Genomic DNA, 57,671 nt, shown 5'->3' on the forward strand with positions numbered 1-57,671 from the left:
CACGTGCGTGCCTAGCAGGGTCCGCCGCCCCGCGGGCCCCACCCCCGGCGTTTGGCAGTCCACCGCCTGGTGCTCACCTCACACCCCGTCCCATCCGGGGGCTCCCGGGCAGCACTCGCCCGGTAGCCGCCTTCTCGCCGAACGCAATCGTCCATCGCCTTGAGTACGACCTGTCCCGGGACCTCCAACAGAGGGGCTGAGACCTCGTCCCCGACCGAAGGCGCGGCCGGACCTGGTGGCAGGGCCGACCGCGCGCCGCGGCTCAGCTCTTGTACTCCGAGTACAGGCAGTACAGGTCGAACCCGCCGGGCTGGGCGTCGAGCTGCTTGACCAGTTCTCCGCTCTTCTCGAAGTCGGCGAGCACGTGGTGGTTGCCCGCGCCCAGGCCGACCGCGAACAACGGCTTCCCGATGGGCGAGTCGCAGGCGGCCTCGCCGGTGCCGGGCGGGTGGAACTCCGGGCACGTCGTGCACGCCGGCAACGTGAACTCGTGCGCGGTGGAGCCCGCCAGCTTGATGTTGATCGGGCTGTTGACGGTGTTGTAGAAGGTGATCGTGATCGGGCCGCCCGCGCCGAGGGGCGCGGGGACGGGCACCCGCGCGCCGGTGCCGATGGCCACCTTGGCGGCGATGCGCGCCGACTGGGCCTGCGGCACGTCGCCGTGGTCGGCGAACGTGCTGATGAACCGGTCCAGCGTGCCGACCGCCTGCTCCGCCTGGCCGTCGCGCAGCTCGCTCAGCCCGCAGTCGAGCATGGTGCGCGGGTACTGGTTCTTCGCCTCGCCGGCCACCTTCGCGGCGACCTTGTTGGTCAGGCCGGAGAAGAAGGCGAGGACGTCCACCACCTTGCACGGCTGACCGGCGGCGAGCGGCGCGGTGGCCGCCGCGTAGAGCGCGTCGAACGCCGCGGGCACCTCCTTGGCGGCCGGCGTGTCGCCGAACTCGTCGGCGATCGCCTCGAGGGCGTTGGCCGCCGCGCTGGAGCCGACGGGCTGCTCGGAGGTGAGCTGCTTCGCCAGCCGCAGGTAGACGTCGGCGACCTCCGCGGCGAACGACTCGTCCTCGGAGAGCAGGTCGCGGTAGACCTTGATCGCGTCGACCAGCTTGCCCTCGTCGCGCAGGCCGCGAGCCCAGGTCGTGTAGGTCTCGACGAGCTCGTCGTGGACGAACGGGCTCAGCGGGCTGTCCGGGTGGTCGCGGCGGAACTGGCCGTAGCGCTGCACGGCGGTGGCCTCGTCCTCGGCGTCGGCCGCACGGGTGAAGTCGGCGCACTCGTCCAGGCCTCGGATCGCCGCGGCGACGTCCGAGCTGAGCGTCAGCTCGTAGGGCCCGGTCACGGCCTCGAACTGGCCGGTCGCCGCCGCGCAGTCACCGCGCCCCTGAGCCGCGAGCCCGTCGTCGTAGGCGCCGCGGCCCAGCACGCCGTACCCGATGTACGCGCCGACCACGGCGAGCACCGCGATCGCCCCGATCACCACCGGACGGCGGTTCGCGACCGGCGGGTGCTTCACCGCGATCCGCCACGCGTCGAGCACGAGGATCACGAGCCAGGCCGCCGCCAGGCCCCGCCACAACCACGGGTTGGCCGCCGCGTTGGTGGCGAACGCGACGACGACGAGCGCAACCACGAGCACGACCGCCGTCCACGCCTGCCAACGTCGGCGCAGGTAGAAGTACCCGGCCCCGAGCCCGGTCAGGTTCAACAGCACCGCCGCCGCGGTGGACCTCGGCTCCGGCGGCGTCAGCGGGATCCGCAGGATCGGGTCGGTCGGCGTCGGGTCGACCCACGTGACGTGCTCGTCCGGCCCGCTCGGCCGCGCCCACGGATTCGCCGCCACGGTGGCCTGAGCCGCCGAGGGTTCGGCGGAGTGAACCGCCGCCGTTTCAACGGCCGGCGACTCAACGGCCGGCGACTCAACCGCCGGCGGTTCACCGGCCACTGTTCCAACGGCCGGTGCTCCAGCGGGATCCGGCACGACGGCGGCCGGGCCTGCCGCTGCCGGCTCAGTGGCCTGGGGTGCTTCCTGCTCCGCCCGCACGGGTTCCGCCGGAGCGGGTTCCACCGGCAGCTCGGCAGTTGCCGTCCCGGCCGTCGATGCCGCCTGCTCACCCGGCGCCGACTCCGCCGGCAGTTCCGCGACCGTGGTGTCACCCTGTGCCGGTTCGGCAACAGGCACCGACTCCGGCTCCGGCACCGACTCCGGCACCGACTCTCGCACCGGCTCCGACACCGGTACTGCAACTGGCGCTTCGTCCGGCGGTCCGGCCGCCGGCGTCTGCGCCTTCGATCTGTCTTCGCTCATCCCAAACCCCCCACAACGGTGTCCCCGACCCCACCCATAGGGGACCACACCACGGTCATCGGGTGCAGGGATTTGTCGGCGACAAGTAGTTGGGCCGAACCGGTCATCTTCGCAGCGAATCGGCCCGCGGCATCCTCTCACGCGCAGCAGCTCGCACGAACCGGTGCCGGAGGCGGTCGAGCGGCTCCATCACCCCGCCGCTCGCCCCCGAACGGACGTGAGCAGACCGAGTGCCGTGGTGATCAGGGGCGAGTGCTGGGCGCCCTCGGGCACCGCGGCGAAGATCCACCGCTGTGGGCGGGACGCGGTGATCCGGCGGATCGTGACCGCGGCGGGCAGGTCACGTTGGGCAAGTCGTGGGATCAGCGCGACGCCGTGGCCGTGCGCGACCAGTTGGGCGAGCGCTTGCCAGTCGTTGGTCCGGTGCGCGACGTCCGGGGTGAAGCCGGCCGCCGCGCAAGCCGTGGCGGTGATGGCGCCGCAGCAGCCCCGGCCGTCGCCGACGATCCACGGGTCGTTCCGGAAGTCCTTGAGCCCCAGCACCTTCCGCTCCAGCAAGGGGTGCCCGGGCGGCAGTGCGACGTCGAGCTCGTCGGGACCCAGGTCGACGCGGTGGTAGCGCGGGTCGCCCGCGGCGGGCGAGCCGGTGAAGTCGACCGCGAGCGCGATGTCGTGACGTCCCGCGTCGAGTTCGTCGAAGAGGGCGGGCGGCTCGGCCTCCGTCACCGTGATCTTGACGTTCGGGAGCTCGTCGCGGGCCCGGTCGAGCACTTGCGGGAGCAGGCCCGCGATCGCGGTGGGGAACGCGCCGACCCTGATCGTCCCGCGAACGCTGTCATCCCACGATTCGAGTTCGTGGCGAGCGCGTTCGATCTCGGCGAAGATCGCGTCGGCGTGGGAGAGCAGCGCGTGCCCCCGCGGCGTGAGCACCACCCGCCGCCCGACCTGCTGGAGCACTTCGAAGCCGACGTCGCGGGCGATCCTGGCGATCTGCTGCGACACCGCCGACGGGGTCAGGTGCAGGGCCGCGGCGGTGGCCGTGATGCTCCCGCGTTCGCGGAACTCCCGGAGCACCCGCAACCGACGCAGGTCATCCATGAAGTCAACGCTTAACGGTTGCATTCACACATTGTAGATTGACGTTAGCGATCACCTCGCCGAGGCTTGCGGCATGCGATCTCGGACAGACCGGCCCGATCCCCTCCGCCTCGGCATCGTCGCGCTCGGCGCGATGGGCGTCGAGATGCTCGCCGCGGCCGTCGCCCACCCCGGGTTCACCGTCGTCCGCGCGTCCGACATCGACCCCGCCGCCATCGACCGCGTGCGGGCCGCCTACCCGACCGTCACGTTCACGACCGACGCGCGGGAGATCATCCGATCCCCGGACGTCGACGCCGTGTACATCGCCACCCCGCCGATGTTCCACGCGGACCTGGCGATCGCCGCGATGCGCGCCGGTAAAGCCGTCTTCTGCGAGAAGCCGCTGGCGATCGACCTGGCGGACGGGCGCCGGATGGTGCGCACGGCCGCCGAGCGCGGTGCCGTCGGCGCGGTGAACTTCGCCCTGTCCGACCGCCACGCCGTGCTCGAAGTCGAGCGAAGCCTGGCCGCCGGCGAGATCGGCGAGGTCACCGGGATCGACATCCGCCTGTCGTTCCCCGAGTGGCCACGACCGTTCCAGGCGGACGCCGCCTGGTTGGCGGCCCGTGACCAAGGCGGGTTCGTTCGCGAAGTCCTGTCCCACTTCGTCTACCTGACCGACCGCCTGCTGGGCCCACTGGACCTCGTCGACGTCGGAATCGACCTGCCCACCGATCCGCGCGCGAGCGAGACCGCCGCACGCGCCCACCTCCGCGCCGGCCGAACCCCCGTCCACGTCTCCGCCTTCTCCGGCGCCGCCGGACCCGAGACCTACGAGTGGACCCTCTGGGGAACCGACCGCTCGTACCTGCTGCGCAACTGGGGCGACCTGCTCACCTCGGACGGCGGCGACTGGCAACCGACCACCCCACCAGGCCCACGAGGCTCCGAGACCACCCGACTGTCCCTGTTCGCCGCCGCCGTCCGCGGCAACCACTCGCCCCACCTGGCCGACTTCGCCACGGCCCTGCGGGTGCAATCCGTCATCGAAGCCTTCCACCACCCCAAGCCCAGCCGGTCCTAGCCGAGAACGGCCATCTGCTCCACCGTGCCGTGGATTGCCGGCCACACGCTCCTTCGGCACGGCGACACGTTGAAGCACCACCTCACCGAACCCGGGTCAGCTCCGCTGCGCGGTCATCAGCATGTAGGGGGGTTCGCCGGTGCGGGCGCAGTTGGTGAACACCGAGTCCAGGGCGGCGACCGTGTCGGCCCCGTACTCGGCGGTCAGGTCGTCGCGGTGGGCGCGCAGGCGTTCCAGCAGCATCGGGTAGTGCCGGTCGGTCCGCTCGCTGATGTCCAGGTACTCGATCAGGTGCAGGCCGGCGTCCCGCAGCATCGGCGGGTACTCCTCCAGCCGGTGGAACGGCGTGTTCAGCGCGGCCCGGCGGTACTCCTCGATCATCCGCAACCGCTCGCCGGTGAACGGGATCCGCTCGTAGAAGTCCGTCAACGCCAACCGACCCCCCGGCCGCAGCACCCGGCCGACCTCGCGGAACACCCGCGGCCGGTCGGCCATGTGCACCAAGGACTCGATGGCCCACGCCGCGTCGAACGAGCCGTCCGGGAACGGCAGGTCCTCCGCGTCGGCGACCTCGAAGCGCACCTGCCCGTCGAGGCCGGCCGCACGCGCCCGCGAGGTGGCCTCCCGGACCATCTCCCCGCTCGTCGAGATCCCCACCACCTCCACCCCGGTCGCACGGGCCAGTCGCAGGGCGGGCGCACCGAGCCCGCACCCCACGTCGAGCACCCGCTGACCGGAGGTCACAGCCAGGCGCTCGATCATCACGTCGGTCAGGTTGTCCATCGCCTCGTGCAACGTGCTGGTGTCCTCACGGGAGTGCCAGTACCCGTAGTGGACGTTGTCGCCGGCCAGGCGGGCGATCAGCGGCAGGGCGTTGTCGTAGAACGCGACGACCTCGGCGCTGCTGGGAACGTAGTCGGTAGTCATCGGGTGCCTTTCAGCCAAGCGCGTCAACGAACGACCTGATCGGCGCAAGAGGTCATCCGGGCTTGTGCCCGGCCACCAGCAGGTAGCCGAGGCTGGTGCGCCCGACCTCGAACACCGGGGCCAAGCCCTGTTCGAACACCCGGATCCGCTCCGCCCCATAGGAGTCGGCCAGGTCCTCACCGCGGTCGCGGAACACCGCCGCCACCTCGTCGTAGGTGCGCCGGACCCGCGTGCCCCAGTCCTGCCGCTCGTCGACCACGAGCCCGGCGTCGGCCACGAGGGCGCACAGCGCCGAGGCGGTGGGCGGGTCGAAGATCGCGTGCGTGGCGAGCACCTCGCGGTCCGCCGGCGTCAGCGCCGCCTCGGCGGTGTACTCGGTGACGGCGAACCGGCCGCCGGGCCGCAGCACCCGGCTCATCTCCCGCAGCCACCGTCCTTTGTCGACCGCGTTGGGCAACGAGTCGAAGGCGAGCACGGCGTCGAAGGCGGCGTCCGGGAACGGCAGCGCCTCGGCGTCGCCCTGCCGCGCGGTCACGAGGTCGGCCACGCCGGCGGCAGCCGCGCGACGGGCGGTTTCCCCGGCGTGCCAAGCGCTGTTGGTGATCCCGGTGACCCGGGCGCCGAACCGGGTCGCGATGCGGATCGCGGGCATGCCCACGCCGCAGCCCACGTCGACGAGGTGCTGACCGGGCGCCAGCGCCAGGGTGCCGGCCACCAGGTCGGTCATCCGGTCCAACGCGTCGGCCAGGGTGGCCGGGTCGTCGTCACCGGTCCAGTAGCCGAGGTGGATGTTGCCGTGGTAGATCTCGACGAGGTCGCTCATCCCGTCGTAGATCCCGCCGACCTCGTCGGCCTCCTGACTGGCTGGGCTGGACACGACCCGAACCCCTTCCGGTGCGAGGACGTCCTCGCACCGGATCTAACTACAACGTCATCCACCTTCCGCGCTCCGACCGTCCCTTGTAGCCGGACGGGTGAACCACGAACACTTGTCCCCTTAGCGGGTGAAATGCCTCCATCACCCCTCCGGGCAGGTCGCACACCAGGCCCGATCAGTTGAGAAACTGATAGCTTGTGGACGTCCGTGTGACCACCGCCACCGGGAGCCCGGGATGACCGACACCAGCGCACTGGACGCCGAGGTCGCGCAGATGTACGAGCGGACCACCGCGCTCGTCGAGCTGATCTGGGGCTCCAACCTGCACTTCGGCTACTGGACCGGTCCGCAGGACACCAGCGGCAAGCACCTGGCGCAGGAACGGCTGACCGACCTGATGATCGAACGCGTCCCGCTCACCGCGGGGCAGCGCCTGCTGGACGTGGGGTGCGGCGTGGGCCACCCGGCCCTCCGCTTCGCGCGCACGACCGGCGCCGACGTCGCCGGGGTGACGATCGCACCGGGCCAGGTGAGCGCGGCCACCGCCGCCGCGCACGAGGAGGGCCTGCAGCACCGGGTCACCTTCGAACTCGCCGACGCCGCCGCGCTGCCGTTCCCGGACGACAGCTTCGACGGCGCGTGGGCGCTGGAGAGCATGCCGCACATGCCGGACCGGGCCGCGGTGCTGCGCGAGGCGGCCCGGGTGCTGCGGCCGGGATCGCGCATCGCCCTCACCGACGTGGCCCAGTGCGGGCCGCTCAGCGCGCGGCAGCGGCGGGACCTCCAGGAGCGGATGCTGATCACGGCACCGCCCCGGGCGGAGCTGCCGGCGCTGCTCGACGCGGCCGGGTTCGACCTCCTGGAGGTCCTCGACATCACCGCGAGCACCTCGCGCACCACGGAGTTGACCAGGCAGGCCCTGGAGGAGGACGCCGCCGGGCTGTCCCGGGAGTACGGCGCCGACACGGTCGAGCACATGGCGCGCGTGCTGGACGTCTACGACGACGCCGTGCGGACGGGGATGGAGTACCTCCTGATCACCGCTCGCCTCCGGTCCACGACCCGTCCCGATGAACCGGTGGGTACGACGTGAGCGGCGGCATGCGCGAGATGTCCGACCCGGAGTGGCGGGCGTTCATCGGCCACGGGACGCGCACCGGCAAGCTGGCCACCGTCCGCGCCGACGGCCGGCCCCACGTCGCGCCGATCTCCTTCCTGGTGCACGGCCCGGAGGTGCTGTTCTTCACGGGTCCGGAGACGGTCAAGGGCAGGGCGCTGCGCCACCGGCCGAGCTTCGCCCTCTGCGTGGACGACGAACGGCCGCCGTTCGCGTTCGTCCTCCTCGAAGGCGAAGCGCGGGTCGAGGACGAGCGCGAGGAGGTGCGGACCTGGGCCCGGCGCATCGCGACGCGGTACGTGGGCGAGGCGCACGCCGACGCGATCGCCAGGCACAGCGAGGAATCCGGCGAGGTGCTGGTGCGCGGGCACATCACCAAGGTGGTCGCCCGCACCGGGCTGGCCACCTCCGAAGCCGCGGCACAGCCGGTGGGCACACCGTGACGAGGGCCGGACACGCCGATCCGCCATCACCACACGACCAGCAGCACCAGGGAAGGACGAGGTCATGAGTTCGGACCGCATCGAGCGCGAGGTCTTCATCTCCGCACCGGTGGAGCGCGTGTGGGCGGCCCTCACCGAACCGGAGCACGTCGGTCGGTGGTTCGGCTCGGGCGCGCCGGCGCGGATCGAGCTGCGCCCCGGCGGGACCATGCACCTCGACCACGGGGAGAACGGGCAGTTCCCCACGACGGTCAAGACGGTCGACCCGCCGCGTCGCTTCGCCTACCTCTGGGCCAGCGCGCACCCCGGCGAGGTGGCCACCGAGGACAACGCCACGCTCGTCGAGTTCGACCTGGCGCCGCAGGGCGACGGGAGCCTGGTCCGGCTCGTGGAGAGCGGCTTCGACACCCTCGACATCCCGGAGGACAAGCGGGCCGGGGCCTCCCGCGAGAGCCACGCGGCCGGCTGGGGCGAGGCGCTGGAGGGACTGCGGCAGCACGTGGAGCGGCTCGGCCCGTCGTCACGCGGGCCACGGCCGGCCGGTGATCACGTCGATCACCTGGCTTGACCCGACTGTGCCGAGCACCCGCCCAGGCGCCGAACGCCGCGGGCGGTGCGTCGAGTGGAGGAGACAACAGATGACCAGTGACCTCATGCAGCGCAAGCACGACAAGGCGTTCGAGCGGCTCGACGCCGACCAGGACGGCCGGATCGACCAGAGCGACATCACCGCGCTGGCCGACAAGTGGCGCAAGGCGCTCGGCGCGACGCCGGGCTCGCCGGAAGCGGCCAGGCTCACCAAGCTGGCCAACGACATGTGGACGGGGATCCAGCAGCACACCGACAAGGACTTCGACTCGGCGATCAGCAAGGACGAGTGGAACGCCGCGTCCGAGGACCCGGGTTTCGTCGACAACGTCGCCGTGCCCTTCGCCCTGGCCGCCTTCGACGCCGCGGACGCCGACAACGACGGCCAGATCAGCAAGGAGGAGATGGCCAAGGCGCAGAAGCAGGCCGGCATGTCCGAGAGCGAGTCCCGGGCCGCGTTCGACAAGCTGGACACCGACCACGACGGCTACGTGAGCCGGAAGGAATTCGCCGCCGCGGTCAAGGAGTTCTACCTCAGTGACGACCCGAGCGCGTCCGGCACGGAACTGGCAGGCAGCCTGTAGCCCGTCGAGGACGATGAGCAGGTGCACGACGCGGCCGCCGGGACTCCTCGGCGGCCGCCACCATGCGGCGCGCCAGGTGCGCAGGCCCCGCACTTCATCCTTTCGTGTCAACGAGTTCGCCTCCGCCCGGTCTTGCCCTAGCTTCGGCGACATGGTCGGACCATTCTGCGCGGACGCCGCCCGCCTGCTCGCCGAGGTCGCGCTGGACGGCGCCCGCCGGCTCGGCGCCCGGCACGCGTCGTTCCGGCTCGCCCGCGTGCGGACCGGGCAGCTGGTCCTGTTCGACGGCTCCGTCCGGTCCGCGCACGACGCCGCGGTCACCGGCCTGTCGGTGCAGGTGTGGCGCGACGGCGCCTGGGGGTTCGCCGCTTCGGGTGACGTGACGACGCGGTCGGCGCGTGAGACCGCCCGTCAGGCGGTCGACACGGCGAAGTCCTGCGCGGCCCTCGGCCGGGAGGACGAACCCGTGCCCGAGCCCGTCCACGACGGCGCCTGGTCGTCGGGGTTCCGCGTCAACCCGTTCTCCGTCCCCGAGGCCGAGCGCGCCGACCTGCTGGCGGACTGGAGCGCGAGGCTGCTCGCGGCCCCCGGTGTCGCGCACGTGCGCGCCAAGGTCGTCGCCGTGCAGGAGGACAAGTTCTACGCCGACCTCGCGGGCACGTCGACCGCGCAGCGGCGCGTGCGCGTGCACCCGCAGGTGGTGGTGGCCGGCGGGTCGACGGCGTTGCGCACGGTCGGGCCGCCCACCGGGCGCGGGTGGGAGTACCTGCTCGGCGAGGGGTGGGACTGGGACGCCGAGCTGGCCGCCCTGCCGGGTCTGCTGCGCGGGAAGCAGGACGCGCGACCGGTGCGGCCCGGCGCGTACGACCTGGTCGTCGACCCGTCGCAGCTGTGGCTGACGATCCACGAGTCGGTCGGGCACGCCACGGAGCTGGACCGCGTGCTCGGGCACGAGGCCTCGTACGCGGGCACCAGCTTCGTGCGCCCGCGCGACGTGGGCGAGCTGCGCTACGGGACGTCGCTGATGACGGTGACCGCCGACCGGACCACGCCGCACGGGCTCGCCACCGTCGGCTACGACGACCAGGGCGTGGCCGCGCAGTCCTGGGACCTCGTGCGCGAGGGCGTGCTGGTCGGCTCGCAGTACGACCGCCGCACGGCCCGCGCCGCCGGTGCGACGCGCTCGGTGGGCTGCGCGTTCGCCGAGTCGGCGTTGCGGCCCGCGATCACGCGGATGCCCAACGTCTCGCTCGCGCCCGTTCCCGGCGGTCCCACCACCGAGGAGCTGATCTCGGCCGTCGACGAGGGCATCTACCTCGTCGGGTCCGACAGCTGGTCGATCGACGCGCGGCGGGACAACTTCCAGTTCACCGCCCAGCGGGCGCACCGCGTGCACCGCGGCGAGCTGGCCGGCCAGCTCGGCGGCGTCGCCTACCAGTCGGACACCAGGGCGTTCTGGGGCGCGTTGTCGGCGGTCGGCGGCGAGGGGACCTACCAGCTGTTCGGCGCCGACCTCTGCGGGAAGGGCCAGCCGGTGCAGGCGGCCGCGGTGAGCCACGGCTGCCCGACCGCGGTGTTCCAGGGCGTGCGCGTGCGGAACACGGCGGACTCGTGCTGACGCCCCAGGACCTCGCCGAGTCGGCGCTGGCCGCACCCGGTGACCGGATCGCGATCGTCGACGAGACCTCGACCGCGCACCTGCGGTGGGCGGACAACGCGGTGACCGGCAACGGCGTCGTGCACAGCCGGGCCCTCACGGTGATCGAGTCGGCGCCCGGGGCGGGGATCGGCGTCGTCTCCCGCGAAGGCGCGTTGGACGAGGACGCGGTGCGCGCGGCGGTGGAGGAGGCCGGGGCCATCGCACGCCGGGCCGCGCCCGCACCCGACGCGCACCCCCTGCCGCCCGCCGCCGAACGGCAGTGGTCGCAGCCCCCGACCGGGACGTCCGTCGCGGCCTTGGCCGGGGTCGTGGCGCAGTTGGCGGAGGTCTTCGAGCAAGCACGGTCCCGAGGGGAGTCCTCGTCCGGCTACGCCGAGCACGAGGTGCGCTCGACCTACCTCGCGTCGTCCTCGGGGCTGCGCCTGCACCACGCCCAACCGGGCGGCGTGCTCGACCTGACCGCGCACAGCGCCGACCGCACCGCCTCGGCGTGGACGGGTGCGGACCTGGCCGACCCGTCGCAGGCGGACCTGCTCGCTCGCTACGCCGGCCTGGCCGCCCGGCTCGACCCCTCGCGCCACCGCGTCGACCTGTCCCCCGGTCGCTACGACGTCATCCTGGCGCCGTCCTGCGTCGCCGACCTCATGATCCACCTCCACCGCGCCGCCGACCTCCAGGACGCGCTGGACGGCGGCACGGTCTTCAGCGGACCCGACGGCGGCACCCGCCTCGGCGAGCGGCTCACCGAGGCGCACCTGACCCTGGCGAGCGATCCCGCCGCGCCCGGTCTCGGCTGCCTGCCCTTCACCGTCGTGCGCGCACCGGGTCCGGGGTCGTCCTGCTTCGACAACGGCACGCCGCTGCGGCGCACCGAGTGGATCAGCGGCGGCTCGCTGGCCAACCTGGTCGCCACCCGGCACTCGGCGCGGACGGCCGGCCTGCCGTTCACCCCGCGGATCGGGAACCTGGTGCTGTCGGGCCGCCCCACCGACCGCACGCTCGACGACCTGGTGGCGAGCACCGACCACGGGCTGCTGGTGACCTCGCTGTGGTACCTGCGGGAGGTGGACCCGTCCCGGCTGCTGCTGACCGGCGTGACGCGGGACGGCGTCCACGTGGTGAAGGGCGGCGAGGTGGTGGGCACGGCGCCCGACTTCCGGTTCGACGAGAGCCCGGTCGACCTGCTGGCCCGCGTCGCCGAGATCGGCCGCACGGAGCCCGCGCTACCCAGGGAGTGGGGCGACCGGGAGTTCCGGACCGCCATGCCCGCCGTGCGGGTCGAGGACTTCGCGCTGTCGTCCGCCGGCCATGCGCGGTGACCGCTCCCCGATCGCCTTGCGCAGTTCCTCGATGTGGGCCGGGGTGCTGCCGCAGCACCCACCCAGCACGTCCACGCCGTAGTCGGTCCGCCACCGGCTCATCGCGTCCGCGAACCCCGCTGGGTCCACGGCCGTGGGCAACGGGCCGTCGGCGTGCGCGCCGGTGCGCTGTTCCAGGTTCGGGTACGCGCCGATCGCGCCGGCGCAGTTGGCCCGCAGCGCTTCCAGGCAGCGCTCGGTCTCGGCGAACGGCGTGCAGTTGACCAGCACGGCGTCCGCGCCTTCCTCCTCGACCGCGCGCGCCGCCCTCCCCAGGTCCTCTCCCGAGAGCAGCGTGGCGCCGTCCGCGCACACGAAGCTCACCCACGCGCGGATCCCCACCGACCGCACCGCTTCCAGTGCGATCCGCGCCTCGCGCAGGGTGTTCATGGTTTCCACGAGCACCAGGTCCACCCGGGCCCGCGCCAACTCCGTGGCCAACCAGAGGTGTTCGCGGCGCAGCTCGTCGTCCGTTGGCACCAGGTCGGGGCGGTAGCAGTCCTCGACCGGCGCCATCGACGCCCCGATCAGCGCGTCCGGCGCCTCCGCCGAGCGGCGTGCGGCCTGCGCCACCCCGATCGCGGCGTGCACCATCCAGCCCAGGCCCGCCGCGTCCAACCCGTTGGCGCGCAACGCCCGCTCGTTGCAGCGCATCGTCGCGGCGGTGATCACGTGAGCGCCGGCCCGCAGGTACTGCTCGTGCACCCCGCGCAGCACCGTCCGGTTGGCGTCGGTCAGCAACGCCTTGGTCGTCCACCACGGGTGGCGCACCGGCAACCCGGCGCGCTCCAGCTCCGTCGCCAGCCCGCCGTCCAGCAGCACCGTCGCGGTCATCGCGTCGCACTCCTCTCCGCGTACGAGGCCGCCGCCATCGCGGCGCACAGGTCCTCCACCAGGTCGGCCGGGTCCTCGATGCCGAACGACAGCCGCACCAGGTTGTCCGCGATCCCCGCCCGCGCCCGGACCTCGCGCGGCACCGGCCGGTGGCTCATCGAGGCGGGGCACTCGATCAGCGACCGCACCCCGCCCAGGCTCACCGCCGCCGCGAACAGCTCCGTGCGGCGCAGCAGCTCGCCCACGTCGCCGAGGTACTCGAAGCTGACCATCGAGCCGGGCGCCGACATCTGCCGCGCGGCCAGCTCGAACTGCGGGTGGTCGGGCAGCCCCGGGTAGTGCACGGCGGCGACCAGCGGCGACGCGGTCAGCACCTCGACCGCCGCCCGCGCGTTGGCCACCTGCCGCGCGACGCGCAGCGACAGCGTCTTCAGGCCCCGGTGCACCAGGTAGCAGTCGAACGCCCCCGGCACGCCGCCGACGACGGTGCGGTGTTCGAGCAGCCGTCCGTGCAGCGTCGGGTCGTCGAGCACCAGCGCGCCGCCGAGCACGTCGGAGTGGCCGGCGATGAACTTGGTGGTGCTGTGCAGGCTCAGGTCCGCACCCGCGGCGAGCGGCTGCTGGAGGGCCGGGCTGGCGAAGGTGTTGTCCACCACGACGATCGCGCCGGCGCGGTGGGCCGCCGCGCTGATCGCGCCGATGTCGGCGACCTTCATCACGGGGTTGGTCGGCGTCTCGACCCAGACCAGGTCGACACCACCGGACAGCGCCGCGGCCGCGTCGTCCGCGTCGGACAGGTCGACCTGCCGGACGTCCACCCCGCGACGGCGGCACAGCTCGAACAACCCGTAGGTGCCCCCGTAGACGTCGTCCGACGCGACCACCCGGTCGCCCGGCTCCAGCAGGGACAGCACGGCCTCCCCGGCCGCCTGGCCGGAGGAGAAGGCCAGCGCGAACCGCACGTCCTCCAACGCCGCCAGGCACGTCTCCAGGTCTTCCCGGGTCGGGCTCTCCCCCCGCGCGTAGTAGTACCGCGCCGGGTCCTGGGCGGACGCGTCGAAGGTCACCGCGACGTGGATGGGCGGGATCACGTCGCCGTGGCCGAACCGCGTCCGCTGGCCCTCGTGCACCAGCTTCGTGTCGAATCGCATCGGGCCGCTCATCCGCGCGCAGCCGTCGCGCGCAGGCACAACGCGGTGCTGGGCAAGGAGATCGAGCCGTCCGCCCGGCGGTGCTCGGCGACCGAGGCGGCGACGTCGGCCCACAGCGCGGACGTGTCGGGGCCCAGCAGGACGCGAGCCGTCTCGCGGATCTCCAGGGGCGTGACGGCCTCGGTGAACCGGGCGTAGGACTCCGCCGAGTCCAGCTCGAACGGCACCCGCACCTCGGTGACCGACACGTCGGTGAAACCCGCCGCGGTCAGCTGCCGAGACACCACCTCGGGGTCCGCCATGCTGAACGGACCGGGCCCGGGCCGTGGCGCGGGCAGGTCCAGCCACCTCACGAGCACGCCGAAGCCCAGGGAGAGCATGGGCGCGGTCTCGGGTGGGCCCCAGGTCGACGCGGCGAGCACCCCGCCGGGCCTGAGCACCTCGGCCACCGAGCGGAACGCCCGCACCGGGTCGGGCGGGAACATCAGGCTCCACCGGCCGAGCACGACGTCGAAACCGCCGCGGGGCAGGTCGAGCGACTCGACGTCCCCGACCAGGAACTCCACGTTGTCCAGCCCGTCGGCCCGGCGGCGGGCCAGGTCGATCATGGCGGGTGAGAGGTCGACGCCGACCACCCGGCCGGTCGGGCCGACGGCGGCGGCCGCGGTGAGCGCGGGCTCACCCACCCCGGTGCCGACGTCCAGGACGGAGCTGCCCGGCCCCACCCCGCCCAGCTCCAGCAGGCGTGAGGTCACCACCCGGGCGCCGCTCTCGAACGTGTCGGCGACGGACAGCCACCCGGCGCTGATGGCATCCCAGTGGAGGCGCTGGCCCTCCTTGAAACGGACGTGGTCGAGCTCGGTGGCGCTCATGGAACCCCTCGGGGTCGGTGCGGTCAGAGGAAGCGCTCGGTGGGGTGGTCGGCGGTCCACGGGCCGGGCCGTGCGGTCTTCAGCACCGACCGCAGGTACTCGATCTCCGCGAGCGTGTTGTAGACGGCGAAGGACAGCCTCACGGTCCCCACCAGGCCGAGGCTGTCGAGGAACGTGCTGGCGCAGTGCACCCCGCAGCGCACGGCGATGCCGTGGGCGTCCAGGTGGCTGCCGACGTCGTAGGGGTGGATCCCGCGCACGGACAGCGACACGATGCCGCACGGCATGGCGCCCGGGTCGCCCACGACCACGACGTCGTCGAGGTCCGCGACGGCGCCCAGCACGGCCTCGACCAGGCTCTCGTCGTGCTCGCGGACCGCGGGCACGCCGAGGCCGAGCAGGTAGTCCAGCCCGGCCGCCAGGCCGACCGCGCCCGCCACGTTCGGCGTGCCCGCCTCGAACCGGGCCGGAGTCGGGACGTAGCGCACCGGCTCGACGTGGCTGACGCCCTTGACCGTGCCGCCGCCGACCCGGTACGGCGGCAGGTCCGCGAGCAGGTCCCGCTTGCCGTACAGGACGCCGACGCCCATCGGCCCGTACACCTTGTGCGCGGAGAAGCAGTAGAAGTCCGCGTCCAGCTCCCGCACGTCCACCGGCAGGTGCGCCACCGCCTGCGCGCCGTCGACGAGCACGAGGGCGCCGCGGTCGTGCGCCGCCGCGGCCATCTCCCGCACCGGGTTGACGGTGCCCAGCACGTTGGACACGTGCGCCACGGCGACGATGCGCACCCTCGGCCCCAACAACGCGGTGAAGGCCGACAGGTCGACCCGCCCGTCCGCGCCGGTGGGCGCGACCACCAGCTCCGCGCCGACCTGCTCGCACAACCGCCGCCACGGCAGCAGGTTGCTGTTGTGCTCCATCCCGCTGACCACAACCTGGTCGCCGCGGCCGACGACGCGCCTGCCGACGACGTCCGCGACGAGGTTGGTGGAGTCGGTGGTGTTGGCCGTGAAGACCACCTCGTCCGCGTGCCGCGCGCCGAGGAAGCGGGCGACCAACGCCCGCGCGCCCTCGTAGCGGTCGGTCGCCGTCATCGCGAGCCGGTGGTAGCCGCGGCCGACGTTGCTGTTCGCGGTGCGGTAGTAGTCCACGACGGCGTCGAGCACCGCCTGGGGTTTCTGGGTGGTGGCGGCGTTGTCGAGGTAGACCGGCGCGTCCACGTCGCACAGCAACGGGAAGTCGTCGCGCACGGTCGTGGGCAGCGCTCCCGGGCGGACCTGGCTCATCGCGACTCCTCGGTGGCGAACAGCGCGTCGAACCGGTCCAGGTAGCGCCGGTCGAACGTGAACACCTTCTGCTGGGGGTACGGCCGGTCCCGGGCGGGCACGTAGCCCGGGGCGCCGGGCGAGCGGAGCGCACCGGCGGCGTCCCGGAGGTGCGGGCCGTAGAAGAACCAGCAGACCTGGCCGATCTGCTCGGTGAACAGCGCCGCCCGCGCGGACACCGGGTACATCCGCGAGTGCAGGTAGGTCGCGGTGAACTCGCCGCGCGGGCCGAAGCCCTGGTCGAACGCCACGTGCCCGAAGACGTCGTGCACGACCCGGAACACGTCGTTGTGGCACAACGGCACGCCGTCGACCTCGACCCCGGCGGGTTCGCGCATCGGGTGGTCCGCCGGGCAGGGGAAGGAGCCGTGCCCGTCCTCGGTGAGGTGCAGCTTGAGCACCCGGGTCTCGCGCACCGACCGGCGCAGTTCGGCGGACTCGCGGTACGGGAGCCCGGCGCCGCGCCACGGCTCGACGCGGATGCCGTGCTCCAGGACTAAGGCGAACTGCCAGGCGCTCACCCGCTGGAGCACGCGGTAGCCGTGGGCGAGGTCCGAGTCGAGCGCCCACGTCGGCGCGCGGTCGTAGACGTCGGCCACCTCGCGGCAGAAACCCTCGTCCAGTCGGACGTCCAGCACCTCGGGGCGTATCCGGTCCACTAGCGACTCGAACAACAGGCCAACCTCCCGACGGTCTGGTCGCCGATCCGCTTCGACTGTAACAGCGGCTATATGTTCCTAAAGCCACCTGATCGAGTGGACGACGCGGCGGTGGGCCCGCGCCGCTCCCGCGTGCCGACCCCTCGGTCTCCCGTTACGTTGACGGCGGGTGCCGAGCCGGGAGGCGGCGATGTACGAACCGGAGGTGCGCGAGTACCTGCGCATCGGCCTGCTCCTCGGCCGGCTGGTCGAGGGCTTCGTGGACTGCTGGTTCGGCGATCCCGCGCTGCACCGGCAGGTGCGCGACGAACCGCTGCCCACGCCGGGAGAACTCGCCCGGCAGGCCACCGACGTCATGGCCCGCGTGGCGGACGGCGACCTCTCCCCCCGGCGCAAGCGATTCCTGCACGCGCACCTGGCCGCGATGAGGTGCTCCGCCGAACGCCTCGCCGGCCGACCGGTGCCGTTCCGCGCCGAGGTCCGCGCCTGCTTCCAGGTCGAGGCCGAGGTGGGCGAGCAGGACCGCTACGCCGAGGCGCACGACGAGATCCGCGCCCTGCTCCCCGGCGGCGGCGACCTGCGGACCCGGCTGGAGCGGTTCCACGAGGCCAACACCGTGGGCCCCGACCACCTCCTGCTCGCGGTGCAGTCGGTGTCCGACGCGGTGCGCCCGCTCGTGCGGGAGCGGTACGGCCTGCCGGAAGGCGAGCACGTCCGCTACGAGGTGGTGCACGACAAGCCGTGGAACGCCTTCAACCGCTACCTCGGCGACTACCGCTCGCTGGTCCTGCTCGACTCGCGGGCGGGCCGCAACCTCGCCGCGCTGCCCCTGCTGGCCACGCACGAGTCCTACCCGGGCCACCACACCGACCACTGCCTGAAGGAGTCCGGGCTGGTGCGGCGGTGCGGCGAGGGCGAGCACACCCTCGTCGTGGTCAACACGCCGCGGTGCCTCGTGGCGGAGGGCATGGCCGAGCTGGCGCTCGCGGCGTCCGTCGGTGACGGCTGGGGCGCTTGGACTTCCGACGTCCTGGCCGCGCAGGGCGTGCGGGTCGACGGCGAGCGGGTGGAGGCGGTGATGCGCGCCTGGTGGAAGCTGATGGGCGTCCGCCAGGACGCCGCGATCATGCTGCACGACCGCGGCGCGTCGGCCGAGGACGTCGTGGCCCACCTGACGCGGTGGCTGCTGGTCCCCGAGCAGCGCGCGAGGCACATGGTGGAGTTCCTGACCGATCCCCTCTGGCGCGCCTACACCGTGACCTACGTCGAGGGCAGGCGCCTGGTCTCCGAGTGGCTCGACGCGCGCGATGGCAGGACGACCGCCACCGACCGGTTCGACCACCTGCTGCGCGCCGACGTCCTGCCCGAGGACCTGCGTGACCCGACGACGTCGAATCACCCCATCGGGCAAGGCTCGGTGGTTGTGCCGCGCACCGCCGATGGGCAACCCTTTGTGCACGGCGCCCGGCAGCCCGTGCGCGGGACCGACCTCGCCCAGTCCACTGTGGATGGACCCGTCTCGGACACGGAAGGGGCACGATGAGCGGCACCAACGGCCAACCCGTCCTGCCGATCTGGCCGGAGGGCGCGAGCCCCGAGTACCAGGCCGCCCGCACGCAGCTCGCCAGGGCCGAACGAGCGCTGCGGGACCACGTGGAGGCGGTCGCCGCGGCGCGTCGGGCCATGCCTCCCGGGCCGGTGCTCCGCGACTACGAGCTGGCGGAGGACGGGCTCGACGGGCCGGTCCGGACGCCGCTGCGCGCGCTGTTCGGCGAGCACGACACCCTGTTCGTCTACCACCTGATGTTCCACCCGGACGAGGACGAGGCGTGCCCGATGTGCTCGATGTGGGTGGACGCGCTGCGCGGTGTGGCCGTGCACCTGGCCCGGCACACGGCGTTCGTCGTGATCGCCAAGGCTCCGCCGGCCAAGCTCCGGGCGTGGGCGGACCGGCGGGGGTGGGACGGGCTGCGCGTCCTGTCCAGTCACGGCACCACCTTCAACGCCGACCTGAACGCCGAGCGCCGCGACGGCAACCAGCGGCCGATGGTGAGCGTGCTGCGCGCCGAGGGTGACGCCGTGCGGCACTTCTACTCGCAGCCCGCGAACCACTTCGACGGCGCCGAGCGGGGCATCGACCTGCTGAACCCGGTGTGGAACGTGCTCGACCTGCTCCCGGGCGGCCGCGGCGACTGGTACGCGGACAACGACTACGTCCCCGAGGGCGGGGGCGCCCGGGCGACCGCGACCGCGTGACGTCCCGAGGTTCCCACCGGCATCCGGGCGGTCGTACGAAGGGGGACGAACCGTGGCCGCGACCATCGACTTCGACACCAGCCTCGCCACCGCGTCGTGGGAGGCGATCCGCGACCTCTTCGCGCTCGATCCCACGGCCACGCACCTGAACACCGGCACGATCGGCGCGATGCCGCACGAGGTCGTCGAGACCTACGACCGGGTGACCAGGGAGTGGGCGGGCAGCCTGGCCAACATCTACCCGCCCAGCCTCTACCCCGAGTACCGGGCGCAGATCGCCCGGGACTTCGGCGTGGACCAGGACGAGCTGGTCATCTGCCACAACGCCACCGAGGGCATCTCGCGGATCGTCGCGGGCCTCGACCTCGGCCCGGACGACGCGGTGCTGACCACGTCCCACGAGTGCTTCTCCGTGCTGTCGAACTTCAACCTGGCGCACAACCGCTTCGGGGTGCGGGTCGACCTGGTCACCCTGCCGTCCGGCCCGGACGTCACCTCCGAGCAGATCGTCGCCGCGTTCGAGGCGGCGCTCACCCCGCGCACGAAGGTGATGGCCTTCGCGGCGACCACGCTGTACACCGGCACCCGGATGCCGATCCGCGCGCTGTGCGACCTCGCCCAGCGGCACGGCGTCATCACCATCGCCGACGCGGCGCTGCTGCCGGGCATGGTGCGGGCGAACCTGCGCGAGTTCGGCCTGGACTTCCTGGCGGGCTCCGGCTCGAAGTTCCAGTGCGGCCCGCTCGGCACCGGCCTGCTCTACGTGCGGAACAAGGTCTTCCCCGAGCACAACCCCCTGCCGCTGCCGCGGTTCTGGCCGGTGATCTCCACGTGGTACCCGCTCGTCGGCGACATGCCCAAGCGCACCACGACGTCGGTCGAGACCTGCAACATGGGCGACTACCTGCAGAGCGCGGGCAGCGCGAGCATCGGCCGCGCCGCCGCGCTGGCCAAGGCGTGCGAGCTGTGGAACCGGATCGGCCGCGGGCGCATCGAGGAGCGCGCCCTGGAGCTGGGTTGGCACGCCAAGCGGCGGGTGGTGGAGCTGTTCGGGGAGTCCGCCCTGTATTCCCCGCTGCACGACACCGGACTGCACGCGCCGGTGGTGGCCTTCAAGCCGTTCCGGGCGCCCGAGGACGCCTGGAACATCAACAAGGTCATGGCGTTCGTCGACCGGCTGGAAGCCGAGCACCGGATCTGGATCAGGTGGGTCGAGTTCGAGGTGCCCGGCTCGCCGCACATGCACTACGCGGCCCGGGTCTGCACGCACCTGTTCAACGACCACGACGAGATCGATCGGGCGCTCAAGGTGATGGCCCGACTCGCGGACGAGATGTCCTGACCCGGAGGTCACCAGCATGAGCGACAGCGCACCGCGACGCGGGGGAACCCTCCGGCTCTACGGACCCGGGAGCATGGACCACCTGGACCCGGCGTCGGCCTACTACGCGCTCGGCCACCAGATCACCCGGTTGTTCGCCCGGCAGCTGTTCACCTACCCCGCGGTCAAGGACCTGAAGGACTGGCGGGCGATCACGCCGGTGCCGGACGTCGCGGTCGAGGTGCCGTCGACGTACAACGCCGGGCTGAGCGTGAACCACCTGACGTACACCGTCCGCCTGCGCCGCGGCGTGCTGTGGGACACCACGCCGCCGCGCGAGGTCACCGCGCACGACTTCGTCCGCGGCTTCAAGCGGATGTGCAACCCGGTGTGCGGCGCCGGCGCGATCCGCTACTTCACCAGCACCATCCGCGGCCTGGCCGAGTTCGCCGCGGCGTACGGGGCGGCCGTGCCGCACGCCGACGCGACCGCCGCCGAGCTCGCGGACTTCCAGAACGGCCACGAGATCAGCGGCATCCGGGTGCTCGACGACTGGACGCTGGTGTTCGAGCTGATCCGCCCGGCCGCCGACTTCGTCCACATCCTGGCGGTGCCGTTCGCCTCCGCCGCACCGGTGGAGTACGACGCGCTCGTCCCCGACAGCGACGAGTTCCGGCGCGAGGTCCGCTCCAACGGCCCTTACCGGATCGTCCGCTACGACCACGGCAGGTACCTGCGGGCGGAGCGCAACCCCGTGTGGGACAAGGCCGCCGACGACGTGCGCAACCAGCACGTCGACGCCGTCGAGGTGGTCATGGAGCGGGCCGATCCGGTGCGGGTGGGCCAGGTGATCACCTCGGGTGGGGCGGACCTGTCGTGGGCCTCACCCGTCACCGAGCCCTACGAGGCCAACCCCACCGACCCCGGCAACGACCTCGGCTACGCGCTCAACCCGTACCTGGTGTTCAACACCGCGAGCCCGAACAACGGCGGGGCGCTGGGCAGGCCGCAGGTGCGCCGGGCGCTCGCGTGGGCCTTCGACAAGGTCGCGGTGCTCGACATCTACGACCAGCTCGCGGCGGGCACGGTGATGAGGCCGGCCCGCTCGGCGATCCCGCCCGGCAACGTCGGGTACGAGCCGTTCGACCTGTACCCGACGCCGGGCGACCGGGGCGACCCGGAGCGGTGCCGCGCGCTGCTGGCCGAGGCCGGCTACCCAGACGGGTTGACGCTGACGTTCCTGCACCGCGACGTGGACGCCAACCCGGAGGTGGCCAAGTCCTGCGCGGCGGACCTGGAACGGGCGGGGATCACCGTCGAGCTGCTGCCGATGGGCCACGCCGACTACTACGCCTACCTCCAGGACCCGGCCAACGCCGAGGCCGGCGCGTGGGACCTGACGTCCCCGTCGTGGACGCCGGACTGGTTCGGCAACAACGGTCGGGCGTTCCTCCAGCCGATGTTCCAGACCAACCGGGCCCGGGGCACCAGCAACTACGGGTGCTACAGCAACCCCGAGGTGGACGAGCTGATCGAGGAGGCGCTCGCCACCGTCGACGAGGACCGGGCGCACGGGATCTGGCACCGGGTGGACGAGCTGGTCATGAGGGACGCGGCCATCGTGCCGATCCTGGAGCACGCGCCGACCATCCCGCACCTCAAGGGCAGCCGGGTCCGCAACGCCATCCCGATGCCGACGATCGACCGGTGGTTCGACCTGTCCAACCTGTGGCTGGAGCCGACGCCGTGACCGCGCCGACGACCATCCCGGTGGTGCGCTCGCTGCCGACGCCCGGGAGCTACCCGTGCGGGCTCACCTGGTTCGACGGCCTGCTGTGGCACTCGGACCAGGACGCCGGCCGGATCTGGGCGATCCACCCCGGCTTCGGCGAGGTCGTGCGGGAACTGGAGTGCGGTCGCGTCCGCGCCGACCTCACCCACCACGACGGCGTGCTGTGCCAGGTCGGCGGGCGACCCAAGCGGATCGTGCTGGTCGACCCGGGGACGGGTGAGGTCGTCGGCACGAAGCCGGTCGACCCGCCCAGCGGCAGGCTGTGCGGCACGGAGACGTCCGCGGAGGGCGTGTGGATGGGTCTGCGCGAGCCGGCGGTGGTGCAGCTGCGGGACTTCGAGACCATGACCGTGCGGCGGGAGCTCCCGGTCGAGGGTTCGCCGTCCGGCCTCACCGTGGTCAACCGGACGGTGGTCTACGGGGACTTCGAAGCCGGCCTGGTGCGTGCCGTGGACACCCGGACCGGGCAGATCACCGGCACGGCCAGGGTCGAGGGCGCGCCGACGGGGATGGCCTGGGACGGCTACAGCCTGTGGTACTGCGACTTCCGGGCACGCAGGCTGAAGGCGATCAGGCTCGACGACGTCCTGAACTGACCGACCCGGCACCGGTCAGAGGGCCGGCACGGACGGCGCGCCGGCCTCCAGCCCCAGCAGGTCGCAGCACCGCAGCACGGCGTCGGGGTCGCCGACCAGCGACAGCCGCCCGGTCACCATCGCGGCCAGCGGGGTCAGCAGGCCGGAACCGATCTGCACGAACGTCGCCGCGTCCGTGGTCGCCACCATGGCGGGCTCGACCGCCGGACCCTTCACCGCGCGTGGCACGCGGTCGCGCACCTCGACGTGGTAGACGTGGTCGTCCACCCGGAACTCGTAGCGCTCGTCGATCCCGGTCGTCCTCTCCGGGCGCAGCATCGCCTCCACGGCGAGGAAACCCCAGTGCGGGCGCACGGTGTCCGAGTCGGACTTCTCCCCCACGAAGCGCATCCCCCACCGGGCCAGCCCCGCCACCAGCGGCCGCAGCTGCTGCCCCACCGGGGTCAACCGGTACGCCAGCCGTGAGCCGGTGCCGTGCAGGTCGACCTGCTCCACGACACCCCGCTCCACCAGGAACCTCAACCGCTCCGCGAGGAGGTTGGTGCCCAGGGCGGGCAGGTCGGCCAGCAGGTCGACGTAGCGCCGCGGGCCCATCAGCAGCTCGCGCACGATCAGCAGCGTCCACCGCTCGCCGACCACGTCGAGCGCCGACGCCAGTCCGCAGTACTGGTTGTACGTCCGCTTGCCTGCCATCTCACTACTGTAAACCGCAGCGTGGCCGCGGAAGGGACGGCCTCGGCCACCGGTTCAGCGCGCGCTGAACCGACCTTTCATCAGCACGGGACGGGCGAGTTCCTGGAAGTCGACCTCCGGGTCGAGGTCGCGGATGGTGCCCTCGATGACCAGCAACGAGAGCAGCGGGAAGATCAGCTCCGGCGCGGCGTGGATGCCGTGCCCGCGCTGGAGGTCGAACATCTCCGTCGCGAACGCCATGAGGCTGAACTCCCGGGCCGGCAGCTTGTGGCTGCGCCGGACCAGGTCGGCCATCCGGTCGAGGAACCCGGTCAGGTCCGCGTCCGCCCGCACCTCGGCGGCGCTCTCCACGACGATCGCGGCGCACTTGTCGCCGTCACCGACGGCCATGTTGAGGAAGAAGTCGGCGAACAGCAGGCGCAACCGCTCGGTCAGCTGGACGCTGAACCCCGCGTCGAGCACCACCACCTGGGCGGACTCGGTGAAGTACAGGTTGCCGGGGTGCAGGTCGCAGTGGACGAAACCGTTCACGAACAACATCTCGTAGATCGCGGTGAGCCCGGACGCGGCGAACTTCCGGCGGGCCGCCGGCGAGCACCTCGACGCCGCGTCGACGTCCAGGTCGGGGATGAACTCCATGGCGATGCACCGCGGTCGGCACGCCTCGGGCACCACCCGCGGCACCCAGACCCGTGGCACCACGGCCAGTTCCACGCGCAGGCGGGCCAGGCCGGCCGCCTCGCGCTCGAAGTCCAGCTGGCCGAGCACCGCGGCGCACATGGCGTCGACGACCTCCAGCACCGGGACACCGCGCAACGGCGGCAACCGGGCCACCAGCGCGGCGCCCCGGCGCATCAGGCCCAGGTCCAGCCTCATCACCCGGTCGACGCCGGGCCGGCGCAGCTTCAAGGCCACCTCGGGACCGGACGCCAACCGCGCGCGGTGGACGCCCGCGATGCTGCCGCTCGCGACCGACGAGTAGTCCACCTCGGCGAAGAGGGTGTCGAGCTCGTCCCCGTAGACCTCGGCGAACGCCTCCCGGGCCTGCCGCGGGGACATCGGCGCGACCGCGTCCTGCAACGTCGCCAACTCGTCGCACATCCCGGGCGGGAGCACGTCGCGCCGGGTGCCCAGCACCTGTCCCGCCTTGACGAACGCGGGGCCCAGCCTCATCAGCAGGGTCGTCAGCCTCGCCCACACGTGCCGCCGGGCCGCCCGACCCCCTTGCGCCAGCAGCACGAGCGGACCCGTGACGAGGAGCGGGGCCAGCGTCGCCGCGACGACGAGGAGGACCTCGCCCAACCGCGCCGCGAGCGCGAACGCCCCGGGAGGGACGTCCCCGTCGCGCTCACCCCTTGTCGACACCCGGCACCTCGATGGCCCGCAGCTGCAAGGTCGTGTAGTCGCAGTACCAGATCCGGGTGCCGTCCCAGGTGATCCCGGTCGGGTTGCCCGCGACCGAGAACGAGGCCACCTCGCGCCGTTCGTCGATGTCCACCATCGTGATGGTCGACGCGGCGTGGTCGGCGTAGGCGAGGTAGTTGTCCGACACGGTGACGCCGGCCGGCCTCCCGGAGACGGCGAAGGTGTCCACCAGGTCCATGTCCTCGTAGCCGCGCAGGTCGATGCGGCGCAGGTCCTCGTACCCCATCCAGATGCCGTGACGAGTGGCTTCCAGCCCGCACAGCACGTTGCCCGGCCTCGGGTTGGAGATCTCGCCCAGCTCGTCGCCCGACTCGGGGTCCATCACGCGCAGCGCCCGCCGGTCGCCCACGACCTGCACGAGGTTGCCGCCGACGGTGGTCAGGTCGGTGCGCACCTCGGGGCACGGGATCTCGCGCTCCACGTCGCCGCTGTACGGGTCCAACGCCATGATGCGGTTGGACACCGCTTCGGAGAACATCAGGAACTCGCCGGTCCACGTCAAGCCGCACAGCTTCAAGCCGCGGACCGGGATGTCGCGGACGGTGCCCGCCGCGAACGGCATCACCGCCTCACCGCCCGGGCGATGCGGCAGTCCAGGGTCCAGGCCGTGGCGTCACGCGCACGTCCCCGCCCGCTCGGCGGCACCACGCTCACGTGCAGCTCGTCGCCCTCCCGCACCCGCGTGTGCCGCAGCGGCCACACCCAGACCGCCCAGTTGCAGCCGGGGTAGGAGGGGTAGTTCGACAGCGACTCGCCATCGGCCAGCTCGGCGGTGAAGTACCCCATGACGGCCTGGAGGCAGCCTTCCCGCCGCACCGGCAGGCGCACCTCCCGCCGGGGCCGGCCCGTCGAGCCCTGCCCGATCACGTCGTCGCAGAGCTCGACGGGCGCGCTGAGGAACCGCGGCTCGCGCTGGAAGAAGTGCAACTGCGCGTGCGGTTCGACGAAGTCCTGCACCGCGTCGAAGCGGTAGCCGGGCACGACGTCGCCCCAGGTGCCCCAGCCCTCGCCGTCGAACTCGATGGCGACCAGCTCGGTCCTGAGGCGACGCGGCACGACCGCGCCGCCGGGGCGCAGGTTGTGCCTGGCCACCGCGTCCAGGATCTCGACCATCTGCTCCTCCGGGCCGAGGTTGCCCATCATCTCGGAGACGATCACGTCGGCGCGGCGCGGCAGCCTGGCCACCCGTGCGTCCCCCTGGACCAGGGTCACCCGGTCGTGGAGGTCGTTGTCCGCGATGATCCGCTCGGCCACGGCGGCCATCGCCGGGTCGGCCTCCACGGCGTAGACGTGCCCGGCGCCGTGCCGCAGGGCCAGCATCGACAGCACCAGCGTGCCCGCGCCGACGTCGGCGATCACGTCACCTGCCGTGATCACCGACGCCAGTGCCCGGTCGTAGGCGCTCAGCCGAGGACGGTCCGCGAGCATCACCTGGTGCATGACTAGGAGCCGTTGGTCCATGGGCGCCTTCCTGGCGAGGCGTTCCCCGAACGGCCGTCCGGAGGAACACCAGTATGTCCGGAAAACCGCCGGTGCGCTGTCAGACGTTGACCGCGGCGTGCTCCCCGACGAACGCGTCGCGCATGACCAGCCGCACGCCCGTCAGCCGGGCCTTGACCTCGTCCTCGGTCGTGACGAGCGGGGCGTCCACGCCGCTCATCGACAGCTCCGTGCCGGTCGCGCCCATGTCGGTGAGGTTTCCGCTGACGTGCACCGAGTTCGCCGCGTAGAGCGTGGCTTGCGGCGTCATGAGCTCGAACTCGGCGTCGAGGTGCAGCTCGCCCGGGAACCTGACGCGGCTCAGGCTCTCCTCGGAACCCTCGCCCAGCGTGCCGCCGGACACCCGCGGCCAGCTCGCCCGCAGCATGACCCGACCGCCCAGCTCCGGGCAGTGGCCCACGACGGCCAGCCGCGCCATCTGCGCCAGGACGCCCGTGCCCTCGGCGTGCTTCTCCGGGCCGAACAGCAGGATCTCCGTGCCGGCGGCCTTGCGGTGGTCGCCCGCCAGGTCGACGTGCACGGTCTTGCCGCCGACCTCGACCTCGATCCGGCCCTCCAGCGACACCTGCATGATCATCGACGGGTCGACCAGCATCGACATGCAGGGGCCCGCGCTCGGGGCGAAGAACACCGTCGGCGTGATGCCGACCGGCTGGTTCTCGTCGTCGGCCGGGTACCACGCCTCGGGCAACGTCGTGCCGCGGGCCACGTTGGGCGCCTGGACGACCTCGAACGGGCCGTCACCGCGCGGCTTGCCCAGGTACGGTCCGGTGAGCGGCTTCTTGAACGGCGGCACGTGGTCGACCACGCCGTGGATGTCGATCACGTTGCGGTGCGCCAGGCGCAGCGTGCTGGTCTCCAGGATGCCGAAGCGGCGGATGTAGAACTCCGCCGGGAAGTTCTTGCCCGGCACGATCTGCCGGACGTGGCCGGTGTTGGGCAGGAACGGGTTGGACAGGACCTGGATGCGGTCGTCGAGCTCGTAGCTGAAGCCCTTGATGCCGACCTCGGGCGCGCTGATGAGCTCCGTCTCGAACTCCGCGTACCCCTTCTCGTCGACCCGGTGCTCGAACCCCGGCATGGGCCACTTGTTCAGCTGGACGAAGCCGGACAGGTTGATGGTCTCGCGCCGGCCCGCGTAGTAGTCCTCGCCGAACACGACGGTCGCCGCGGCGAGGATGTGCGGTCGGATGGGTTTCGGTTCGAGGTTCAGCGACTCGTAGGTCTCCCGGGGATTGCTCACTGCTCTACCTCCAGCGTCTGTCTCGCACGAGGAAGTGGGCGAGACCGTCCACAAGTGACACAAGCTATGTGTTCCGATAGCCATGGTCCAGGTCGAGGGTCGCGTCGATGCGCGACTTCACAACACAGGCGTGTGTCGGGTAATCCCTTGGTGTTGAACGGATACACAACGTTGCGACACCCCGGACGACCTCCGGGCCAAGTCGACCCGTTCGTGGCAGCACGCCGGACCGGCCCCCTGGAGTAGCGTCGAACGCGGTTCAGTTTCCGATAGCCACTTCGGCTGGGAGCTCGGAGGACGAGATGGTGCCGCGCCACGACGAGAGCTCTTACCTGACCGCGCTGGCCGCCGTCGGGAGCTCGCTCGACCGCGCCGGGCAGGAGCACCCGGCGGCGACGGAGGACGGGCCCTCACGCCGTGCCGCGCACGAACTCGTACGGCGCCAGCGCGGTGACCAGCTCGTCGGGGACGGCGACGGGCTCGACCCCTGACCCGACGCGGCGCAGGCAGGCGACGCTCTGCTCGCCGCGCGCCACCAGCCGGTCGTCGCGCCGGAAGTCGAAGGCCATCCGCAGCCCGCTGCGCCAGCGCTCGCGCAGGGTCATCGCGATGACGACCTCGTCGAAGGCGAAGCACTCCCCGAAGTACTCCATCGAGCACGACGTGGTGGCCAGCACGAGACCACCGCCGCTCAGCTCCTTGAGCACCCCGGGCGCGTGCCGGGCCAGGAACATCTCGCGGCAGTGCCCCTGCCAGTGCAGGAACTGCGCGAAGTAGACGTTGCCGACGAGGTTGGTCTCGTCGAACGTCACCACGTGCCGCCAGTGGTACTCACGCACCGTTGTCACACCTCCGGGGCACGGCGACCGCGACGCACCGCGAGCCGACGAACGTGACGACCTCCGCCGCGGCGGTGCCGCCGACCAGGAGCCCGTCGTCGGTGGCCCGGTCGGCGACCACGTCGGCGTCACCGGGCAACCCCAGGTCCAGCAGCGCCTTCGTGGCGGCCGTCCGGCTGTCGTGGGCCCACCCGACACCCACGGGCGAGCCCCCGTCGGCGACCACGCCGTCGTCGGTGCTCACCAGTTCCAGGCGGTCGGCGATGCCCAGCTCGGACAGCCGCCTGCTCAGCAGCGGACCGATCAGGGGCACGGGCAGCGGTCCGGGCCAGGCCCGGTCGCCGAACGCGCGCAGCCGCAAACCCTCCCACCGCGCGACGGGCGCACCGTCCTGATCGGACAGCCAGAGGTCGTAGACGTAGTCGTCGCCCTCCCGCACCCGCTCCTCCGCGGTGACCAGCACCAGGCCCGTGGGCCGTTGCCACACCACCACCCGTTCGGCGGCGACGGGCAGCGCCCTGCGGTGGGGCAGGCACGCCAGCAGCACGTGGATGCCGGCGTCGTGCGCGCCCGGGTCGCCCAGCAGCAACCGGGAGGCGTGGTGCTCGGAGAACCAGCGCTCCTGACCGGACCGGACCCACGCCCGGACCCGGAAGGCCGACAGGTGCTCGTAGTCGACCAGGCCGCGCAGGCGTCCGGAGTGGAACAGCAGCTGCCCGTAGAACGGGTGCGGCCCGGCACGTCGTGGCGGTGCGGTGGTCGGGGCCCGGCCGGGCGGCGCGGGCGGGGCGGACCGGATCACGGCGCGGAAGCGATCGGTGGCGAAGCCGTCGGAACCGTCCCGCAGCACCACGTCCACCGCGGGCTCGAACTCGTCACGGGCGAGCGCCGCCACGCGCAGCGCACGCGGCTCGTGCGGGTTCACCATCACCGGGGCGGACAGCTCGACCTCGGTGAACTCCCAGGCCTCCCGTTCGCCGACCACGACCGCGGCGGCCTGGGCCATCGCCTCCAGGCCGACGACAGCCGGCAGCACCGGGACGCCGTCCACGCGGTGGTCGTCCAGGTAGGGGTCGCCGCTGAGGGAGATCACGGGCGCGAGCACCGCCTCCACCCCCGGGACGCGGACGAGGAGGTCGGCGGAGAAGCGGAGCGGTTCGGCCGGTGGACCCGACACGGAGAGCGTCGGGCCGTCCGGGAACCTCCCGGCGACCAGCTGCGTCACCGGCGCGTCCTCGTCGGCCAGCACGGCCAGCAGCGCCGCGACTCCGGCCGCGGGCTCGACCGGTGCGATGCCCCGGTCGCGCAACGAGTCCAGCACGCCCATGCGCGACCCCATGCCGACATCGCTCCAGACCGACCACTCCAGCACCCTGGTGCGGCAGGTCGGGTTCGCGGCGGCCCACCGCTCCAGGTGCGCGCGCTGCCAGTCGTTGGCGACGCAGTACTCGGCCTGCCCCGGCAGGCCGCGCCGGCCGATGATGGATCCGAAGCCGACCACCAGCGCGGGCGGCTCCCCCACCGCGGCCAGCAGGTTGTCCAGCCCGGTCACCTTGGGTGCGACGGCCTCGGCGAGGGTCGTCCCGGTGACCGCGTCCAGCGCGCGGGGCACGTTGACGCCGGCGCCGTGCAGGACGGCGCGCACCGGGCCGTGCGCCCGCGCCGCCGCGACCGCCGTGCGCACCTGGTCCGGATCGGTGACGTCGCACTCGACGTAGTGGGCGGTGACCCGCCCGTCGAGGGCGGCCAGCCCGGCTCGCACCCGTGCCGCCTCGCGAGGCGATCGCCCGACGAAGACGAGCGTGCACCCGGTGCTCGAGGCCAGGGCTTCCGCGCAGCGCGCCGTGATGCCGTCGACACCGCCGGAGGCCAGGCAGACCTCTCCCGGGCCGAGGGGCAGCGGCCCGCCCGGCGTCGCCGCGCGCACCCTCGTGACCGAACGCCGCACGCCGCCGGTCGGGTCCACGCGCAGCCGTCCGCCGATCCCGGCCAGGCGGAGGTCGACGTCGACGGTGTCCGCCGGCAGCTCGATCGAGGTCGCGGTGCAGGAAGCGATCTCGATCGCGGCGCTGCTCGCCACGGCGGCAGCGGCCGGGTGGCCGTGGTGCAGCACGACGAGCACGTCCGGCCGGTGCGCGGCGACGGACCGCAGCAGGTCCGCCACCGCCCCGGTGCCCGCGTCGTCGGCCAGCCACACGGCCAGGCCGTCGTGGGCCGCGCCGGCGACCTCGGGCGCCCTCGCGGCGTCGTGGAGCCACCGGGGCGCGGCGGCCGGCACGGTCCAGCGCACCGCGGTGCTGGGCACGGGTCCGGTCCACGGCTCCCACCGGTGCTCGAACGACCGCACCCACGGGCGCACGCCGTCGACCGCGTCGGGGGCCTGGTCGACCGGCGGCCGGCTCGCGACCAGCTCGGCCAGCTCGCCGACCGTCATCGTGTCCAGCGACGGCGGCAGGGCGGGCACGCGCCTGCCCACCAGGTCCGCGGCCTCGGCGACGAGCTGGACGACCTGCAACGAGTTCAGGTGCAGGTCGGCGAGCAGCCTGCGGTCCGGGCGGATGCCGGCCAGCGGCAGCTCCAGCGTGCGGCTGAGGTGGGTCCGCAGCAGCCGCAACGGGTCCGCGCCCGCGGTCGGTTCGGGCTCCGGCGCCCGCGTGGTGGGCGCCACCTCGGTCTCGGTCGGGTTCGCCAGCAGCGTGATGGGCGTGTCGAGGTCGAGGTGGCGGTGGGCCCGGTCGCCGAACCACCGGTCCAGGTCGCACGCGGACACCGCGGCCAGCGCGGCGCGCGCGATCGCGTGCTCCCGCCCGGAGCCGCCCGGGTCCAGCGAGACCGCCGGGAACCCGGTCGCCAGCGAGGTGAGCGTGGTGCCCGGCCCGGCCTCGACCAGCAGGTCGCACGTCGCGGTCAGGGCGGCGAGGGCGTCGGCGAACCGGACCGGCGCGGTGAGCTGGTCCACCAGCAGCGAGCGCAGGTCGGTGTCGGGGTCCAGCGGGCGACCGGTGACGGTGGAGAACACCGTCCGGCGCGGTGGCCCCAGCCGCACCCGCCGGAGCTCCTCGGCGAAGGGCGCGGCGGCCGGGCGCATCGCCTCGGTGTGGAACGCGTGGGACACCGCGAGCACCTTCGCCCGGGCGCGGGCCCGCAACGCGCGTTCCGCCACCCGGTGCACGTCCGCCGTCCGGCCCGCGATCGTGACCTGGTCGGGGCCGTTGACCCCGGCCACGACGACCGGCGTGCTCCCGGCCAGTTCCTCGACCGCGGCCAGGGGCAGGCCGATGCTCGCCATGGCGGTGCCCGCACGTCCGTGCTCACCCATCACCCGCCCGCGGGCGGTGGCCAGCCTCAGCCCTTCCTCGGCGGACAGGGCACCCGCCCACACGAGCGCGGTGATCTCGCCGAGGCTGTGCCCGACCGCGGCCACCGCGTCGCACCCCAGCTCGGCCAGCAGGGCCAAGGCCGCGAGGGACTGCCGGACGATGGCGGGCTGCGCGATGGCGGTCGCCGTCGCGCCGTCGTGCAGCCGCAGGTCCTCGGCGATCTCGGGCACGGTCAGGTCGCGCGCCCAGTCGTCGAGGCGGGCGCGCACCGGGGCCGCCTGACCCGGGAACAGCAGCCCGATCCGACGCGCGGCCCGCCGTGCGAGCACGAAGCCCTCGTCGCGGTCGACCAGCAGGGGCGACTCCCAGCCCGGCACGCGGCGCGCCGCCCGGTCCGCGGCCCTGGCCAGCCGCTCGGGGGAATCGCTCACGAGCAGGCAGCGGAACGCGGGATCGGGCGCCGCCAGCCGGTGCCGCGTGGCCGCGAGGTCGTGCAGCTCGACCGCGCTCAACGAGCCCGCCTTGGCCGCCAGGACCGCCAGCTGGGCGGCCAGGTCGTCACGGTCCTCGGCGGTCAGCGGCACGATCTCGTGCGCAGGCAACGGCCTGCTCCACCGCAGCATCGGCTCCGGCACCACGCCGGTGCCGGCCTCACCAGACCCGGAGAGCACGACGTGCGCGTTGATGCCGCCGAACCCCAGCGCGGACACACCCGCGACCGGCGTGCGGTCCAGCCACGGTTCGGGCCCGGCGAGCACGCGCAGGGTGCTGTCGGCGTCCACCAGCAGCGGGTGCGGGTCCTCGCACCCGGTCGTGGGTGGCAGCACCCGGTGGTGCGCGGCGAGCACCGCCTTGATCAACCCGGCCACGCCCGCCGCCGCCTTGGTGTGGCCCAGGTTGGCCTTGACGGAGCCGAGCGCGGCACGCGCGGCCGCACCGGCGCGCACCCGGTTGAGCGCCACCAGCTCGACCCGGTCGCCGACGGCGGTTCCGGTGCCGTGCCCCTCCACGAGGCCGGCCACCGAGGGGTCGACGCCCGCCATCGCGTACGCCCGGTCCAGCGCGCGCGCCAGGCCCGACGCCTCGGGCCGGGTCAGGCCTCCCGACCCGTCGCAGGACATGCCCCACCCGGACACCAGGGCGTACACCCGCAGCCCTCGTCGGTGGGCGTCGTCGGCGCGCATCAGCGCGACCACGCCGCAGCCCTCACCCGGCAGGAAGCCCGTCGGGTCCGCGTCGTACACCCTCATCCGCCGGCCCTCGGCCAACGCGCCCAGCCGCGAGAACCCGACCAGCTCGAACGGGTCCAGGCTCAGGTCCACCCCGCCCGCGAGGGCGAAGTCCAGTTCGCCGGACGCCAGGGAGCGGCACGCCGTGATCACCGCCAGCAGGCTCGACGAGCACGCGCCGTCGACGGTGTAGCCGGTGCCGTGCAGGTCGAAGTGGTTGCAGACGCGGCCGGCGATCGTGTTGGACAGGGCGCCGGCCAGCGTCTCGTCACCCGGCTCCGGGAAGGGCTCCCGGACCAGGTCCCGGAGCAGCTCCACGGCGTGCTCGGCCTGGCTGTCGGGCACGCCCGCGCCCGACAGCGCGGCAACCGCGGCCCGCCGGACGAACGGCCAGCGCAGCCGCAACTGGGCGGCGCGGGAGAACTCCCCGGTGAGCGAGTTGCCCAGCACGACGCCCGCGCGGTCGCGGTCGAGCCCGTCGGCGTCGGGGAAACCGGCGTCCGACAGCGCCTCCGCGCACGTCTGCAACGCGAGCCAGTGCGTCTGGTCGACCGCGCGGAACAACGGGCCGGGCACCTCGAACCGGTGCCGGTCGAACTCCCACCCGCGCAGCAGGCCCGCGTGGGTCACGTAGGTCTGGTCGGGCTCGGACCCCCGGTACCCGGCGCCGAGCCGCCGGTCGGGCAGCAGGCGGAACGCGCGGCGGCGGCCGAGCACCGCCTCCCACAGCTCGGCGGGACCCTCGGCATCGGGGTAGCGGCACGCGATGCCGACCACCGCGATCGGCGGCCGACCGCTCACGGTGTGGCCCCCGGCGTGCCGCGACGGCCGGTGCGGAGGAGCAGGACGAGGCAGCGCAGCACGCAGGTGATCACCAGGGCGAAGAACAACCCGAACGAGATCCCCGACACCACGAGGAGGCCGTAGACCGCCGCCGCGGTGACGCCGAAGACGACCTGGTCGCGCCTGCCGGCCGGGGACGTGGCGGGATCGGTGATCATGTAGTTGGTGAACAGGATGAACGCCAGCCCGGTCATGGGCGCCAGCGCCGCGAGCAGGTGGTGGTCCAGCAGCAACCAGCGCAGCAGCGCCTGGGCCACGAACCCGCCGAGCCAGCCCGCGATCAGCGGCATCCGGCCGGTCAGCTTGACGTTGATCACGGAGCCCGCCGCGAGCACGGCCAGCGGCAGCAGCCAGTCGATCGCGCCCGAGGTGTTGCTGGTGAAGTGGTAGGGCGGCGCGATGCTCACCCACGGGAACAGCAGCAGCACCACCGCGATGCCCGTGTTGGACGGGTTGAGCACGTGCCTCAGCCTGCCGCGCACGCGCAGCCGCACCAGGTACTTCGACCCGTTGCCGACCAGGATGGCGAAGATGTAGGGCCACAGGGAGGCGTTGCCCCACAACAGCATCCCGGTCGCCAGCCCGGTGATGTGGGCCGGCAGCAGGAAGACCACGAACGCCCGCCTGCCCTTGGCGAACTCGGCCCGCCTGCCGAACGCCCAGGCGTCGAGCGCCTCGAAGCACAGCGCGGACGCGTAGCTCACGAGGACGGCGACGACCGGCGTGACGGGCGCCTGCTCGAACCCGAGGAACACGTGCCCGAGGACGTTGAACGCGGTGATCGAGACGGCGAACCGGGTCAACGCCTTGACCCGGCGCTGATCGGGGGTCAGCCCGGGTTTCCCCGGTGCGACGAGCGGCCGCTCGTCCAGTGAGGCGCCGTCGAGGCGGGTCGCGGTCATCGGGTCACCGCCGTCGCGCCGGGGCCGAGCTCGACCGTGCGGTGCCCCGGTGTGACCAGGACGTCGGCGCGGTGCGTGCCGGAGCCGTCCCGCCAGGTGATCGTGGCCCGCACCGGACCTCCTCCGGGCAGCGCGAAGTGCAGTTGCGCGGCGGAGACCCCGCTGTGCCCGTTCGCCGGGTAGAGCTGCGCCTTCTGCGGGCGGTCGGGGTGGTGCAGCTCCACCTGCGCGCCGATGGCGTCGACGAACCCGCCGCCGACCGCGCCGGGGCGCACGAGGCGCAGGTCCGCCGCCGGGCCGCCCTTCACGCCGTGCAGCAGCACGGAGTCCTCCCACTGGTTGGCCACCAGGACGTCGAGGCGGTTGTCGCCGTCGACGTCGCCGACGGCAAGTCCCCTGGTGTTGTCGGGGAAGGACGCGCCCACCCGGTCCGCCAGGTCGAAGTACCGGCCGCTCGCGTCGCGGACCCAGAACCGGTTCGGCTCGTGGCCCGACAGGTCGTCACCCGGGCCGAAGCGGGGCCACACCGCCGGGTGGCGCAGCAGCTCGTCGTTGGCGATCGCCAACTCCTGCAGGACGGGCCAGCGGTTGACCTCCCCCTTGAGGAAGCCGTTGGCCTGGACGAGCTCGTCGACGCCGTCGTTGTCGAAGTCGCCCGCCTTGACGTCCCAGCACCAGCCGGCGCGGGCCAGGCCCAGCGCCTCGCTGCGCTCGGTGAAAGGCACCTCGCCCGCCAGCAGGTCGTCCGGCGCGCCGTCCGGGACGAACGCGAAGTTGCTCTCGTGCAGGCCGTACGGGACGGTGATGTTGCTGACGACCATCATCGGCAGGCCGGCGCCACCGGGGTAGGTGAAGGCGACGCCCATGCCCTTGAACGAGTCGCGGCCCAGCACCTCCGACTTCGGCGTCACCAGGTCGCGGGCGCCGGTGACCTCCTGCAACCGCACCGCGCCGGGCACCGAGCGGTTGACCATCAGCTGGTCCGGCCCGAAGTCGTTGGCCTGGTAGATCTCCGGGAGGCCGTCGCCGGTCAGGTCCTGCAACCCGGTGGCCAGCGTCCACGACTGGGCCGCGTCGCCGGTCAGGGCCACGCTGGCGTCCACGACGGCCGGCCTGCGGTCCGCGACACCCGTCGGCCGCGTCAGCAGGATCCGGTTCACGCCGCCGTTGCGGGCCGAGGACATGGAGTCCTGCATCCGGATGCGGGTCTCGTCCGACGCGGTGGGGTCGAGGACGCGCGCGCCGTCGGGGAAGTAGTTGCCCACCAGGATGTCGAGGTGGCCGTCGCCGTCGATGTCGCCGACGTTGAGCGTGCCGGAGTTCCACACCGCCATCGGCTCGATCAGCTCGTCGGCCCGGAACCGGGTGGGCGCGCCGGTCCCGCCGGTGTTGACGAAGAGGACCGGCGAGCGGCCCCAGTAGTGCACGACGAAGTCCACGTCGCCGTCTTCGTCGAGGTCGGCCGGGACGCAGCCCATGGGCGCCATCGTCGAGTCGTAGCGCAGGCCGTCCGGCCGCAGCGCGAGCGGGGCGTAGGGGACACCGCCGCCGATCGGCGCCGGGCGCAACGTCACCGAATCGTCGCGCGGGTCGACGAGGCAGACGTCGGCCGCCCGCCCGGTGCCGCGCACGTCCGCCAGCGCGACGGCCGCGCCCACCGACGAGATCCAGCCGCGGATGTCGTGCAGCTCCGGCGCGACGGCGCGCTCGGTCCGCGCGCCGACCGGCGTCTCGTTGAGCTCCAGCGCGGTGAACCCGAACCGGGCGGCGGCGGTCTCTTCGCCGAGACCCGGCCGCACCACCATCAGGCCGGCGGCGGCGCACGTGGCCACCACGACGATCACGGACAAAATCTTGCGCGCGGCAGCGGTCACCGTCACACCCATCGGTCCTCCCTGGCGAGCGGTCGGCTCAGGTTTCTGGGGCAATCCGGTCGCGCAGCCGCGCCTTCCACTCCAGGTACGCCTGCACGTCGGTGGCATCGAGCAGGTCCGCGCAGGCCTCGTCGGCCCAGCGCGCGGCTGCTTCGGCGGTCGTGCCGAGCACCTGCGCGCACGTCTCACTCGTGTGCCGCGGCACGACTCCCGAGCGGACCCGGGCGCCCGCCGCGAAGACGACGCCCTGCGCGAAGTGCGCCCGGTGCCGTCCGGCGCGGTCGATCAGCTCGGCGCGGGCCGATCCGTCCACCGCGCCCGCGTACGCGGCGGCGAGCCCGACACCGCTCCACAGGTGCGGCCGCGCGACGGCCGGCGCGCGGTCGATCACGTCGGCGACCCCCGCCGGGCAGGCGGACTCGGCGAACCACAGCGCCCGCCCGCAGCCGGCCAGGCGGGCCTGCCACACCGGCCCCGGTGCGCGCGAAGCCCGGCGCAGCAACGCCCGCGTGCCGCCGAAGTACACCTCGCCGAACCCCGAACCGTCGACGGCGAGCCACCGCAGCAGCGGGGTGCGGGGCAGGCGCGGCAGCACCGGCACGCGCGCCGCCGTGAACAACCACCCGGCGCCGACGTGCACCAGGTGCGCGTACGCGTTCCCCGGCCCGGCGAGCAACCGGTCGAGGGCGCCCGCCCGGCCGCCGGTGGCCAGGTCGAGCAGCCCGGCGAACATCGCGGCGCCTTCGTAGGCGAACCCGCGCTCCTCACCGTCCACCCGGCTCAGCGGCTCGTGCGGTCGGCGCCACGACCGCACCGCGAGGTTGAACCCGCCGAGGAAGTTCCGCGCGTGCCGTTCCAGGACGGCGCGCTGCGCCGGGCGGTCTACCCTGAAGCCCCGGCGCGAGAAGTCGGCCAGCCGCAGCGGCAGTCCCACTCGCGAAGAGGCCGCGGCGACCACGCCGTCGGTAAAAGCAAGCGCGGTTGCTGCATCACCCCTCCAACGGGCCGAAAATCCTTACCGGGCAAGGTTTGCGCGGTGATTCCTGCCTACCAGAGCACTGGGGTGGCCCCAAGGATCCCTGGTCAGCTTCACGCGAAGGTGTCGCCGGAATCCCCAGGTCACCCTGCATCACTCCGACTCGTTCCCGTCCGCCAGCCAGAGGTTGGTGAGATCGCCGTTGAGCACCGGGTACGGCAACCAGTTCCGCACCCTCGTGGAGTGGAACCAGTACTGGTGGGCGAACAGGACGGGGACGATCGCGCCGTCCCGCAGCACCTGCGCCTCCACCTCCCGGAACAGCTCGCCGGCGCGCTCCTCGTCGGCGCACGTCAGGGCCGCCGTGAGCAGCTCGTTGACGCGCTCGCTGCGGTAGCGGCCGAAGTTCGAGCCCCAGTCGCCGTCGCGCGGCACGTCACGGCTGTCGAACAGCGGCTGGAGGTAGGTGCGGGCGTTGTTGCCGTACCAGTCCGGCTCCCAGCCGGTGAGCGCGAGTTCCCAGTCCTCCGGCCGTGCGGACGCCGACGAGGACAGGTACGCCGAGAACAGCTCGTTGATCGACGCCGGGACGAGCCGCACGCGGATGCCCGCCCTGGCCAGGCCCGCCCGCACCGCCTCGGCGGTGGCCGGGTGGATGTCGCGGTCGCGGTAGACCAGCCGCAGGGTGAGGCCGTCCGGGTAGCCCGCCTCCGCGAGCAGCCGCCGTGCCCGCTCGGGATCGCCCCGGCCACCGTCCGTGGCGTGCGGGCGGCTCTCCCGGTGGGCCAGGCACAGCGGCGGCAGGACCTGGTCGGCGATGTCGTTGAGCCGCGGTCCGCCCCACACCTGTGACACCGACGCCTTGTCCACCGCGTACTGGAGGGCGGTGCGGACGGCCTGCTTGCCGGTGGCGCCGCCCTCGGCCGTGCTCGCGAAGTTCACCACGACGTACGGGCTGAGCAGACCGGCCGGGCACACCTCCAAGCGCGGGTCGTCGGCCGCGAGCAGTGCGGGGAGTTCCTGGGTGAGCGGCTGGACGTCCCAGAGCATGTCGGCCTCGCCGCTGGCGACGAGGTCGTGCGACTCGCGCTCGTCCAAGCCCTGCCTGATCTCGATGCCGTCGAGGTGCGCGGCCCGGAGGTCGTCGGTCGCCGCGTCCCAGGCGGGGTTGCGGCGCAACTCGATCCGCTCGCCGGGGCGGTAGGCGGTGATCCGGTAGGGGCCGTTGGAGATCACGGCCAGTTCCGGGCTGCCCGGCGCGACGAACAGGTACTCCTCCGGCGCGGGGGACGCGAACGGCAGGGCCAGCATGTTGAGGAAGTCCGACATCGGGTAGCGCGTGGTGAAGCGGACCTCGGTGTCGTCGAGCGCGACGACACCGCTGATCCCGGTGTGCTCCAACCGGTCCGCGACCGCCTCGACCGTGCGGGGCGCGTCGGCGAGCACGTCGCGGAACTCCGCCATGCCCTCGATGGCGTTGAGGTAGTAGGCGAGTCCCGGGCTGTTGGCCATCGGGTGCGCCAGGCGTTTGATGCCGCGCACCACGTCCCACGCCGTGACCGGGCGGGCGCCGCCCGGTGCGTCCCACCGAACCCCGTCGCGGAGGGTGAACGCGTAGTGGGTGCCGTCCCCGGTGAGCCGCCCGTTCGCCGCGGTCGGCACCTCGGTGGCCAGGTCGGCGACGAGCGTCCCCGCCTCGACCCGGTCCCGACTGGCCACGTACCCCACGAGCTGCCGGGTGTACGCGCGCAGGATGCCCCTCGTCACGGTGTGGTAGGCCAGCGCCGGGTCGAGGTGGTCGACGTCCCCCGCGCCGACCATCGTCAACGTCCCACCGCGGCGGGGCGTGGCGCCGACCGCCGTGCCGGGGGACCTGAGCTGTGACTGCAGCACGGTGGACTCCGCCCTCCGTTGGATGGGCCTTCGACGGCGCGCTCAGCTCCCGCCGATGCCCTCGGGATGCCGGTCGGCGACGAGGGTCAGCACGATGCCGTGCTCGAGCAGCGCCTTCGCCGCGGCCAGCACCTCGGTGAACCCGCCCATCGAGCCCAGGGCCCAGGTGACGATCTCGTCGGGTTCGGCGCCGCCGAACCCCGTCTCGGTGAGGTCGACGCGGGTCACGTCGTCCGACCACGCCGCGAAGCGCATCTCGAACGTCGTCGGGCGGGGGCCGTTCTGCCACTCGATGGCGAACCGGCGGTCCTGCTCGAACTCCTTGACCCGTGCGGTGACCGTCAAGTCGTACATGTCCCACGTCCACCGCAGTTCGGCTCCCGGTTCCACCGGACCGCTGCTCCGGGTGAACCAGAACCTGCTCGTGATCGAGGGATCGGTGAAAGCCCGGAAGACCTCCGCCAGTGGTTTGCGGATCAACATCGTCGTCGCGACCACTGGAGACAGTTCGAGGCGGGAATTGCCCACGGCTTCTCCTCTTGGAGATGACGCACAGCCTGCGCCTCGGGACGCTACCGCGCCCGGACGCCGCGAACCGCCGTCGTCGCCCGGTTGGCCCCGATCGAGTGCATCAGCCCGGGTGGATCGGTTCTTCCCCCCGCGCCGCGGAGCCACCGGCACGAGGCCGCACGCCGCGGCTGTGCGCGATCATCGGCAGCGCGTTCACCGGCATCGTGACGGCGGGCTTCGGCCGCACGCGGTGGCCGGGCACGGGAACCAGCCGCCACCGCGCCGCGATCGTGGCGAGGGAGAGGACCAGCTCCGCCCGGGAGAGTCCTTCGCCGACGCACCCGTGGAGCCCGATGCCGAACGGCAGGAACGCGGCGCGCGCCAGTGGGTCGACGCGTTCGGGCAGCCACCGGTCGGGGTCGAAGCGTTCGGGGTCGGCGTGGATGCGGGGGTTGTGGTTGAGCGCGTACGCGCTGTAGAGCACGACCGCCCCGGCGGGGAGGTGGTAGTCGCCCAGTCGAGTGTCCACTGTGGTGGAACGGCTCTGGAACAGGCCTTGCGTCCGGTGGCGGAGCGTCTCCGTGATCAACCGTCGGGTGTAGACCAATCGGTCGATGTCCTCGTAGGTGGCCGTTCTGCCGGCCAACACCCGGTCGACCTCGTCGTGCAGGCGGCGCTCGACGTCCGGGTCGGCGCCGATCTCGTGGAAGGCCCAGGACAGGGTGTTGCTGACCGTGTTGCTGCCCGCGATCAGGAAGGTCATGACCTCGTCGTGCAGCTGCCGGTCGTCCATGGCCGGCTCGCCGTCGTCGCCGGCGAGGACCATCTTCGACAGCAGGTCGCCCCGGTCGGTCCGCGTCGCCAGGTAGTCGTCGACCACCGCCCTGATCGTCCGCCGGAGGAACTCCTCCGCTTCGCGGTAGCGACGGTTGCCCGGCGTCGGCAGCCTGGTGAGGACAGCGGGAGCGGTCATCCGCCGGAACAACCCACCCAGCACCACCGACGTCGCCGCCATGAACCGCGCCCGATCCAGCGATGCGCCGTCGGCGACGATGACCCGGACGATGTTCGCCAGCGCGAGCTCGTCCATCTCCTCGTGCACCTCGACCCGCTGCCCGTCGTGCCAGGACTCGGCCCTCTCCTCCGCGTGCGCACTCATCACCGCCGCGTAGTCCGCGATCCGCCCGTGGTGGAACGCCGGCAACACCAACCGTCGCTGCCGCCGGTGGAACGGCCCGTCCGAGATCCCCAACCCGTTGCCGAACATCTGCCGGAACCGATCGGCGATCGGACCACCCCTGGCGAACACGTCGGGTCGACGCATGACGTCACGCACGAGCTCCGGGTCGTTGACCACGTACATCGGCTTGCGCCCCAGCCGGATCCGCGTGACGGGTTCGCCCGACTGGAGTTCGAGCAGGAACGAGCCGGGACTTCGCTTCATCCGCAGCGCGTGCCCCAAGAACGGCAACGCACCGGGGTACGTCCCAGGTGGACGAACGGTGGCGGTGGTCGACATCAGCAGTCCTCACGCCGAGTGCTGTTGATTGTCAAGCAATGTAACCACACGACCAACCCCCTGCGACCCCTCCCGCCACCACGATCGCGTGAGCCGGCAACCAGGGTCACCCGGGTCCACCCCCACCGACGGCATCCTGATCGGCCACGTGCGAACCAAACTGGGTGTGGTCGACCGCTGACTCTGCCCCTGCTTGTAACGGTCGGGCACGGATCGCGATGAGTGCGATATGTCGATCCTGCTCGCCCGGTGGGCCCGGGAACAGGGCTGCGCACCCGACCAGGCCGAACGCTCCCTCGTCGAGGGCATCCCGAAGGAATACCGTTGATCATCACGTGTCCGAAGTGCTTCACCGCCGATGACGTGCTGCCTCCCCGCAGGCTCCCCGACGGCGTGCTGCAGTACCGCTGCACCAACCGGCAGGCGCACGGCGACCACGAATGGCTGACCACCCGCAAGGCGGTCCAACCGCCGAGCGAAGTGCAGGAAGGCGTGACCGACGACCTGCTCGAACCACTCGACCACTGCATCGACCCCGACGACCCCTTCCTCGAGTACGGAATCGTCGAGCACCGCCTGCGCACCCGCTTCCCCGACCTGTTCGCCGCGCACGTCGCCGAACAGGGACATTCCATGTTCGGCTCCCGCGCCTACACCGCATCCAGCGTCCGCTTCGGCGTCGCCCTCGGTCGACTGGAACGCACCGGCACCCTCATCAGCCAGTACGGACCGGCGACAGGCGCGTGGCGCTACAACGGCCAGGTCACGTACTGGACCAGGGCAGCACCACCGACCCAGCACCGCAAGACCTGGGCCGAGTACTGCACCGAGACCGGCCGCTCCCCCGAGTGGACCGACGACGACCGACACGGCCTGACCCACCCCTGAATGAGCCTTCCCGACGAAGGCACGGCCGGCGCGAGGAACCAGTCGGCGTCACGCCACGACTGCCCCTGGACCAAACCGCTGCTGCCCCACCACTGCCGCGTGGACCTGAGATGAGCGATCAACGGCAGGTACTTGCCTGCCAAGCCCTTCCTGCGTACTCGGGCGATGCAACGGAAGCTACCCCGCTCCCGCAGGATCCGGCAAAGCCTCGATCAGCATTCTCAGGCCTGTTGGCGCCCCGCCCAGATGGCCAATTGCCGACCTCTTCACGAGCCTGGCCGCGACGATCAGCTCCACCAGATCGCCACTCTCGTAAACTTCCGAAAGGATGCCCAGTGGCGTGACAAGAGATGATTCGAGGGAATCACCCAAGGAGTCGAGCAGGGCCGTGTCATCGGTGAACACCACATTGATCAGCGAGCGAACCACCGCCCTCAATACCACTACGTCGACCTCTTCCGCAATGCGTCCAGCACCGCTCCAGTCGGGCAGCCAAGCCGGCAGTCGATCAACCAATCCAACACCCCCGAAAGATCATTGCGCCGAAGAGCTGTACACCAGCGGCTGAAGCCCAGTATGTCCTGCAACGCGATCGAAGCGGTGTTCGCGGACTCAAGTTCCGACACGTCGTGTCCTGCGCAACTCTCAGTCAACGTCGACGGTCACGGCGTAGACCAGTTCGAGGTGCTCGTACCGGGCTACGGCGGTGACCGTCGGTGAGGTGCCGTCCACGCTGCCGTTGGTGCTGTCCTCGCCGGCCACGGTCAGGCGGGTCATGTCGCCTTCGCCGTCGACGACGGTGGCGACCACGGCGCGGTCGGTGGGGTTCGTCAGTGACGTTCAGCAAAGGCCGACACTCTACTGGTAGGTCTACTGGAGCCTTCGTCACCAATATCGGGTCGGAAAGGCCACTGCCAGCGGAACGCACCTGGTCATCAAGTGCGGCCGGAACGCCAAAACCGCTGCCACAGCCGGCCACCGGCCAAGCAGCCGTCACTCGACTCGGCGGCCGCCGACGGCAATGAGTGCACGGCATCCTCAGCGAATACCACCACGCTGCCAGATCTGCTCGGACGAGACTCTCGCCGCCACAGCATCACCGCGGTGACACGCCCGCCGGTCCGAACCCCATGGCCGGGCGGCTCCGGATCACACAGTCGCCCGCACGCAGCGGCTGTCGGTGGCCTCCAGGTCGGGGTCCAGGAAGTACCCGAGGCCCTCTGCTTCCACGAACGCCTCCGGGACCGTCGAACCCAGCCCCGCGCTCAACCTCAGGTAGTCCAACCGCGGCACCGGCCGCGGACGGCGGAAGAGCACGATGGCCGACAACGACCCCACCGACGAAGCAACCGACTCGACCAACTCGCCCGGCGTCGTGGCGGTCACCTCCAGATCCGGATAGACCAACACCTCCGCGCCGACCCTGAGCCCGGACACGACTTCGTCCAGATCCTCGGCACCAACCAGGTACCAATCCTCACCGTAACGCCCGCCGGCGCGCCGCTCCATCAGCAACACCGGCCCGGCGGATGACCCGACCGCATCGCGCACCGCAGCCCAGAAGCCGTGGTCCGCCCGAGGAGGTGGGATCTCGTCGTCGTCCGGATCACCCTCTTCCTCGAAGTAGTCGACGTAGAGCCCGCACTCACCGACGACTTCGACGAGCGCCGACAGCTCGCCCGGCGCATACACGTTGAGGTAGAAGTCGAAGCTGACCTGTACACCCACCCCGCCGCCCAGGTCGAGGTGGGTGTGGTAAGCCGCTCCCCTGAGCATGGCTCGGACCAGGAGCTCGACCTCCTGTCGGCCTACGACACGCCCGTTGTACAGCTCACCCAGTTCTTCCGACGGAAGCTCATCCATGAAGACGTGCCGCAACACCGCCTGATGGGCACCGAACGACTCCATGACCGTGCGCACCGCGCAGACATAGCGGTCCTCGACCTCGACGTAGTCCCGCAGAGTCAGTTCCCGACCGTCGAAGACCTGCCCGACCTCGTCGAACGACGTCCAGCCCCACTCACCCCCGGAACGCGCACGCGCGCGCTCGAACGGTGAGTGCTTCGAGATGCTGAGGTAGTACATCACTTCCTCATTCGTTGCAGCGGAACTGGCGAGCGACACCGGCAGGTCGACCGGTCGTGACGCGGAGAAGAGGACGCCACCTGGCACGCGACGGACGAGTTCCACGCCGCAGGCCGGCCACCGCGCTCATGAACAGCCCTGCGATCACTGAACCACTACACCACACCGGATTCCACACCCTGTTGGCTTGGTCGCGAAGGCGATCGAGCGAGGAGCGCACAGGTGAGCCTCGGCGCTGCCGTGCCCGGCCGGTTCACGGTGACCGCCTCCGAGACGGTGTCGGCCTGGCCGGTGACGGACAGGTAGGCGTGGCCTGCGCATGTCCCTTGGCCGCCAAGGCCAGTCCTCCCGTCCAGCAGGAGCCCGGCGACCGGTAGGAGCGTGGAGACGATGACGACCACGAACATGGTGATCCCACCTTGGTCTTCGCGGACCCCTAGCCGGACCAGGTGGGCCGCAAACGTCAGCCGTGGACGGGTGAAGCGCTGGGACCGGCCGGAGGCATCCGAGCTCGCATCGACGACCTGGCCCGCCTCGCCTCAGCCCTCCTCGACGGCACCGCGCCCGGCACCGCCGCCCTGAACCCCGTCGAGAACTTCACCGGCCCGGTGGTGCGCATCGGCGCGGCGTGGCTCACGATCGAGCGCAACGGGCGCGCCATCACGTGGCACAACGGCGGCACCGGCGGCTTCCGCAGCTGGCTGGGCCTGGACCTCGCGGCCGGCACCGCGGTGGCCTTGCTCTCCGCGACCGCGATCCCGGTGGATCAGCATGGTTTCGCCCTGCTCGAACAGCTCACCGAGGACGAAGGCCGCTGACCGGACCGGCAGCGATGTACGACGGAAACCCCTGCCGCAGGGAGGTGCTGAGGCGATCGGCGGCCGCCCGACCAAGTACGGCGATGCGCAGACACAGCCCAGATCTCACGTAACCATCCACAGTGGACGCGAACCCGCCCGGCTTGGTCAACGGCGCACCCGATAACGCAGGTGGAGCACCCGGTTGCCCTGGATCGCCACGTCGGGATCCTCCAGCAGGTGCTGCGCGTCGACCGACCCGAAGTAGCGCTTGCCGGACCCGAACACCACGGGCACGACGTCCATGCGCACCTCATCGACCAGACCCGCGGCGAGCACCTGGCCACCGACGTCGCCGGCAGCGACCTCGACCACGCGGTCACCCGCGAGCTCCTGCGCCTTGGCCACCGCTGCCTCGACGCCATCGACGAAGTGGAACGGCGCCGCGGGATCCCAACCCTCCGGCCGCGGCCGGTGCGTCACGACGACCACGTGGTCGATCCCGCCCGGAGGCTTCCCGTCCCAGCCGTCCGTCAGGTCGAAGACGTGGCGGCCCACGACGGTCACCCCGATCCGGTCCCAGTACGGCCGGGTGTAGTCGTAGGACGTCTGCGACACCTTCAGCACGCCGCTCTCGTCCAGCGGGACGTCACCGTTGGACAGCCAGTCGAACAGCGGTCCGGGCTGGTCGGCCTCGTCCGCGATGAAGCCGTCCACCGACACCGAGCTGTACAGGACCACCTTGCCCACGGGACTCTCCTCTGCTTCGGGGTGGGCTCAAAACTAGCCTGCCGTGAGCGGTCGCTCTTGTAAGAAATCAATCGGCCGGCAGCGGCCAGCCGTCCAGCGCGTGGCCGGGGTGTTCGCGCAGGAACCGCCGCCGGACTTCGACGTACCGGGTCGGCGTGAGCCCGGTGAACGCCCGGAACTCGTGGCCGAAGTGGGCCTGGTCGAAGTAGCCCGCGCCACCGGCGAGGTCGCCCCAGTCGACCGGTTCGGCGGGGTTGATCGAGAGCACGGTGGTGGCGAAGCGGTGGGTGCGGGCCAGCCGCTTCGGCGTGACGCCGACGACCTCCTTGAACCGCCGTGCCAGATGAGTGCTGCTGACACCGGCCGCCGCGCTCAGGTCGCCGATCGCCACGGCCCCGCCGGTCGCCGCGATGACGCTGCTCGTGTGGCGGACCAATCCCAGGCCGGCGGTCTCGCACAGCCGGCGCATCAGCTCCTCCTCGAGCAGCGTCAGCATCTCGTGCGGTCCGTCCGCCGTGGCCAGCCGGTCCCGCAGCCGAGCGATGGCGGGCCGGCCCCACACCTGCTCCACGGTCACCGGCCGGTCGCACAACTCGACCGCGGGCATCGGCAGGAACGGCGCCAACCCCCACGGCTTGAAGTGCACGCCGACGGACCGGGTCCACAGTGGATAGCCGAACTCGAACGCGCGGGTGGGCGTGGTGACCACGCAGCCGTCGGCGTACTCGGCCGTCGCGACCTCCGCGCCGCCGCGGATGCGGAACGGCGCCCCGAGGTTGACGATGAGCAACCCGGCCGGCATCGGCGGCAGCGTCAGCCGGGCGTACGGCGGCGCACCCTCCAGGTAGTAGAGGTCGTCGATCAGCCCGTCCAACGGCGGTCGCGGCACTCTGGACACGTACTCCACGCCCACAGCATCGCCGACGCCCGCCGGCACCGCGCGCCGGGATGGCCCAGGCCCGCCGCCGACCACGGTGACAAGGTTCGGTTATTCGAGGAAGAACGCCACGCTCATTCGACTGGCGAGTCCGGGCTCGTCCACGTTCACCCTGACCCTCGCTCGACCACTGGGTTGACGAACGGTGAAGCACATCACGTCGTTGGCATCGTGAATGACGAACCGGCCGGACCTCGTGACGATCTCGCCGTCGAAATACGTGACACCGTCCACGAGGCCCGCCTCGGACCTGAAGATCCCGATCTCGACCGGCCCGTCCACGGACGGCTGCACCGAGAGGTAGACGGAATCCGGACCGGCGCTCACGTACTCGGCGGCCGGATCCCAGAGGTCGTGGAGGAACGCGCTCTCGGGATCTTCGATCATGATGAGCCCGTGGTCGACGAAGAACGTCGCCCGCCCGATGAGCGACTCGTCAGGGCTCGATTGGAAAGTCATAGTTTCCCCGGTTGATCTGCGTCACCACACCGGCCTGCTGCCGGGCGCAGGGCCAGCAGTGCGGGTACCCGGTCTGGAAGGTGTCGAACGGAGCGTCCTCGACCAACCTGGTCGCGCCCTGGTGGTCGGTGATCCAGTTGCCCTGCGGCCGGCCGGGCTGCGCCTTGGTGCCAGGTGTCCTCGCATCACAGGTGTGGCACCCGTGCCGGTCTCCGGCCTCATTCGTCAGATCCTGCACGCCCGGCGCGTCCTTGTCACCACCCGGCAGCGCGACACCCTCCCTGGCGTTCGGCCCCGGACCGAGCGTCAGGTCGCAGAGCCGCGACTCGTCGACGTTGTGCACCAGGAGGGAGATGGGGCCGGCCAGCACGTAGTAGGTGTGGACGTCGTCGACCGTCAGGTCGAAGGTCCGCTGCGCGGTGCTGTGGGCGCGGACGGCGCCGACCCGGGCACGGGCGCCGGTCGCGGTGCGAAGCAGGTCGCCCGCGCGCAGGTCGCCCGCGTCGGTCCAGCGGCCCGGTGCCACGGACCAGAACGGGTGGTTGGCGGTCGTCGTGATCTTGTGCTCCGCCCCGCCACCTTGGACCACGAGGTCGACGTACTCCTTGTCGTGGTCGGTGCGGATCGCACGGGTCACCTGTCGGTTCTCGGTACGTCCGGTGGCGGGGTCGGTGACGCGCACCGCGTCACCCGGCGTGACCGACTCGATCGCCTTGGTCGTGCCGTCGGCCATGAGAACGCGCGTGCCGGCCGTAAAGCTGTGCTTGCGCCGCACCGGGCAGGATTCGGGCGCTTTCTTCTTCGTCGCCGCTTTAGCCTTGGCGGCCAGTGCCTTGGCCCGTTCCGCCGCCTGCGCCGCGGCCTTCTTGGCGGCCGCCTCCGCTGCCGCGCGCGCCTTGGCGGCTTTCTCGGCGGCGGCCTTCGCGGCGGCAGCGGCGGCGGCCTTGGCGGCTTCGGCGGCCTTTTCCGCGCCCTGGATGATGGCGCGGGCCCACTTGATCTCCTGGAAGAAGGTGACCACGGCCTTGCCGGCGCGGAAGATGGCTTCGGCGATCTTCTTGGCCTTGAAGATCTTGCCCCAGGGCAGGGCGCCGATGACCATGGAGACGCAGGCGCCGATGTCGCCCTTGAGGCAGTTGACGATGTCGTTGATCCCCAGGAACTCCATGAGGATCTGGCCGCCCGCCTCCAGGATGACGTCGAGCAGGCTCTTGCTCTGGATCTGCTGCGCCTTGGCGACGTCCTCAGGGCTGGGTCCGGTGGGCTGGGCGGCTCCGGTCTCGGACGGTGAGCCGCTGCCGCCGCCCGCGTCGACCACCGCGCCGGTCGGGTCGGTGTAGGACAGCGGGTTGTTCTCGGCGTAGGCGTAGGCGGAGATGGCCGGCCCTGGTTGGGGCATGGGGTCGGTGCTGGTGAAGCGGCCGGTGTCAGGGTTGTAGTTGCGGGCGCGGAGGTAGTAGTTGCCCTCGCCCGAGGTGGAGTCCTGGTAGGCGCCGGTGTACTTCAGCGGGTTCGCGGGACCGGAGGGATCACCGGGCTTGAGGGTGTCGCCCTCGCGGGGGTTGCCGAACGGGTCGTAGTCGTAGCCCGCCTCGGGGACGCCGTTGGGGCTGAGCATGTTGGCCACGCCGCCGAGCCAGTCGTGCGTGTAGGCGTGCGCGCCGGTGGTGGGGTCGAGCAGGGCCAGTGGCTCGTCGTCGGGGCCGTAGGTGAAGCCGCGGCGCTCCGTGACCGCACCCGCGGCGTTGCTGGTGGTGTCCAGGGCGATCTGGGGCAGCGTGCCGTTGACGTCCCAGCTCCAGCGCTGGGTGGTGGCCGCTTGGCCTTCACCGGACGTGGCGGTCAGGCGCAGGCCGGTGGCGTCGTAGGCGAACGCGGTGGTCCGGCCCCCGGTGGTGGCACTGGCCAGGGTGTTGTCGAGGTGGTAGGCGAACGTGTCCCGACCTGCTTTGGTCTGGTTGCCGTTGAGGTCGTAGTCGAAGTCGGTGACCGTGCTGGGCCAACCGCTCGCCTCGCCGTCGGGGCGGTTGCCCGTGTGCTGCGGCGTGACGATGCGCTTGCGCAACTGGTCGGCGGCGTCGTAGAGGTAACGGGTGGTGTCGCTGCCGGCGGTGCCGGTGCGCTTCTGGGTCAGGCGGTTGCCGACGAGGTCGTAGCTGTAGTCGATGCGCCCGGCGGCCTCGGCGTGCCGGTCGCAGCTGGTGGCGGCGTAGCAGGCGGAGGTGACGCGGTCGGCCGGGTCGTAGGCGTAGGCGACGGCCTCGGACACCCCGCCGCGGGTCGTGGTGACCTTGGTCGGGTTGCCCACGGGGTCCAGGTCGAGCCGGTAGGCCGAGATCGGGTCCTGCACGTCGACCGGTGGTCCGGTGCCCGGGGTGCGATCGGTGCCGATGCCGGTCAGCCGGCCGGCGTCGTCGTAGGTTCGCCGCTCCACCAGGCCGGTGCCCTGGGGCAGGGTGGTGCTGGTGCGACGGCCCGCGACGTCGTAGCCGAACCGCCACGTGGCCGCGTCCGGGCCCGCGGCGCCGCCGCTGACGGTCAGCTCGGACAGCCGGCTGTCGGCGTCGTAGCCGCTGGTGACGCGGGTGCCGTCGGGGTAGGCGCGGGCGGTGATGTTGCCGCGCACGTCGTAGTCGTAGTCGAACGTCTCGCTGCGCCCCGCCGCCTCCTCGCGGGTGACGCGAGTGATCTGGTCCTCGTCGTCGTAGGACACCTTGCGCACGCCGAGCGGGTCGCCGTACCCGGTGACGCGGTCCTTGGCGTCGTAGGCCCACGTGTACTTCGGTCCGCTGTTGCCCAGAGCCCGCTCGGTGCGGCGGCCGACGATGTCGTAGGTGTCGACGATGGTGCGCTTGGCCCGTTCGGCGTCGCTGATCCACTCGTGCTCGCCGCGGGTGAGCGCGGCGACGAGGTTGTTCTCCACGTCGTAGGTGGCCTCGACGCGGCGACCCAGCGGGTCGGTGGTGCTGGTGGGACGTCCGGCCCGGTCGTAGTCGATGCGCCGGACGTGGTGGTTGGGGTCGCGGATCGCCGCGAGCAGGCCGTCCGCGTGGTAGCTGTAGACGGTGGCGTCGACGTGCGGCGCGTGCGGGTGGAACCGGGCGTCGGGGGCGTGGACGCTCTCGATCTGGTTGTCCTCGCGGTACCGGTAGTGGGTGGTGTGGTCGTTGGCGTCGGTGACCGAGGTGAGCCGGTTGTTGGCGTCGTAGGTCGAGACGGTGGTGTGGTCGAGGGGGTCGACGACCTTGGTGCGGTTGCCCGCCAGGTCGTACTCGAAGTGCGTGGTGAACCGCTCGCGGTCCGCGCCCTCGACGTTGCCGCGCGGCTCGGTGACGCCGGCGAGCAGGCCGTCGTCGGTGTAGGTCCACGTGGTGACGCCGCCGGTGGCGTTCTCCTGGCGGATCTTGTTGCCGGCCTCGTCGTAGGTGGTCTTCGTGGTGTTGCGCCCGGCATCGGTGTTCGCGGTCTGGCGGCCGTTGCGGTCGTAGCCCATGGTCAGGCTGCGGCCCAGCGCGTCCTTGCTCTCGGTGACCTGGCCGGTGTTGTCGCGCTGGAACTCCGACGGCTTGTTGAACTCGTCCACTGTGGACGTGGTGCGGTCCAGCTCGTCGACCTTGATGTCCTTGTGGACGACCTGACCGCCGGGGTACGGGCGGGAGATGCGCACGAGGTTGTCGTTGGCGTCGTAGCGGTACGTGGTGGTGAAGTCCGCTTCGACCGCCCCCGGCACGTTGCCTCGCGGTGAGATCGTCTGGTGCAGCAGGCCCTTGGCGTTGTACCGGTAGGCGGTGACGATGTCCTGCTCACCGCGGCCCATCTCGATCCGCACCGCGGCTCGACGCCCGGCGTTGGTGTAGGTGATCGAGGTGGTCTTGCGCGGATCGGAGACCTTCGCCAGCCGTCCGTTGTCGAGGTAGTGGTACTCGACCTTCACGTGCTCGGGGTTGACGGTGCTGGTGACCCGGCCGACCTCGTCGTAGTTCGTGCGCCACGAGTGGTGCTTGCCCGGTTCGGACACCTCGACCACGCGGTCCTGCGCGTCGAAGCGGTACTCGGTGGTGAACGCCCGACGGTCGGCGCCCCGCACCGTCCCGCGCGGGTCGGTCGAGGCGATCCGGCGACCGGTGGTGTCGTACTTGGCCTCGGTGCGCCGCCCCTCCGGTGAGGTCACGGCCGCGAGCAGCCCGGAGTTGGCTTGGCCGGGCGGGATGTGCTCGTAGCGGGTGACCTTGCCGCGCTGGTCGGTCGTGGTGGTGCGCAGGCCGCGCTCGTCGTAGGTGTGGCTGATCGAGTGGTTCTCGGCGTCGGTGCTGCGGACCAGCTCGTTGAACTCGTTGTAGGTGTTCTTCCAGACGTTGCCCTTGGCGTCGACGAACTCGATCGGGTTGTTGCGCTCGTCGTACTTCGTCTTCTCGTCGAAGCCCTGCGGCGCGGCGCGTCGAATCGGGTTGCCGTTGGCGTCGTGCTGCGACTCGTGCTGGTTGTGGCTGCCGTTGACCAGCAGGTTGCGGTTGAGCGAGCCGTCGTAGCGGTGGTTGTCGGTGTCACCCGCCCCGCGCCTGGTGTAGAGCAGCACGTTGCCGCGATAGCCGTCGCGGACTATCACACCGTCCGCGTCGGTCGTGGTCGCCTCCTGCTCGTCCGCGTTCCAGGCGAACGCGGTGGCGTTGCCGACGGCGTCGAGCTGCCGCGCCATCCGCCCGGACGCGTCGTACTCGTTGCGCACCAACGTGGTCCGGTGGGGCTGCGGGTCCGTGACGTCGACCAGCCGTCCCTCGGCGGAGTAGCCGTAGCGCCATTGACCGGCGCGGGCGTCCTTGTAGACCGCCAACCTGCCGGCCTCGTCGTACTCGTACTGGACCTTGCGGTGGTCGGGCAGCGTGATCGAGCGGATCAGACCGCCCTCGACCCGCGCGCGCACCACCCGACCGGACGGGTCGGTGACCGTGATCTCCTGCTCGCCGTACGCGAGGGTCACGCCCACGCCGCGCGGCGTGCGGATCGACACCAGGCGACCCTGCGCGTCGAACCCGTACACCTGCTGGCCCACCGTGACCAGTTCCCAGCCGGCGTCGGTCTTGCGCAACGTCGAACGCACACCGGGCGGACGCCGGTAGCCGCCGTCGACCAGCCGGTACAGCACGCTCGCGCCGTCGTCGGCCAGCACGATCGCGCCCTCGTCGGTCTGCGTCACGCGCATCCCGTACGACCACGCCCACCCCGGCCCGAACAGCCCCGGAGCGGTCAACGTCGAGGAGTACACGCGCGTGGAGGAGAACGGGACGCCGAACGACGCCATCACCAGATCGGGCTCGATCCGGGTGAACGCGCCGGTCGCCGTGTTGACGCCGTCACCGCGGAACGCCTGCCGCGCGGCGGTCGTGCTCAACGCCGACCCGCAGCCACAACCGGACGTCTGCTCGACCGGGATCTCCGGTGGCACGACCGTCGTGCGCGGACGCGTGTTCGGCCCCGGCGCGGACACGAGCTCGCCGCCCTCGTCCAGGATGGCCGCCAGCGTGACGAAGTACTCCTTGCCCGGATCGAGAACCCAGCCCTCGCCCGCGCCGAACGTGCGGCAGAACTGGCGCACCGCGCCGCACGGGGTCTGCAACTCCGAGCGCGGCAGCACCGTCGAGGACTGCTCGGCGCCCGTGGCCGCGTCGAACACCCGCGCCCGCCAGGACGACCACGCCCGGTCGTCCTCCCGCACGTCGAAGTAGGCGACCAGCGAGGTGTCGCCCAGCGCGAACCCCGGTCGCGTCAGGACTCCGGCGAACACCTCCTCGGCGTTGTCCGCGGCGGCCTGGCCCGGCTTGCGCACGCGCTCCCAATCCTCAGTGGACAGTCGCACGGGCTCACCACCGGCCTTGACGCCCGCGGGCACGACCGGCGGCCACTTCTCGGGCGGCACCGCCTCGTCCGGACGTGCGGACGAAGGCGCCGGCCTGTCGACCGGTCCCGCCCCCGCCGTCACCCCGGGCACCTCGCCCGCCGCCGCACGCGCCCACGTCACCGGTTGCAGCAGGCTCGCCGCCACCAGCAAGGTGCACGCCGAAGCCAACCAGCGAGTCCGGCCCATCCGAATCGTGCCCGGTTCCGTCACCGCTCCCCCACATCCTGAATTCGATCGATACGCGAATCGCGCGCACTGCGAAGCCGGACATGAAGGAACCAGCCGAAACCGACGTGGCACGTCGAATCAGCCGACACATGCCAGGACGCGACCACAGGAAAAAGACCCTGGAGCCACCCGGACGAGCCGTTGTCGCCCACGCCAACGACTACAACGTCAGAGATTCCCAACCGAACAGCATGGACATCCCCCCGGATGTCAGAACGATCACCCCACCGCCGGCACAGCGGTGCGGTGCCATTGAAGCGGAAACCCGGCAACCGGAGACACAGCCGACCGAGTGAATCCACGACGAGCAGTCACCACCACCAGGAATAGTCCGCGAAATCGATGAAGAAGCTCCCGACCTGCCGCAACGGCTCGTTAATCCCCGCGAGCACAGCAGTGATCCGCAGAATTCGGACACCACCCCCGCGGGACTCGGTGATCGGCTCCGCTACTCGAACACCCCGTAGCCCGCGACGGCGTGTGCCCGGACGCCGTCCATGTCGAGCTCCACGCCGATGCCGGGGGTGTCGGGAATCGTGATGTAGCCGTCCTTGACGATCGAGCCGCTTCCGTCGGGGGCGTGGACGTAGCTGTCCCACACCGCGCGCTCCTCGAGGGCGTGCCATTCCTGGACGAAGAAGTTGGGGATCGCCGCGCACTGGTGCGACGTGGCCATCGTGCCCAGCGGCGTCGAGACCAGGTGCGGCGCGAAGGGAACGTAGTGGAGCTCCGCCAGGTTGGCGATCTTCTTGGCCTCGGCGAGGCCACCGCACTTCGGCACGTCCGGTTCGATGACGTCCACGGCGCCGCGTTCGAGCAGCTCGCGGAATCCCCACCGCAGGTACAGGTTCTCGCCCGCGCAGATGGGCGTGCGGGTCTGCGCGCGCACCCGCACCAGCGCGTCGACGTTCTCCGCCGGCAGCGGCTCCTCGAGCCACATCAGGTCGAACGGCTCCAGTTCCCACGAGATCCGGCACGCGCTCGGCACGTCGTAGCGGGCGTGCAGGTCGATGGCCAGGTCGACGTCCGGCCCGATCGCCTCCCGCACGGCCGCTACGCGCGCCACCATCGATCGCAGCTCGGCGGCGTTGATCGTGTGGTTGAAGGCGTCGAACTTGGCGGGGTGGTGCAGGTCGTCGACGTCGAACTTGATGGCGGTGAAGCCCTCGGCCACCATCCGCTGGGCCCGGTCGACGCACCCCGCGATCGAACCCGCCGGGTCGTCGCCGTCGCCGCAGTCGGCGTAGAGGCGGATCCGGTCGCGGAACTTTCCGCCGAGCAGCCGGTGGACCGGCTGGCCCGCGGCCTTGCCCGCGAGGTCCCACAGCGCGATCTCGATCCCGGAGAGGGCGATCACGGACACCCCGCCCTGGGCGCCCGCGAAGACCCTGCTGCGCCGCAGCTTCTCCCAGCACCGCTCGACGTTGCGCGGGTCCTCGCCGATCAGGAGGGGCGTCAGGAAGTCGATCATCCCGACGACGGCGCCCGCGCCCGCATCGGGATTGGCCTCGCCGAACCCGCTGAGGCCCTCGTCGGTGTCGATCCGCACCAGCGTGGCCTCACCGTGGTAGGCCACCACCGCCGTCGTGACGTTCACGATCCGCATTTCTCTCCCGCCGCCGGGTAGTGCAGGTGAACGGACTGTCGCGGTGTCCAACTTGTCCTATAAGCTGATGACATGCAAAGGGGACAAGAGTCTCCGGAAGCTGTCAGGGTCCGGACTCTCCCGGTGCAGGTGGCGGCACACCTGACCCGGCGCATCGTCAGCGGCGACCTCGATGACGGCCGGGCCCCGTCAGAGCTCGACATCTCCCGCGAGTTCGGGGTGTCCCGCGTGGTGGCGCGGGAGACGCTCAAGATCCTCGCCTCGCTCGACATCGTCACCGTCTCGCAGGGCCGCCGCGTCGTCGTGCGCCCCGTCGCGGAGTGGGACTACCTGAGCCCGTTGCTGGTCGAGTGGCTGCCCGCGGAGATCGTCGGCGAGCTGCTCCAGGAGCTGCACCAGTTGCGCATGCTGCTCGAGCCCGAACTCGCCGCGATGGCCGCGGCCGGCATCACCGACGGGACGCTGAACCGGCTCAGGGACGGGATCGACCGCATGTCGGCGCTCGAGGCGGACCCCGACGCCTACCTCGAGGTCGACCACGAGTTCCACATGGAGATCTGCCGGGCGGCCGACAACCGGATCCTCGACCGGATCATGTACTCCGCCCGCTGGCTCGGCACGGCCAGCCGACGCATCACCAACGAGGCGCCGGCCGCGCTGCGCAGCGCCACCGCCGACCACACGGAGATCTACGAGGCGCTCGTGGCGCGCGACCCGGCAGGTGCCCGCGCGGCGATGCGCAGGCACCTGAGCAACAACTCCACGCTCCTCGCGGAGAGGGAGCAGCGGACCAAGCGGGCCGCCCCGCCGCGCTAGCGCACTGCACGACCGAGATCCGGAACCGATGACGAGGACGGACGAGGCATGGCAGAACCTGCGATCCCGCCGATCCGGCCGGGGCTGATCGGCGCCGGACCCACGCCGCACCGGCCGGCGGTGCACAGGCTCGCCGATCGGCACGTGGTCATCAGGAGATCGGCCTCGTTCGCCGCGTGAAACGCCCCGCAGCGCGGCGCTCGCCCCGCTGTCCCGCCGGTCGCAACGTCGCCCCGTCGGTACGCGTCCGCCCGACCGGACGCGAGAGGAGTGGTCATGGCAGAGAAAACGGACTTATCGAGGCGCACGTTCCTCGGGATGAGCGCGCTGGGCGTGCTCGGTCTCGCCGGCTGCGGGAGCGGCCCCACCGCGCCGCAGGTCGACGTCCAAGTCCCCCAAGCCCTGCTCGACCAGGCGGCCGCGCTCCGCGGCGGGTCGGTGGGCATGCTCTCGCAGAAGCTGTACTCGGAGACCGCCAACCAGGCCCTGGACAAGTCGCTGCAGGCCTTCGCGCAGGCCACCGGCACCACGATCCACAACGACCTGGTCTCCGGCGACGCCGGCGACATGGTCGCGAAGATGGACGCCGAGGTGCGAGCGGGCACCAGCCGCGATCTGGCCTTCCTGAGCGACCGGCGGTTCGTCGGCCAGCTCCACAACCTCGGCCACCTCACCGACGTCACCGACGTGGTCGAGGAGATGCGCGCGCTCTACGGTGAGCCCGCGACGGAGGCGACCAACTTCTGCGTGTTCGACGGGCGCTGGTTCGCGATCCCCTACCACTTCATCGCGACCGCGATGTACCTGCGCAAGGACTGGTACGAGGAGAAGGGTCTCCCGCTCAAGCCCCACTACACGTGGGAGGAGCTGCGCGACAACGCGTTGGAGGTCTCCGACCCGGCGAAGCGGCGGTTCGGCTGGGGCCTCACCGTGAACCGCTCCGGCGACGCCAACGGCTTCATCACCAACGTCATCAACTGCTACGGCGGGGCGATCGCGGACAACACCGGCACGAAGGTGGTGTTCAACTCGCCGGAGACCGTCGCCGCCGTCACGTTCATCGGCGACATCTACACGAACCCGAAGTACGCGCCGATGCTGCCACCCGGGATCGGGAGCTGGACCGACTCGAGCAACAACGAGAACTGGCTGGCCCAGATCCTGGGGCTCACGCTCAACCAGTTCAGCGTCTACGCCGACTCGAAGACCAAGAACAACCCGGTCTACGCCAACACGCACCCGTTCAACGGCGCCACCGGGCCGGCGATCGACCGGCCGCTCGCGTTCGGCGAGTCCAACTCGTTCGTCGTGTTCAAGGGTGCGAAGAACCCCGACCTCGCCAAGCTGGTGGCGAAGTTCATGGTCGGCGGGAGCGCGCTGCTCGGTGTCGCGAAGGGGGCACCGTGCCTGGTCAACCCCGCGTGGGACAAGGTGTGGGACTCCGACCCGTACTACACCAGCGGTGACCCGGCCTTCCCCGCGCTGCGGGAGCAGACCCGCGTGCCGCTCCCCCTGACCACCAAGACCGGCTACGCGTTCCCCCAGGCCCCGAGCCCCGGCGAGCAAGCCGCGACCGCCGCCTACCTGCTGACCGACATGATGCAGTCGGTCATCCAG

General features: G+C 71.9%; 47 protein-coding genes (1 of these 47 running past the window's edge). 17 read left to right on the plus strand and 30 right to left on the minus strand.

Annotated features, from left to right (window positions below; all coding sequences use genetic code 11):
- Positions 1 to 262: 262 nt before the first annotated feature.
- Together ABTZ99_RS05250 and ABTZ99_RS05255 are read right to left on the minus strand one after the other, a co-directional pair.
- Positions 263 to 1,837, minus strand: a complete 1,575-nt coding sequence (locus ABTZ99_RS05250; RefSeq protein ID WP_499608291.1) for a hypothetical protein — start codon at positions 1,835 to 1,837, stop codon at positions 263 to 265.
- A gap of 654 nt (positions 1,838 to 2,491) precedes the next feature.
- A complete protein-coding gene (locus ABTZ99_RS05255) occupies positions 2,492 to 3,400 on the minus strand; it encodes a LysR family transcriptional regulator (RefSeq protein ID WP_499608294.1) in 909 nt (302 codons plus the stop codon).
- Positions 3,401 to 3,473: 73 nt separating this feature from the next.
- On the opposite strand from ABTZ99_RS05255, the gene ABTZ99_RS05260 reads away from it, so the two are divergent.
- A complete protein-coding gene (locus ABTZ99_RS05260) occupies positions 3,474 to 4,466 on the plus strand; it encodes a Gfo/Idh/MocA family protein (protein ID WP_499608297.1) in 993 nt (330 codons plus the stop codon).
- A gap of 96 nt (positions 4,467 to 4,562) precedes the next feature.
- Here the strand turns inward: ABTZ99_RS05260 and ABTZ99_RS05265 are convergent, their stop codons facing one another.
- Positions 4,563 to 5,393, minus strand: coding sequence for a class I SAM-dependent methyltransferase (locus tag ABTZ99_RS05265; RefSeq protein ID WP_498776690.1), 831 nt, complete (start codon positions 5,391 to 5,393; stop codon positions 4,563 to 4,565).
- A 52-nt stretch (positions 5,394 to 5,445) separates the two neighbouring features.
- Positions 5,446 to 6,270, minus strand: a complete 825-nt coding sequence (locus ABTZ99_RS05270) for a methyltransferase domain-containing protein (protein WP_498776688.1) — start codon at positions 6,268 to 6,270, stop codon at positions 5,446 to 5,448.
- A 235-nt stretch (positions 6,271 to 6,505) separates the two neighbouring features.
- On the opposite strand from ABTZ99_RS05270, the gene ABTZ99_RS05275 reads away from it, so the two are divergent.
- From ABTZ99_RS05275 to ABTZ99_RS05300, 6 genes are all read left to right on the plus strand, one after another.
- Positions 6,506 to 7,363, plus strand: a complete 858-nt coding sequence (locus tag ABTZ99_RS05275) for a methyltransferase domain-containing protein (RefSeq protein ID WP_499608299.1) — start codon at positions 6,506 to 6,508, stop codon at positions 7,361 to 7,363.
- Positions 7,360 to 7,830, plus strand: a complete 471-nt coding sequence (locus tag ABTZ99_RS05280; protein WP_498776684.1) for a PPOX class F420-dependent oxidoreductase — start codon at positions 7,360 to 7,362, stop codon at positions 7,828 to 7,830. Before ABTZ99_RS05275 ends, ABTZ99_RS05280 begins: the two co-directional genes overlap by 4 nt.
- Before the next feature lie 64 nt (positions 7,831 to 7,894).
- Positions 7,895 to 8,398: an SRPBCC family protein gene (locus ABTZ99_RS05285; RefSeq protein WP_498776682.1), complete on the plus strand. Its 504-nt coding sequence runs from the start codon at positions 7,895 to 7,897 to the stop codon at positions 8,396 to 8,398.
- 70 nt (positions 8,399 to 8,468) lie between these two features.
- Entirely contained in the window at positions 8,469 to 9,002 is a 534-nt protein-coding gene (locus tag ABTZ99_RS05290) for an EF-hand domain-containing protein (protein WP_498776680.1), read from the plus strand.
- A 151-nt stretch (positions 9,003 to 9,153) separates the two neighbouring features.
- Complete coding sequence (locus ABTZ99_RS05295; RefSeq protein WP_499608303.1) at positions 9,154 to 10,620, plus strand: TldD/PmbA family protein; 1,467 nt, start codon at positions 9,154 to 9,156, stop codon at positions 10,618 to 10,620.
- Positions 10,614 to 11,981, plus strand: a complete 1,368-nt coding sequence (locus tag ABTZ99_RS05300; RefSeq protein WP_499608305.1) for a metallopeptidase TldD-related protein — start codon at positions 10,614 to 10,616, stop codon at positions 11,979 to 11,981. Before ABTZ99_RS05295 ends, ABTZ99_RS05300 begins: the two co-directional genes overlap by 7 nt.
- On the opposite strand, the gene ABTZ99_RS05305 is transcribed toward ABTZ99_RS05300, so the two are convergent.
- From ABTZ99_RS05305 to ABTZ99_RS05325, 5 genes are read right to left on the minus strand one after another with little or no spacing between them, the layout of a single operon-like run.
- Positions 11,886 to 12,854: a homocysteine S-methyltransferase family protein gene (locus tag ABTZ99_RS05305; RefSeq protein ID WP_499608308.1), complete on the minus strand. Its 969-nt coding sequence runs from the start codon at positions 12,852 to 12,854 to the stop codon at positions 11,886 to 11,888. The genes ABTZ99_RS05300 and ABTZ99_RS05305 overlap by 96 nt on opposite strands.
- Positions 12,851 to 14,005 (minus strand): trans-sulfuration enzyme family protein, encoded by a 1,155-nt coding sequence (locus tag ABTZ99_RS05310; protein ID WP_499608311.1) that lies wholly within the window; start codon positions 14,003 to 14,005, stop codon positions 12,851 to 12,853. The genes ABTZ99_RS05305 and ABTZ99_RS05310 overlap by 4 nt, the downstream gene beginning before the upstream one ends.
- Positions 14,006 to 14,013: 8 nt before the next feature.
- The gene (locus tag ABTZ99_RS05315; protein ID WP_499608314.1) at positions 14,014 to 14,877 is read right to left on the minus strand and encodes a class I SAM-dependent methyltransferase; all 864 of its coding nucleotides are present in this window, start codon (positions 14,875 to 14,877) and stop codon (positions 14,014 to 14,016) included.
- Positions 14,878 to 14,900: 23 nt separating this feature from the next.
- A complete protein-coding gene (locus ABTZ99_RS05320; RefSeq protein WP_499608317.1) occupies positions 14,901 to 16,163 on the minus strand; it encodes an aminotransferase class V-fold PLP-dependent enzyme in 1,263 nt (420 codons plus the stop codon).
- Entirely contained in the window at positions 16,160 to 16,876 is a 717-nt protein-coding gene (locus ABTZ99_RS05325; protein ID WP_499608319.1) for a crotonobetainyl-CoA--carnitine CoA-transferase, read from the minus strand. Before ABTZ99_RS05325 ends, ABTZ99_RS05320 begins: the two co-directional genes overlap by 4 nt.
- Before the next feature lie 154 nt (positions 16,877 to 17,030).
- Here ABTZ99_RS05325 and ABTZ99_RS05330 point away from each other — a divergent pair, with 154 nt between their 5' ends.
- The 5 genes from ABTZ99_RS05330 to ABTZ99_RS05350 are packed head-to-tail and all read left to right on the plus strand — an operon-like array spanning position 17,031 to position 22,826.
- Positions 17,031 to 18,404 (plus strand): DUF885 domain-containing protein, encoded by a 1,374-nt coding sequence (locus tag ABTZ99_RS05330; RefSeq protein WP_499608322.1) that lies wholly within the window; start codon positions 17,031 to 17,033, stop codon positions 18,402 to 18,404.
- The gene (locus ABTZ99_RS05335) at positions 18,401 to 19,117 is read left to right on the plus strand and encodes a DUF899 family protein (protein WP_499608324.1); all 717 of its coding nucleotides are present in this window, start codon (positions 18,401 to 18,403) and stop codon (positions 19,115 to 19,117) included. The genes ABTZ99_RS05330 and ABTZ99_RS05335 overlap by 4 nt, the downstream gene beginning before the upstream one ends.
- A 52-nt stretch (positions 19,118 to 19,169) precedes the next feature.
- Positions 19,170 to 20,459: an aminotransferase class V-fold PLP-dependent enzyme gene (locus ABTZ99_RS05340; RefSeq protein ID WP_499608326.1), complete on the plus strand. Its 1,290-nt coding sequence runs from the start codon at positions 19,170 to 19,172 to the stop codon at positions 20,457 to 20,459.
- Between the two features lie 16 nt (positions 20,460 to 20,475).
- Positions 20,476 to 22,188 carry an ABC transporter substrate-binding protein gene (locus ABTZ99_RS05345; protein WP_498776658.1) on the plus strand — a complete coding sequence of 571 codons (1,713 nt, stop codon included), beginning with the start codon at positions 20,476 to 20,478 and terminating at the stop codon, positions 22,186 to 22,188.
- On the plus strand, positions 22,185 to 22,826 hold the full coding sequence (locus tag ABTZ99_RS05350) for an NHL repeat-containing protein (RefSeq protein WP_498776656.1): 642 nt from the start codon (positions 22,185 to 22,187) through the stop codon (positions 22,824 to 22,826). The genes ABTZ99_RS05345 and ABTZ99_RS05350 overlap by 4 nt, the downstream gene beginning before the upstream one ends.
- Before the next feature lie 15 nt (positions 22,827 to 22,841).
- On the opposite strand, the gene ABTZ99_RS05355 is transcribed toward ABTZ99_RS05350, so the two are convergent.
- From ABTZ99_RS05355 to ABTZ99_RS05415, 13 genes are all read right to left on the minus strand, one after another.
- Positions 22,842 to 23,519, minus strand: a complete 678-nt coding sequence (locus ABTZ99_RS05355; RefSeq protein ID WP_499608328.1) for a winged helix-turn-helix transcriptional regulator — start codon at positions 23,517 to 23,519, stop codon at positions 22,842 to 22,844.
- A gap of 54 nt (positions 23,520 to 23,573) precedes the next feature.
- Positions 23,574 to 24,884 (minus strand): ABC1 kinase family protein, encoded by a 1,311-nt coding sequence (locus tag ABTZ99_RS05360; RefSeq protein ID WP_498776653.1) that lies wholly within the window; start codon positions 24,882 to 24,884, stop codon positions 23,574 to 23,576.
- Positions 24,868 to 25,506: an NHL repeat-containing protein gene (locus ABTZ99_RS05365; RefSeq protein WP_498776840.1), complete on the minus strand. Its 639-nt coding sequence runs from the start codon at positions 25,504 to 25,506 to the stop codon at positions 24,868 to 24,870. The genes ABTZ99_RS05360 and ABTZ99_RS05365 overlap by 17 nt, the downstream gene beginning before the upstream one ends.
- A complete protein-coding gene (locus ABTZ99_RS05370; protein ID WP_499608331.1) occupies positions 25,506 to 26,405 on the minus strand; it encodes a class I SAM-dependent methyltransferase in 900 nt (299 codons plus the stop codon). Before ABTZ99_RS05370 ends, ABTZ99_RS05365 begins: the two co-directional genes overlap by 1 nt.
- Before the next feature lie 79 nt (positions 26,406 to 26,484).
- Positions 26,485 to 27,687, minus strand: coding sequence for a DUF6004 family protein (locus tag ABTZ99_RS05375; RefSeq protein WP_498776650.1), 1,203 nt, complete (start codon positions 27,685 to 27,687; stop codon positions 26,485 to 26,487).
- Positions 27,688 to 28,097: 410 nt separating this feature from the next.
- Entirely contained in the window at positions 28,098 to 28,526 is a 429-nt protein-coding gene (locus tag ABTZ99_RS05380) for an acyl-CoA thioesterase (protein ID WP_498776648.1), read from the minus strand.
- Entirely contained in the window at positions 28,519 to 33,876 is a 5,358-nt protein-coding gene (locus tag ABTZ99_RS05385) for an SDR family NAD(P)-dependent oxidoreductase (RefSeq protein ID WP_499608334.1), read from the minus strand. Before ABTZ99_RS05385 ends, ABTZ99_RS05380 begins: the two co-directional genes overlap by 8 nt.
- Entirely contained in the window at positions 33,873 to 34,820 is a 948-nt protein-coding gene (locus ABTZ99_RS05390) for an enediyne biosynthesis protein UnbU (RefSeq protein ID WP_499608337.1), read from the minus strand. The genes ABTZ99_RS05385 and ABTZ99_RS05390 overlap by 4 nt, the downstream gene beginning before the upstream one ends.
- On the minus strand, positions 34,817 to 36,706 hold the full coding sequence (locus tag ABTZ99_RS05395; RefSeq protein WP_498776642.1) for a CRTAC1 family protein: 1,890 nt from the start codon (positions 36,704 to 36,706) through the stop codon (positions 34,817 to 34,819). Before ABTZ99_RS05395 ends, ABTZ99_RS05390 begins: the two co-directional genes overlap by 4 nt.
- A 25-nt stretch (positions 36,707 to 36,731) precedes the next feature.
- Positions 36,732 to 37,628: a DUF1702 family protein gene (locus tag ABTZ99_RS05400; protein WP_498776640.1), complete on the minus strand. Its 897-nt coding sequence runs from the start codon at positions 37,626 to 37,628 to the stop codon at positions 36,732 to 36,734.
- Between the two features lie 195 nt (positions 37,629 to 37,823).
- On the minus strand, positions 37,824 to 39,563 hold the full coding sequence (locus ABTZ99_RS05405) for an ABC transporter substrate-binding protein (protein WP_499608341.1): 1,740 nt from the start codon (positions 39,561 to 39,563) through the stop codon (positions 37,824 to 37,826).
- A 42-nt stretch (positions 39,564 to 39,605) separates the two neighbouring features.
- The gene (locus ABTZ99_RS05410) at positions 39,606 to 40,091 is read right to left on the minus strand and encodes an SRPBCC family protein (RefSeq protein ID WP_498776636.1); all 486 of its coding nucleotides are present in this window, start codon (positions 40,089 to 40,091) and stop codon (positions 39,606 to 39,608) included.
- A gap of 103 nt (positions 40,092 to 40,194) precedes the next feature.
- Positions 40,195 to 41,592, minus strand: coding sequence for a cytochrome P450 (locus ABTZ99_RS05415; protein ID WP_499608344.1), 1,398 nt, complete (start codon positions 41,590 to 41,592; stop codon positions 40,195 to 40,197).
- 324 nt (positions 41,593 to 41,916) lie between these two features.
- Between ABTZ99_RS05415 and ABTZ99_RS05420 the strand changes: the two genes are divergently transcribed.
- Positions 41,917 to 42,480 carry a zinc ribbon domain-containing protein gene (locus ABTZ99_RS05420; RefSeq protein ID WP_498776632.1) on the plus strand — a complete coding sequence of 188 codons (564 nt, stop codon included), beginning with the start codon at positions 41,917 to 41,919 and terminating at the stop codon, positions 42,478 to 42,480.
- 177 nt (positions 42,481 to 42,657) lie between these two features.
- Here the strand turns inward: ABTZ99_RS05420 and ABTZ99_RS05425 are convergent, their stop codons facing one another.
- The 3 genes from ABTZ99_RS05425 to ABTZ99_RS05435 form a co-directional block, all read right to left on the minus strand.
- Positions 42,658 to 42,996: a hypothetical protein gene (locus tag ABTZ99_RS05425; protein ID WP_499608347.1), complete on the minus strand. Its 339-nt coding sequence runs from the start codon at positions 42,994 to 42,996 to the stop codon at positions 42,658 to 42,660.
- Positions 42,997 to 43,125: 129 nt separating this feature from the next.
- A complete protein-coding gene (locus ABTZ99_RS05430; RefSeq protein ID WP_499608350.1) occupies positions 43,126 to 43,290 on the minus strand; it encodes a hypothetical protein in 165 nt (54 codons plus the stop codon).
- 339 nt (positions 43,291 to 43,629) lie between these two features.
- Positions 43,630 to 44,670 carry a hypothetical protein gene (locus ABTZ99_RS05435; RefSeq protein ID WP_499608352.1) on the minus strand — a complete coding sequence of 347 codons (1,041 nt, stop codon included), beginning with the start codon at positions 44,668 to 44,670 and terminating at the stop codon, positions 43,630 to 43,632.
- A gap of 344 nt (positions 44,671 to 45,014) precedes the next feature.
- On the opposite strand from ABTZ99_RS05435, the gene ABTZ99_RS05440 reads away from it, so the two are divergent.
- Positions 45,015 to 45,383 (plus strand): serine hydrolase, encoded by a 369-nt coding sequence (locus ABTZ99_RS05440; RefSeq protein ID WP_499608354.1) that lies wholly within the window; start codon positions 45,015 to 45,017, stop codon positions 45,381 to 45,383.
- Positions 45,384 to 45,530: 147 nt separating this feature from the next.
- On the opposite strand, the gene ABTZ99_RS05445 is transcribed toward ABTZ99_RS05440, so the two are convergent.
- The 5 genes from ABTZ99_RS05445 to ABTZ99_RS05465 all read right to left on the minus strand — a co-directional run bounded on the left by ABTZ99_RS05445 (position 45,531) and on the right by ABTZ99_RS05465 (position 55,238).
- On the minus strand, positions 45,531 to 46,112 hold the full coding sequence (locus ABTZ99_RS05445; protein WP_499608357.1) for a dihydrofolate reductase family protein: 582 nt from the start codon (positions 46,110 to 46,112) through the stop codon (positions 45,531 to 45,533).
- Positions 46,113 to 46,179: 67 nt separating this feature from the next.
- Complete coding sequence (locus tag ABTZ99_RS05450; protein WP_499608614.1) at positions 46,180 to 47,001, minus strand: AraC family transcriptional regulator; 822 nt, start codon at positions 46,999 to 47,001, stop codon at positions 46,180 to 46,182.
- A 99-nt stretch (positions 47,002 to 47,100) separates the two neighbouring features.
- Entirely contained in the window at positions 47,101 to 47,508 is a 408-nt protein-coding gene (locus tag ABTZ99_RS05455) for a hypothetical protein (RefSeq protein ID WP_498776620.1), read from the minus strand.
- Entirely contained in the window at positions 47,486 to 53,590 is a 6,105-nt protein-coding gene (locus tag ABTZ99_RS05460; protein ID WP_499608359.1) for an RHS repeat-associated core domain-containing protein, read from the minus strand. Before ABTZ99_RS05460 ends, ABTZ99_RS05455 begins: the two co-directional genes overlap by 23 nt.
- 490 nt (positions 53,591 to 54,080) lie before the next feature.
- Positions 54,081 to 55,238: a mandelate racemase/muconate lactonizing enzyme family protein gene (locus tag ABTZ99_RS05465; protein ID WP_498776616.1), complete on the minus strand. Its 1,158-nt coding sequence runs from the start codon at positions 55,236 to 55,238 to the stop codon at positions 54,081 to 54,083.
- Positions 55,239 to 55,361: 123 nt separating this feature from the next.
- Here ABTZ99_RS05465 and ABTZ99_RS05470 point away from each other — a divergent pair, with 123 nt between their 5' ends.
- The 3 genes from ABTZ99_RS05470 to ABTZ99_RS05480 form a co-directional block, all read left to right on the plus strand.
- A complete protein-coding gene (locus ABTZ99_RS05470) occupies positions 55,362 to 56,054 on the plus strand; it encodes a FadR/GntR family transcriptional regulator (RefSeq protein WP_498776614.1) in 693 nt (230 codons plus the stop codon).
- Positions 56,055 to 56,102: 48 nt separating this feature from the next.
- Positions 56,103 to 56,234: a hypothetical protein gene (locus ABTZ99_RS05475; RefSeq protein ID WP_498776612.1), complete on the plus strand. Its 132-nt coding sequence runs from the start codon at positions 56,103 to 56,105 to the stop codon at positions 56,232 to 56,234.
- Between the two features lie 96 nt (positions 56,235 to 56,330).
- Positions 56,331 to 57,671: the 5' portion of an ABC transporter substrate-binding protein gene (locus ABTZ99_RS05480; protein ID WP_499608363.1), read on the plus strand. 81 nt of this gene lie beyond the right edge of the window; 1,341 of the gene's 1,422 nt are visible here — the first part of the coding sequence; its start codon is at positions 56,331 to 56,333; its stop codon lies beyond the right edge, outside the window.

Origin of the sequence: Actinosynnema sp. NPDC002837 (assembly GCF_040295345.1) — a bacterium.
Taxonomy (GTDB): Bacteria; Actinomycetota; Actinomycetes; order Mycobacteriales; family Pseudonocardiaceae; genus Actinosynnema.

What these genes read in the sequence shown, in the direction of transcription:
- ABTZ99_RS05255 (WP_499608294.1), bottom strand. Translation starts at nt 3,400, where the DNA reads ATGGATGACCTGCGTCGGTTGCGGGTGCTCCGGGAGTTCCGCGAACGC.
- ABTZ99_RS05260 (WP_499608297.1), top strand. Translation starts at nt 3,474, where the DNA reads ATGCGATCTCGGACAGACCGGCCCGATCCCCTCCGCCTCGGCATCGTC.
- ABTZ99_RS05265 (WP_498776690.1), bottom strand. Translation starts at nt 5,393, where the DNA reads ATGACTACCGACTACGTTCCCAGCAGCGCCGAGGTCGTCGCGTTCTAC.
- ABTZ99_RS05275 (WP_499608299.1), top strand. Translation starts at nt 6,506, where the DNA reads ATGACCGACACCAGCGCACTGGACGCCGAGGTCGCGCAGATGTACGAG.
- ABTZ99_RS05285 (WP_498776682.1), top strand. Translation starts at nt 7,895, where the DNA reads ATGAGTTCGGACCGCATCGAGCGCGAGGTCTTCATCTCCGCACCGGTG.
- ABTZ99_RS05290 (WP_498776680.1), top strand. Translation starts at nt 8,469, where the DNA reads ATGACCAGTGACCTCATGCAGCGCAAGCACGACAAGGCGTTCGAGCGG.
- ABTZ99_RS05295 (WP_499608303.1), top strand. Translation starts at nt 9,154, where the DNA reads ATGGTCGGACCATTCTGCGCGGACGCCGCCCGCCTGCTCGCCGAGGTC.
- ABTZ99_RS05305 (WP_499608308.1), bottom strand. Translation starts at nt 12,854, where the DNA reads ATGACCGCGACGGTGCTGCTGGACGGCGGGCTGGCGACGGAGCTGGAG.
- ABTZ99_RS05310 (WP_499608311.1), bottom strand. Translation starts at nt 14,005, where the DNA reads ATGCGATTCGACACGAAGCTGGTGCACGAGGGCCAGCGGACGCGGTTC.
- ABTZ99_RS05315 (WP_499608314.1), bottom strand. Translation starts at nt 14,877, where the DNA reads ATGAGCGCCACCGAGCTCGACCACGTCCGTTTCAAGGAGGGCCAGCGC.
- ABTZ99_RS05320 (WP_499608317.1), bottom strand. Translation starts at nt 16,163, where the DNA reads ATGAGCCAGGTCCGCCCGGGAGCGCTGCCCACGACCGTGCGCGACGAC.
- ABTZ99_RS05335 (WP_499608324.1), top strand. Translation starts at nt 18,401, where the DNA reads ATGAGCGGCACCAACGGCCAACCCGTCCTGCCGATCTGGCCGGAGGGC.
- ABTZ99_RS05345 (WP_498776658.1), top strand. Translation starts at nt 20,476, where the DNA reads ATGAGCGACAGCGCACCGCGACGCGGGGGAACCCTCCGGCTCTACGGA.
- ABTZ99_RS05355 (WP_499608328.1), bottom strand. Translation starts at nt 23,519, where the DNA reads ATGGCAGGCAAGCGGACGTACAACCAGTACTGCGGACTGGCGTCGGCG.
- ABTZ99_RS05365 (WP_498776840.1), bottom strand. Translation starts at nt 25,506, where the DNA reads ATGCCGTTCGCGGCGGGCACCGTCCGCGACATCCCGGTCCGCGGCTTG.
- ABTZ99_RS05370 (WP_499608331.1), bottom strand. Translation starts at nt 26,405, where the DNA reads ATGGACCAACGGCTCCTAGTCATGCACCAGGTGATGCTCGCGGACCGT.
- ABTZ99_RS05390 (WP_499608337.1), bottom strand. Translation starts at nt 34,820, where the DNA reads ATGACCGCGACCCGCCTCGACGGCGCCTCACTGGACGAGCGGCCGCTC.
- ABTZ99_RS05395 (WP_498776642.1), bottom strand. Translation starts at nt 36,706, where the DNA reads ATGGGTGTGACGGTGACCGCTGCCGCGCGCAAGATTTTGTCCGTGATC.
- ABTZ99_RS05415 (WP_499608344.1), bottom strand. Translation starts at nt 41,592, where the DNA reads ATGTCGACCACCGCCACCGTTCGTCCACCTGGGACGTACCCCGGTGCG.
- ABTZ99_RS05455 (WP_498776620.1), bottom strand. Translation starts at nt 47,508, where the DNA reads ATGACTTTCCAATCGAGCCCTGACGAGTCGCTCATCGGGCGGGCGACG.
- ABTZ99_RS05460 (WP_499608359.1), bottom strand. Translation starts at nt 53,590, where the DNA reads ATGGGCCGGACTCGCTGGTTGGCTTCGGCGTGCACCTTGCTGGTGGCG.
- ABTZ99_RS05465 (WP_498776616.1), bottom strand. Translation starts at nt 55,238, where the DNA reads ATGCGGATCGTGAACGTCACGACGGCGGTGGTGGCCTACCACGGTGAG.
- ABTZ99_RS05475 (WP_498776612.1), top strand. Translation starts at nt 56,103, where the DNA reads ATGGCAGAACCTGCGATCCCGCCGATCCGGCCGGGGCTGATCGGCGCC.